The sequence below is a fragment of the Duganella sp. S19_KUP01_CR8 genome, assembly GCF_036688705.1.
Taxonomy (GTDB): Bacteria; Pseudomonadota; Gammaproteobacteria; order Burkholderiales; family Burkholderiaceae_D; genus Rugamonas.
In genome coordinates, this window is record NZ_JAQQPR010000031.1 from 1 (window position 1) to 56,533 (window position 56,533).

Below are 56,533 nucleotides of genomic sequence, written 5' to 3' on the forward strand. Positions count from 1 at the left end.
CCCCCCCCCCCCCCCCCCCCCCCAACTCGGGCGGCGCGTCCTCATGATCGGCCAGCGGCAAGCCATCGCGCGGACTGATGATGTGGATGGACAACGACCAGTCCCGCGTGGGATTGCGGGGGGCGTGGATGCCCGGTTCGTAGATAAACCCCACCTTGCCGGCCGGCGCCGCAAACAGATTCTTGTCGACCAGTGCGCCGCTGCGGTAGGAGGCCGCGCGGTCGTAGGTGCGCACTTCCAGCTCGTTGCGACAGACGCCGGTGATGGTCCACGCGGTGTGCTCGTGCGCGCCCGGCCCGCCGTATGGCGGCCAGAAGCCGAACGCCATGCGGATGCCGCTGCGCGCCAGCGTCAGGAACGGCACCAGGCCGTTGCGCGGCGCGTTCGATGCGATCAGGCGCAGTTCCAGCGCCATGCAGTCGAGCAGGAAGTCGTCGTCGGCCACTGCCCGCTCCATGGCGGAGCGGGCGCTCAATACGGTTTCCCGTGCAGGCAAGTCCGGCTCGTCCTGCCCGGGAAAATCCAGCCTGGCAAAGCTGGCGACGACGTCGTCCAGTCTCATCGCGCGGGCCTAGCGTTCGCGCAGTTGCGGGAAGGCGAAGCCACCCGGCAGCTCGAAACGGCTGCCGCGCGACTGGCAGACCTGGCAGCGCGATTGACACACCTGGCAGCGCGATTGGCAGACGTCCGAGCGCAGGCCGCCGCGCACCAGGATGCGCAGCCGTCCACGGCTTAGCTCCAGCGCCTCCTCGGCCCTGGGCTTGATCGCGCTGGTCTCGACCTTGCTGACGACCACCTGCGCATCTTTTTTCAGCCAGACGATGGTGCCGCCCAGCGGCAGCACCGAATCCGGCGCTTCGGCGAAGTACAGGATATCGCTGCGGGCGATATCGACCGCATCGCTCAGGTCAGCCAGGTCGGCGTACATGCGTACATAACCATCGCGCGTCGATGGCCCCACGTAGCCCTTGACGCTGGCGACGTTGGTGGCGTTGTGCTCTTTCAGATAGCTCAACAAGGGATGTTCAGGAATTTTACCGCCCGCTTCTAACTTGAAATCGGCCATGACCTCTGCTCCTCAAATAGGCATCACTGCAAAATGGATACGGCCTGCCGGCCGGCCCATGCTGTGAACCAATATAGGTCACGCGCGAGGCCACAAATACACCAATTATCACGTCCTCATCATTTCTTTTTGGACATAATGTAGAATGCTGGATTGCCCTCGCGAATTTAAAGTAAGCCTTTAAGCATATGACGATTTCAATTTTACTTTCCGTGTGTGAAGTCCCATGACGCGACTGGATTTCATACCGGGCACGTTGTGCGATGAAAGGATGTGGAGCCGTGTGGAGCCGCTGTTGGGCGCTGGCTTCGCGCTCAACTACGTCCCGCTGCACAAGGCGCGCACGCGCTTGCAGATGCAGGAGCTGATCGCGGCGCATAGCGCACCGTCGGCGCACCTGGTGGCGTTCTCGCTGGGCGCCTACCTCGCCATCGAGTATGCGTTGCTGCATCCGGAACGCGTGCAATCGCTGGTGCTGATCGCGAATTCGGCGCGCGGCCTGAGCGAAACCGAGATACAAACCCGCCGCCGCATCATCCCCATGTTGAAGAACAACGTCTACACCGGCATGACGCGCATGCGCCTGCGCGAGCTGCTGCATGAGGCGCACCTCGGCGACCAGGCCGTCATCGACATCATCCAGCAGATGGCGCTGGACCTGGGCAAGGACGTGCTGCTGGCGCAGTTCACCGCCTCGATGGAGCGCCCGGACCTGATGGAGCGGCTTTCTGAAATCACCTGCCCCGTGCTGATCGTCGGCGCGACCGGCGATCAACTGGTCAATCCGGCGGACCTGCGCGAAATGCAGCGCCACCTGCCCGACTCCCGCCTGAATCTGCACGACGGCACCGGCCACATGATCCCGTTGGAGGTCCCGCAAACGCTGGCCGCCGACATACTGGCGTTCCATCACGCCATATGAAGCGACTTGCCCTCGCCGCCATCGCATTCTATCGACGCCACCTGTCGCGGTTAAAGGGCTTTTCCTGCGCGTTCCGCGTCTACACCGGCCGGGATAGCTGCTCCGCTTACGGCCAGCGCGTTATCGCCAGGCATGGCCTGGTCCTTGGCTTAATGCTGCTGAACCGCCGCATGAACGCGTGCGGCGACGTGCATCGCCAGCACCGGCCGCCAGCGATGCGCGCCATGAGCGCGCGCCACCGCGCACAGGCGGGCTTTTGCGACGCGTCCTGCGACCTGCCAGACCTGTCCTGCGTCGGCGACGCTTGCGATATCGCCTCGTGCGCGGGCGACATCTCCAATTGCCACTCCGGAGGTTGCAAAGACTGGTGGCGCAACCGCAAGAACAAAGACCAGTATGTACGCGTCAATCCCACGTCAGGACTGGAATAACTCAGGCCTTGACGATCAGCGTGCCGGACATCTCCTCGTGGCCGCTGCCGCAGAAGTTATCGCACAAGAAGCCGAACTGCCCGGCCTCCTCCGGCTTGAGCTTCACCCGCACGGGTTTGCCCATCACCAGATCGGCGCGGATCTTGAAGTCCGGCAGGCTGAAGCCGTGCGGGAAATCCAGCGCCGTCAGCTCCAGCACCACCGTCTCTCCCTTCTTCAATTCGATCACGTTCGGCGCGAAGCGGAACTTGCGGGCCTCGATCTTGATGACCCGTTCCTTGGCCTTGGCCTGCACCGCTCCAAGAGCGACCAGCGCCAACGGGGCGCACATCAGTAGTCTACGTTTGGCTAACATCTCGATTTATCCTTTCATCGCTGGGAATTCGGTGATCTGATACGCCACCGGTTTCACTTCCGCCTCCACCTCGCGGAAGCCCAGCCCCCTGCCTGGAGCGGCGGGGTCCCACGGCAGTGGCGTGCGCTTGTCCTGCGAACCCGGCGCCGGCAGCGGGAAGATCAGCGACTTGGCCGCGTGATGCGCAATGTGGCCGCTGACGTGATGGTTCTCCTGGTGGATATGGCCGTAGAACACCGTGACGTTCGAATACGGCATCAGCAGCGCCATCGCCTGCTCGCCGTCGCGCGTGGCCCAGTCCCATTTCGGCGCCAGGTCGAACAGCGGCCGGTGCGTCAGCACGACGATGCGCGCGTCCTGCGCCTGTTTCGCCAGATCGGCCTTCAGCCACGCCAGCTGCGCCTCGCCGATGCGCGCGCCGGGGTCGGAGACGTTGTCGATGGCGATGAAGTGCACGCCCTTGTGATCGAAGCTGTAGTGCGTGGGGCCGAAGAACTCCTGGAACGCCGCGCCGTTGTCGAGTGAAGCGTCGTGCTCGCCCGCCAGGAAGTGCACGCCCTTGACCTTTAGGCCGCCCACGATCTGCTTGAACTCCGCCATGCGCCGGCGGCGCTCGGCCGCGTCGTCGGTGGTGTGGGTCAGGTCGCCGGTGAAGACGATGAAGTCGGGCGGCGTGGCCAGCGCATTGACGCTCTCCACCGCCTGCCTGAGCGTGTTCTGCGCCTCCGGATTGGCCGGGCCCTTGTAGCCCCAGTGCGAGTCGGACAGCTGCACAAAGTAGAAATCCTCGTAGCCGGCGGCGGCCATGGCCTTGCCGTACAAGCCGGACATGAAGACGGCGCCGCCGCCCACTGCGCCCAGCCTTAAAAATCCTCTGCGATCAATCATGATGTACTCCGTGGTGTGGTTGTCAGGACGTCGCCGCGACATGGCATAATCGGCAAGCGACGGTCGTACCGGCTAAAACCCGGATCACGGCCCGGATATTCCCGATTATTTTTTTATTTCTCAGGCGGGAATAAAACCGCACCGGACGGAGTCTTCATCCACTGGACCACTGCAATGGATAAGTTTTTGGGCGACGACGACAAAACCGCACGGTTCGAGGCGATGGCCATGCCGCACCTGGACGCGGCCTACAACCTGGCCCGCTGGCTGACCCGCAACGAGCATGACGCCGACGATCTGGTGCAGAGCGCCTATCTGCGCGCCTTCCGCTTTGCCGACGGCTTTCGCGGTGGCGACGTGCGCGCGTGGCTGCTGACCATCGTGCGCCACACCTACTACAGCGCGCTGCGCGACGGCCAGGCGCAGCGCGGCGATGTCAGCTTCGACGAGGCGCAGCACGGCGACGACGAATCCACCGATCCGGCCGCCATCGCCGCCAGCCGCGACACCGGCCGCACCGTCAACGCCGCGCTGGCCCAGCTGCCGCAGGCGTTTCGCGAGGTGCTGGTGCTGAAGGAGATGGACGATCTGTCGTACAAGCAGATCGCGCAAGTGACCGAGACGCCAATCGGCACGGTGATGTCGCGGCTGGCCCGCGCGCGCAAGCTGCTGCTGGCGTATCTGAAGCACGGAGGGCAGGATGGAATCTAAGCACAGCCACGAAATGCTGTCGGCGTATCTGGACGATGAACTGAGTGTGGCCGACCGGCGGCAGCTGGAGGCCCATTTGTCCGGCTGCGCCGATTGCAGCGCCGCCTTGGAGGAGCTGAAGGCGCTGCGCGGCCGGATAGTCGCGGAGGCCAGCCGCCACGCCGCGCCCGAGTACCTGAAGCATCGTATCCACGCCGCGCTGCGGGCCGAGCCCACGCACCAGCCGCGCCGCCCTGCCCCGCGCACATGGCCGTGGACCTGGATCAACCTTGGCCTGGCGGGCGCGGCGACGGCAGCCTTTGCCGTCACCTTGACGCTGTACCTTGGCCAGCCCAGCGCCAACGAGCGCATCGAGCAGGAACTGGTGGCCAGCCACTTCCGCGCGCTGATGCCCAACCACCTGGCCGACGTGGCCTCGACCGACCAGCATACGGTCAAGCCCTGGTTCGCCGGCAAGCTGGATTTTTCGCCGCCGGTGGTCGACCTGGCGGAGCAAGGCTACGCGCTGGTCGGCGGCCGGCTGGACTATCTTCAGCAGCGGCCGGTGGCGGCGCTGGCCTACCGCCACCGGCAGCACATCCTCAACCTGTACATCTGGCCGGATGCCGGCGCCCGTGCCGGCGCGCCGCAGGCGAGCATGCGGCAGGGCTTCCACCTGCTGCGCTGGTCGCAGGACGGCATGCAGTACTCGGCCGTGTCGGACATGAACCCGCAGGACCTGGCGCAGTTCGCAGCCCAGCTGCGCCAGAAAGTGGCGCAGGCCGACGCGCAGTAAAGGACGCGGCTTTCTAAAACTCTTCCCAGGCCCCTTCGCCGCCGCTGGCCATCGCCGGCTGTCTGGCGACGGCCGGCTTGGCCGATTTGGTCGGCTTTGCCCTCACGCTCGACTGCAACTGGCGCGCCGGCGCGGCCGCGCGGGCATGCGGTTTGAGACGCGTCACCGATGCGGCGGGCGCGGCCCGATGGGCGGCGCTATCGAGCTTGAAGATGCTCACCACCTGCGTCAGCGCGCCGGCCTGGTCTTGCAGCGAGGTGGCCGCGGCGGCCGCCTCCTCCACCAGCGCGACGTTCTGCTGGGTGATGGCGTCCATCTGCCCGATCGCGCCATTGATCTGATCCAGCCCCGAGGTCTGCTCCTGGCTGGCCTGGGTGATCTCGCCCATGATGTCGGCCACGCGCTGGATGCTGGTGACGATTTCCTGCATGGTGGCGCCGGCCTGGTCGACCAGCTTGGCGCCGCTCTCCACCTTGTCGACCGAATCGCCGATCAGTTCCTTGATTTCCTTGGCCGCGCCGGCCGAGCGCTGGGCCAGGTTGCGCACCTCGGAGGCGACCACGGCGAAGCCGCGTCCCTGCTCGCCGGCGCGCGCCGCTTCCACGGCGGCGTTCAATGCCAGGATATTGGTCTGGAAGGCGATGCCGTCGATCACGCCGATGATGTCGACGATTTTCTTGGACGAATCGTTGATCGAGCCCATGGTGTCGACCACCTGGGCCACCACGCTGCCGCCGCGCACCGCCACCGCCGACGCCGATTGCGCCAGCTGGTTGGCCTGGCGGGCGTTGTCGGCGTTCTGCTTGACGGTGCTGGTCAGTTCGTCCATCGAGGTCGCGGTCTGCTCCAGCGATCCCGCCTGGTCGGTGGTGCGCTGGGACAGGTCCATATTGCCGGCCGCGATCTCGCGCGAGGCGCTGGAGATGGTGTCGGTGCTGCCGCGCACTTCATGGACGATGCCGGCCAGATTGTCTTTCATCTTGTCCAGCGCGCTGAGCAGGATGCCGATCTCGTTGGCGCCACGCTCTTCGTTGCGGCCGGTCAGATCCCCCGCCGCCACCCGGGTGGCGATGTCCGTCGCCTGTTCCAGCGGCACGGTAATGGCGCGCAGCAGGCCCATGCCCACCGCGATGCCCAGGCCCAGGCCGACGATCAGGATGGCGAAACCGGTGTAGCTGGAGCTGCTCAGACTGGAATTGACTTCGGCCTCGTTGGCCAGCGCGCGGCTGGTGTCGAACTCGACCAGCGCCTTGAGCGCCACGTCGCCCACGCGGTAACCCGGATTGATCTTCTTGATCAGGATGGTCTCGGCCTCGTCCCACTGGTTGTTGCGGATCGCGGCGCTGGCGGCGCGCACGTTGTCCACGCCCAGGCCGGCGCTGTCGGCATACCATTTTTCGGCCAGCTTTTTCTGCTCGGGCGAGCTGATTTTGGATAGATAGCCTTCCCAGCGCTTGCCGATGCGGGCCGAAATCTGGTCGATCTGGTCGAAGTGCACCGTCAGCGCGTGATCGTGGAACTTGGACCAGGCCAGCTCCGGATTGTGCTGCAAGGCTTGCAGGATCTGGCTGCGCCCCAGTTCCATGTCGAGCCGGATGGCGTTCTGCTCGGCGGTGTTTTTCTGGTCGTTGACCGTGACATTGCGCAGCAACCGGACCGACTGGCCGGCGCTGTAGATGCCCATGAGGCCGTTGGCGAGCATGAGCGCGAGGAGCACGGCTAGCGCGCCGATCACCAGCGTCTTGATTCTTAAATTGGCGAACATAAACCCTCCTGGCGTTGTTAGGTAGAAAGGTAGAACATGGCTGGATTACAATACGTGGAATAGCACCGGACCAATCTATCGAAAACTCACTATGGCGCGCATTCGACGCCCCTTTTTCTTGCCAGAAGTAAAATAACAACGCTTCGTGGCAAGGCTGCCTATCTTTTGTCGCAACCATGCCAGCACTGCAATATCCGCCGAATCGGAATTTGAACGATAATGGCGGCAGCCGCGATTTCGCGTTGCTTCACCTGTTAATTTTCAGTAGCTTGTTTGCCAATTGTTATGAATGAAATCACCATCATTGTCGCCATGGACGCCCAGCGCGGCATCGGCATCAACAACACCCTGCCGTGGAAACTGCCGGAAGACCTGGCGCATTTCAAGCGCCTGACCACCGGCCACCCGATCATCATGGGCCGCAAGACCTTCGATTCGATCGGCCGGCCGCTGCCCAACCGCCGCAACATCGTCGTCACCCGCAATCCCGACTGGCGCCACGACGGCGTGGAGGCGGTCGGCTCGGTCGAGGCGGCCCTGGCGCTGCTGGACGGCGCCACCGGCTTCGTCATCGGCGGCGCCGAGATCTACAAGCAATCGATGCAACTGGCCGACCAGTTGATAATCACCGAGATCGCCCGCACCTACCAGTGCGACGCCTTCTTCCCCGAGCTGGACGCCAGCGTGTGGCAGGAAACCGCCCGCGAGCAGCACGCTTCGGAAACGGCCGATTTGCAGTACGCTTTTGTTACACTGCGCCGCAAGGCCTAAGCCCCAACTTCAACTTCACCCAGGAATCAACAGCATATGTCAGGCGACGGTTTTCACGTACACGGACCGCACGATCACGCGGTCGAACACGCTGCCCACGGCAGCGATGGCTTTTCGAACAATATTGCCGTCATGACGGCCATCCTGGCCACGGTCGGCGCCACCTTCGGCTACCTGGGCGGCGCCACGCAGAATGACGCGGCGCTGTTCAAGAACAACGCGGCCATCGACAAGACCCAGGCCGCCAACAGCTGGAATTACTACCAGGCCAAGTCAAGCAAGCAGAACCTGGCCGAGCTGGCGATGTCGCTGCCGGGCATCGATCCGAAAAAGTACGAGGCCGACATGGCCCGCTACAAGTCGGAGAAGGAAGACATCAAGAAGGACGCCGAAAAGTGGGAGGAATCCTCTAAAGAGTGGAACCACAAGTCGGACGAAGCCATGCACGAGCACCACCAGTGGGCGCTGGCCACCACCGCCGAGCAGATCGCCATCTCGCTGGCCGCCATCACCCTGCTGACCCGCAAGAAATGGATGATGGGCCTGGCCTACGGCGTGGCCGGCGTCGGCATCGCGCTGGGCGCGTTTGCCTGGTTCCACGTCGATCCGGTCGGCCAGATGCTGGCCAAGCTGGGCGGCGGCGCGGTCGGACACTAAGGGCTACGCCCCGGTGTAATACCGCCGTCATAGTATTGCGGCAATCTTGTCAGGATTTTTGCAATATTTTTTTCCCGCAGCGGCCCCATTTCTGCGAGAATCCCGTTCTTATTTTTTTTCTGCGACTGCTCAGTGAGCGGTCGCGCCCTAGTCCGCCCCTCCACACAAGTCAGGGGCGGCTTGCTTTTTTGGAGACATGCATGAAATTTCGTTTCCCCATCGTCATCATCGACGAGGATTTCCGTTCCGAGAACACGTCCGGCCTGGGCATTCGCGCCCTGGCCGATGCAATGGAAAAAGAAGGCATGGAAGTGGTGGGCGTGACCAGCTACGGCGACCTGTCCCAGTTTGCCCAGCAGCAGTCGCGCGCGTCGGCCTTCGTGCTGTCGATCGACGATGAGGAATTCGGCGCCGGCTCGGTCGAGGAAACCGATACCGCGCTGAAGTCGCTGCGCGCCTTCGTCGAGGAAATCCGCTACAAGAACGCCGACATCCCGATCTACCTGTACGGCGAAACCCGCACCTCGCGCCATATCCCCAACGATATCCTGCGCGAACTGCACGGCTTCATCCACATGTTCGAGGACACCCCGGAGTTCGTCGCGCGCCACATCATCCGCGAAGCCAAGTCCTACCTGGACGGCCTGTCGCCGCCGTTCTTCCGCGCGCTGGTGCATTACGCCAACGACGGTTCCTACTCGTGGCACTGCCCGGGCCACTCGGGCGGCGTGGCCTTCCTGAAGTCGCCGATCGGCCAGATGTTCCACCAGTTCTTCGGCGAGAACATGCTGCGCGCCGACGTCTGCAACGCCGTCGAGGAGCTGGGCCAGCTGCTGGACCACACCGGCCCGGTGGCCGCCTCCGAGCGCAACGCCGCCCGCATCTTCAACGCCGACCACTGCTACTTCGTCACCAACGGCACCTCGACCTCGAACAAGATGGTCTGGCACTCGACGGTGGCGCCGGGTGACATCGTCGTGGTCGACCGCAACTGCCACAAGTCCATCCTGCACTCGATCATCATGTGCGGCGCGATTCCGGTGTTCCTGATGCCGACCCGCAACCACCTGGGCATCATCGGTCCGATTCCGCTGGAAGAGTTCACGATGGAGAGCATCCAGCGCAAGATCGACGCCAACCCGTTCGCGCGCGAAGCCGTGAACAAGAAGCCGCGCATCCTGACCATCACCCAGTCGACCTACGACGGCGTGGTCTACAACGTGGAAACCCTGCGCGAAATGCTGGACGGCCAGATCGACACGCTGCACTTCGACGAAGCGTGGCTGCCGCACGCCACCTTCCACGACTTCTACAAGAACATGCACGCGATCGGCAAGGACCGTCCGCGCGCCAAGGAGTCGATGATCTTCTCGACCCAGTCGACCCACAAGCTGCTGGCCGGCCTGTCGCAGGCCTCGCAGGTGCTGGTGCGCGAATCGGAGTCGGTCAAGCTGGACCGCGACGCCTTCAATGAAGCCTACCTGATGCACACCTCGACCTCGCCGCAGTACTCGATCATCGCCTCGTGCGACGTCGCCGCGGCCATGATGGAAGCGCCGGGCGGCACCGCGCTGGTGGAGGAATCGATCCTCGAAGCGCTGGACTTCCGCCGCGCGATGAAGAAGATCGACCAGGAATGGGGCAAGGACTGGTGGTTCCAGGTGTGGGGCCCGCAGGAGTTCGCCGAGGAAGGCATCGGTTCGCAGGAAGACTGGATCATCAAGGCGGAGGACGACTGGCACGGCTTCGGCAAGCTGGCGCCGGGCTTCAACATGCTGGACCCGATCAAGGCCACCATCGTCAACCCTGGCCTGTCGCTGGACGGCAAGTTCGCCGAGACCGGCATCCCGGCGTCCATCGTCACCAAGTACCTGGCCGAGCACGGCGTGATCATCGAGAAGTGCGGCCTGTACTCGTTCTTCATCATGTTCACCATCGGCATCACCAAGGGCCGCTGGAACACGCTGCTGACCGCTCTGCAGCAGTTCAAGGACGATTACGACAAGAACCAGCCGATGTGGCGCATCCTGCCGGAGTTCGCGGCCGCCAACCCGACCTACGAAGGCATGGGCCTGCGCGACCTGTGCCAGCAGATCCACGACTTCTACAAGGCCTACGACGTGGCGCGCCTGACCACCGAGATGTACCTGTCGGACATGATCCCGGCCATGAAGCCGTCGGACGCCTTCGCCAAGATGGCGCACCGCGAAATCGAGCGCGTCGCCATCGACGAGCTGGAAGGCCGCATCACGTCGATCCTGCTGACGCCTTACCCGCCGGGCATCCCGCTGCTGATCCCGGGCGAGCGCTTCAACAAGACCATCGTCGACTACCTGCGCTTCGCGCGCGACTTCAACGAGCGCTTCCCCGGCTTCGAGACCGACGTGCACGGCCTGGTCAAGCGCGAGGTGGACGGCAAGCGCGGCTACTTCGTGGACTGCGTCAAGCAATAAGCAGCAAGCACGGCCTGCAAGCCGCCGGCACCGAACGCGTTCGGGCCGGCGGTTTTTTTGCGCCCGAAAATTCCATACTGTGGAAATTAACCTTTTCATAGAAATATTGCTTTTTACATCACGGCAACTTCTGTTTTCAATTATTGCTGCGCGGAATTGAAATCAGTTTTCTTTTGAAAGTTGAGCTCTTTTACAATCGCCCATTTTGGAATTCCAAAAGGCAAAAGAATGAAGTTCACCTCTCAGAAGTTAGCATCCGGGATGGCATGTATCCTGGCCTTGGCGGCGTGCGGCGGCGGCGGCGCCCCCGGCAACAACAGTGCAGACCGCACTTCCGCCGGCGGTACCGCCAGCACCGGCGTCAGCTCGGGAGGCCGCCCCCACAGCGGGCCGAGCGCACCGCTGACACCCTCCATGCCGGCCAATTCCACGCCGGACGGCTCCGCCACCGTGCCGCTCACCGCGGTGCAGGCCTCGCATTTCCTGGCGCAGGCGACTTTCGGCCCCGACTCGGCCAGCATCACGGAGCTGACGAACAGCACCAGGGAGGACTGGATCACCGGCCAGCTCAAGAAACCGCAAACGCTGCATCGGAGCTACGTGCAAAACATCGCCGCGGTGCTGCCGGCCGGCAGCGGCGTCACGCAATATCAGGTGATTGAATCGTTCTGGAAGCAGGCGGCCACGGGCGACGACCAGTTGCGCCAGCGGGTGGCGTTTGCACTGTCGCAGATTTTTGTGATTTCCATGGTCGATGAGAACCTGCCGACACATCCGGCCGGGGTCGCCAGCTACTACGACATGCTGGGCCTCCACGCCTTCGGCAACTTCCGCGACCTGCTGCAGGGCGTGGCGCTGCATCCGATGATGGGGCTCTACCTGAGCCACATGCACAATCAGAAGGAAAGCGGCACCCGCGTTCCCGATGAAAACTTCGCACGCGAAATCATGCAGTTGATGAGCATCGGCCTGTACCAGCTGAATCCCGACGGCAGCCAGAAATTACAAAACGGCAAACCTATCGAGACCTACACCCACGACGACGTTGCCGGGCTGGCCAAGGTATTCACCGGCTGGAGCTGGGCCGGCCCCGACCAGACCATGAAACGCTTCTTCGGGAATCTGGTCGATCCGGCGCGCGACTGGACGCCGATGCAGAATTATCCCGCCTACCATTCAAGCTCGGCCAAGAGCTTCCTGGGCACACAGCTCAGCGGCGGCAGCGGCGAAGCCGATCTGAAGGCGGCGCTCGACACCCTGTTCCAGCACCCGAACGTCGGGCCATTCATCGGCCGCCAGTTGATCCAGCGCCTGGTCAGCAGCAACCCCAGCCCCGCTTATGTCGGCCGCGTCGCGGCGGCGTTTGCCAACAACGGCAATGGCGTGCGTGGCGACATGAAGGCCGTCATCCGCGCCGTATTGCTCGACCCGGAAGCCGGCGCCACCGCCAGCGCCAAAAAGCTGCGCGAACCGGTGCTGCGCCTGACCCACTGGATGCGGGCCTTCAATGCCCAATCGGCCTCCGGCCGCTTCCTGATGCCCATCACCGACGATCCGCTCAACACGCTGGGGCAGACGCCGCTGCGTTCGCCATCGGTATTCAATTTCTTCCGCCCGTCCTACACACCACCGAACAGCTCGCTGTCGGCGCTGGGGCTGGTGGCGCCGGAAATGCAGATCACCGGCGAGCCGTCCGTCACCGGCTACCTGAACTACATGCAGGGCGTCATTCCCAATGGCGCCGGCGTCGGCCGCGATATCAAGGCCGACTACCGCGCCGAACTGGCGCTGGCCAGCCAGCCGGCATTGCTGCTGGACCGGCTGAATCTGCTCTTGATGAGCGGCGCCATGTCGTCCACCCTGCGCAACCAGATCATCAGCGCGGTCAATGGCGTCAGCCTGCCGGCCGCCAGCGGCACCGCCATCGCCACCGCACAGCTCGACACCGCCCGCAGGAACCGCGTCTACCTGGCGATCTACCTGACCATGGCATCCCCTGAATACCTGGCGCAACGTTAAGGAACCATCATGCATTTCGACTCTCCATCCCGCCGCCGGTTTATCGGCAAGATGCTGGCCCTGGCCGGCGGCAGCAGCGTACCGTTCACCCTGAACCTGGCCGCCATGAGCAACGCGGCGGCGGCCGGCGCGACCGACTACAAGGCCATCGTCTGCCTGTTCCTCAACGGCGGCAACGACCATTTCAACACCGTGCTGGCCACCGACAGCACCTCATGGAACGAATACCGGCGCGTCCGCACCACCGCCGATGCCGGCTCCATCGCCCTGCCCGCGGCCGGCGCGGTGGGCGGTGTGCTGCCAATCGTGCCGAGCGCGCCGCAAGCCGGCCGCAGCTTCGCGCTGCATCCCTCCCTGCGCCCGCTGAAGGACTTGTTCGACGCCGGCCGCGTCGCCGTGCTGGCCAACGTCGGCACCCTGGTCCAGCCCATGACGCTGGCACAATACAAATCCGGCAGCCTGGCCGCGCCGCCGCGCCTGTTTTCACACAACGACCAGCAGGCGATGTGGCAATCGTCCCAGACCGAGCAAGCCGCCAACGCCGGCTGGGGCGGCCGCCTCGGCGACCTGATGGCCAGCGGCAACGGCAGCGCCGCGTTTACCTGCGTCTCCACCGCCGGCAACGCGCTGTTCCTCAGCGGACGCTCGGTGCGCCAATACCAGCTCAGCGGCGCCACGACCGCCCCCATCTACAACCTGGCCGGCGCCCTGTTCGGCGCGCCGGCGTCGGCCAATCCGTTGCGCCAGATCGTCGCCGGCGACTACAGCGATCCGTTCCAGAAGGAACACGCCGCCGTCACCGCGCGCGCCATCAACGCCCAGGCCGCGCTCAGCGGCGCGATGCTGGGCGCCGGCGCGGCGGGAGTCGCCGATCCCCTGCCCTACATCAATCCGAACACCGGCGTGGCGGCCGTCAATCCGCTGGCGCTCCAGCTGCAGACGGTGGCCCGCATCATCGGCGGCCGCAACGCCCTGGGCATCAAGCGCCAGGTGTTCTACGTCAGCCTGGGCGGCTTTGACAGCCACGACTTCCAGCTGCACAACCAGGCCGACCAGCTTGCCAAAGTGGCGCACGCCATGGCCTATTTCGACGGCGTCATGGCCGGGCTGCAAGGCGCCGACATGCGCAAGCAGGTGACGCTGTTCACCGCCTCGGACTTCGGCCGCACCTTCACCAGCAACGGCGACGGCACCGACCACGGCTGGGGCTCGCACCACTTCATCATGGGCGGCGCCGTCAAAGGCAAGAACATCTACGGCAGCATGCCGGTCACCGGCCTGGGCCATGAGCTCGACGTCGGCTCTGGCGCATTGCTGCCGACCACCTCGATCGACCAGTACGGCGCCACGCTGGCCAGCTGGTTCGGCCTGTCGGCCACGCAGATCGCCGATGTGTTCCCGAATATCGGCAACTTCGGCACCCGCAACCTCGGCTTTATGGCGTGACGCCGGATCAGCCCGCCACGCCCACCGTCAGCGTCACCACGTAGCCGTCGGTGACGTTGCCGGTGACGGTGGCCATCTGCAGGGAATAGCCGTCGCTGAAGATGTTGTCGCTGGCGTAGCTGATCTGCGCCAGGTTGCGCACGCTGGTGCTGTAGCCGCTGGTGGCGTAGACCTCGTTGAGCGTCGCCATCGGGAAGGTGAACTGCGAGGTCTTGATGCGGTTGGCAGCGCTGCTGCTCTTGGCCAGCGTCGGATAGACCTCGAAGTGCACATGCGGCATGCGGCCCGAATAGCAGCCCGGGAAGATGGTCTGGAACGTCAGGTTGCCGCTGCTGTCGCTGGCCTGCACCCCGCGCAGGTAATTCTGGTCGGTGACGCCGTTCGAATACAGCGAGTAGTTGCCGTCGCGGTCGCAGTGCCACAGGTACACCGCGTAGCCGGACAGCACCGCGCAACTGCCGCTGGCGTTGACGATCTGCAGCTTGATGGTCAGCGGCACGCCGGCCGCCACGCCGGTCGGGCCGTTGAAGCTGCCGCGGATGTCGCTGCGCACCACGCCCGACTGCGTCAGCACGTTGACCACGCCGCTGTTGTTGCTGTTGGTGCCGTCGCCCGGATATGGACCGCCGGTTTCCTCGGGGATCACCGCGCACGAGCCGGCTGGCGTCGTGGTCGTGGTGGTGGTCGTCGTGGTCGTGGTGGTCGCCGCGCTGGTGGTGTCGCTGGCCGATGAGCCGCCTCCGCCGCAGCCCATGACCGGCAGCGCCGAAGCCCCGGCCAGCAGCCAGCGCAAGGTCTGGCGACGGTCGGTGGCCAGGTTCAGCATGGCGCTCAGGTCGGCCGCCAGGCTATGTTCGTGGGTGTCATCGTGGGTATGCATTTCTACTCCTTGTTTATACGGTGGTGTTGACCAGGTTGCCGCTGGTCCCGCTGTCGCCTACCTTGGTCGACAACGCTTGCAGGAAGGCCGCCAGCTTGGTGTTGGCGTCGGTGCTGGTGGTGCTGTCGGTGCTGGAGCTGGTGCCGCCGCTCAGCTTGTCGAGCAGGTTGGCGAAGCTGCTTTCCAGCTGGCTGACGGCGTCGCTGTCGTCGGTGCTGTCGGTGCTGCTGTCGGTGCTGCCCGAAGTCAGCTTGGAGAGCAGGCTTTGCAGATCCGCTTCCAGCTTGCCCGGGCCGCCAGGACCGCCGGGGCCACCGCCCTGCTGCACGTCGCCGTATGCGGGCGCATCGCTGCTGCTGGCGTTCTGCGCGTGCAGCGCACCCATCAGGCTTTGCAGGAAGCTGCCCAGCGCGTCGGCCACGGTGCCGCTGCTGTCCGTGCTGTCCGTGCTGTCGGCGCTGCTGGTGCTGCTGGTGGAGGTCGAAGTGCCGGTGCTGCTGGCATCGCTGGCGTCGGTGATGCCGATGGCTTTCAAGGCGTCGGCGATGGCCGAGGCGAAGCCGCCGCCTTCGGGCGGACGTGGCGGCGGCGCGCCGCGCGTGGCCTCGGCGCCATTGCTGGCGCTGCTGGCGTTGGCACTGCTCAAACGGCTCAAGAAGCTAAGCTGGCTGGTGTTGCTGGAACTCAGGGCGCTAATCGACATAAGGTTCTCCGTTCAGTGGTTGAGGGTGCATCAAGGACGCGGCATGCGGCGGGTTTGGCTTTCCGCCTGTTGCTTGCGCTGCTCGGCGGTCAGCACGGCCAGCAGCTTCTGTTCGGTACGCACATGCTGCAGCGCGATGTTGGCCATCGCCGTCGCGGCATCCCTGGCCAGCGCGGCGGCCTTGGCGTCGTCATACTGGTCGCCGCGGCCCATGGCGCGCAACGCTTCGTGAGCCTTGGCGGCGGCCTTGTCCTGGTCGCGCAGATACGGTTCCTGCGCATGCAGGATGGCGAACACCTTGTCTTCCTGCGCCTCGCTCAGCTCGATGCCGTGGACGAACGGCGGACGGCCGTGGTGGAAGCCCGGGCCGGGAGCACGGTCGCCGGCGCCATGCTCCGGGCCGTCGTGTTCGGCGCCCTGCTTCATCATCGGTGGGTGGCCGGCATCGTCGGCACGGGCGGCGCCGCCGGCGGCGAACAGCGGCAACCCAACGGCGGCAGCCAGCAAGATATTGTGTAAGCTGTTTTTTGGAGTTTTCATGCAGACAATCCTTGGTTGGTAGGGAGCAGCCATTCTCTGGCCGCCCCGTGTAAAGCGCGGTAAGCCCCGGGTAAATCGATGTAAAGATGGCTGTTTTGACACCCAATTGGCGTCGGGCAACGCGTTGTAAATCGGGGTAAAAGACCGCCGAATCGGCCTGCCGGGCTGTTATGATCGGCGCATCGACATAAAAAGAAACACGCGGCATGAAGAGCAAAGTACTGCTGATAGACGACGACATCGAACTGGTGGGCATGTTCAAGGAATACCTGGAACAGGAAGGTTTCGACGTCAAAATGGTGCACGACGGCGAAGCCGGCACCGCCGAAGCCTTCACCGGCCTGTATTCGATCGCCATCCTGGATGTGATGATGCCGCGCATGAACGGCCTGGAGACGCTGCGCCGCATCCGCACCAACAGCCAGCTGCCGATCCTGATGCTGACCGGGCGCGGCGACGACACCGACCGCATCGTCGGCCTGGAACTGGGCGCGGACGACTACGTGGCCAAGCCTTGCACCCCGCGCGAGCTGACCGCCCGCATCCGCGCCATCCTGCGCCGGGCGCAGAGCGCGCCGCTCGACAACGGTACGCCGGCCGCGCTGACCGTCGGCCAGCTGACCATGTGGCCGGAACAACGGCGCGCGGCCTGGGCCGGCGACAAGCTGGAACTGACCAGCACCGAATTCAACCTGCTCGAAGTGCTGGCCCGCAACGCCGGCCGCCCGGTCAGCAAGAACGCCTTGTCCGAACAGGGGCTGGGCCGGCCGCTGGCGCGCTTCGACCGCAATATCGACGTCCACCTGAGCAGTTTGCGCCACAAGCTCGGCACCATCGCCGACGGCCGCTCCTGCCTGCAAACCGTGTACCGCCTGGGCTATCAGCTGATCAAGGAGTAGCCTGTGGGCCGTCTGTTCTGGAAGTTTTTCGTCTGCATCTTGCTGGCCCAGCTGACCGCCACGGTCGGCATCGGCGGCGCCGTCTGGCTCAAGAACCGCGACCAGCAGGCCAACCTGGCCAACGACCTGGACACCAGCCCGCCGGCCGAGATGGCGATCAGCTCGGCCGCCGCCACGCTGGAATTCGGCGGCGTCAAGGCGCTGCGGCGTTTGTTGGAGGGGATGGAACGGCACAAGGTGTTCGCGGTCGACGAACAGGGCCATGAACTGCTGGGCCGCACCATCAGCGCCTCGATGCTGCGCGAATCGCACAGCTTGCTCAAGCAGGAAGGCAAGCGCCGCGTGGTGCGCCAGGGCGCCGACCTGGACGGGAAACGATATATATTATTTATTCCATCGCGCGGACTGGGTCTTGACCGTCCGCTGATGGCCGGCCTGGGCAGCACCCAGATGGCGCTGCAAGGCGGAGCGGCGCCACGCGGCGGCCAGCCTGACCGCGCCGGTCCAGGTCCCGGCCCGGGCTCAACCCAAGGCCCCGGTCCGGCTCCCGGCTCCGCCCAAGGTCCGGGCCCGGGCCCCGGCTTCGATCCGGGCCGCGCCAGCGCTCCTCCCGACGCGCCGCCGGGCAACGACCGTGGCTACGGCGGTCCGGGCGGCCCCGGCGACATGCGCGGCCCGCGCTTCCAGCCGTTGACCTTGTGGGTGCCGATCGCCGCCGCCACGCTGGCCAGCCTGTTGTTCTCGATGCTGCTGGCCTGGTATTTTTCACGGCCGATCCGCGCGCTGCGGCTGGCCTTCGACGCCGCCGCCGGCGGCGACCTGGCGCCGCGCTTCGGCGCGACCGGCAAAGGCAAACGCAACTCCGAACTCAACGACCTCGGCCGCGACTTCGACCGCATGACGGCGCGCCTGCGCAGCCTGATCGACGGCCAGACCCGCCTGCTGCACGACGTCTCGCACGAACTGCGTTCGCCGCTGGCGCGCTTGCAGGCGGCGATCGGCCTGGCGCACCAGCAGCCGGAAAAACTGGCGGCCTCGCTGGAGCGCATCGAACGCGAGAGCGTGCGCATGGATAAGCTGGTGGGGGAATTACTGACGCTGGCGCGCCTGGAAGCAGGCGCCATCAAGGCCAGCCAGGAAGAAATCAGCATGGCCGAACTGCTGGAGCAAATCGCCGACGACGCCAACTACGAAGCGTCGAGCCAGCAGCGCAGCGTGGTGCAGCAGGGCGAAGCCGATGTGCTGGTCGCCGGCCAGGCCGACCTGCTGGGCCGCGCCATCGAGAACGTGGTGCGCAACGCCATCAAGCACAGCCCCGAGGGCGGCGTGGTGCAGTTGCAAACCCACACCCTGCCCGACGCCCGCAGCCTGAGCATCCGCGTGCTCGACCGCGGACCGGGCGTGGCGCCGGCCGACCTGGACACCATCTTCCAGCCCTTCTTCCGCTCCAGCAGCGCCAGCACCGAAGGCCACGGCCTCGGGCTGGCGATCGCCCAGCACGTGATCGAAGCCTACGGCGGCAGCATCAAGGCCAGCAACCGGCCGGGTGGCGGCCTGTGCGTGGAAATGATACTGCCGGTGAAAAGTTGAACTAGCTCTTAAGCTTTCGGCAGCGTCACGCCGTGCTGGCCCTGATACTTGCCGTTGCGGTCCTTGTACGACACGTCGCACACTTCATCGCTCTCGAAGAACAGCACCTGCGCGCAGCCTTCGTGCGCATAGATCTTGGCCGGCAGCGGCGTGGTGTTGGAAAACTCCAGCGTCACATAACCTTCCCATTCCGGCTCGAACGGCGTCACGTTGACGATGATGCCGCAACGCGCATAGGTCGACTTGCCCAGGCAGACCGTCAGCACGCTGCGTGGAATGCGGAAGTATTCCATGGTGCGCGCCAGCGCGAACGAGTTCGGCGGGATGATGCAGACATCGCTCTTGATATCAACGAAGGAGTTCGAATCGAAGTTCTTCGGATCGACGATGGTGCTGTTGATGTTGGTGAAGACCTTGAATTCATCGGCGCAACGGATGTCGTAGCCGTAGGACGAAGTACCGTAGGAGATGACCTTGCGGCCGTCTTCCTGGCGTACCTGATCCGGGAAGAACGGCTCGATCATCCCATGCTGCTCCGCCATACGGCGTATCCATTTATCGCTTTTAATCGTCATCGCAAGGCATTCCTAAAGTTCAGGGGCGGCGCAACAGCGCCGAATGCCCAAGATTTTACGCGAAAGCCTGCTTTTTAAGAACTTTTTTACCAGATTCGCTCAACAGCGCGGCGATCATCTCGCGGGTCGCCTGCGCCGCCAGCGCCGGCGACTCCATCGGGAACAGGTGGCCGCCCGGCACGATGCGGAAATGCTTGCCCACCAGCGCCTGGGTATGGCCGAGGCCGGACTGGCTGGTTTCCCAGGAATCGGTGCCGCCGATGAAGCCGATCGGCGCCGGGAAGCGGCCCCGCACCAGCTTGGGCAGATGGTGCGGCAGGCTGGCGTAGATCGTGGTTTCCACTTCGCGGGTAAAGCGCAGCTGCACGCCTTCCGGATGCGGCTTCAAGCCGCTTTCCATGTAGTCGGCCAGCACGCCCGGGGCCCAGGCCGCGAACAGGTCCTTGCCGGCGAAGTGCTGGTAGGCTGCCTGCGCGTCCGGCCACACGTTGCGGCGGCGGATGGAGAATTTTGCCGGCGGCACGCGGTTGGCGTTGCCGCTCATTTTGATCAGGCGCCAGAACCAGGCGCGCCATCCGGCCACCACCGGCGCGTCAAGCATGACGACGCAGCGCACCAGGTCCGGGCGGGCATGGGCCACCATCAGGCTGAGCATGCCGCCCAGCGAATGGCCGACCAGGATCACCGGTTCGTCGTAGCGTTTGGTGAGTTCGTTGATGTATTCGTCGACCAGGTCCGGCCAGCCGTCGCTGACCGGGTAGCGCGCGCTGTGGCCGTGCATGTCGAGCGCCTGGATATCGAAATCGTCGGCCAGCAGCTCGAAGTACTGGCGGTACACGCCCGCCGGGTAACTGTTGGCGTGGGCAAAATGCAGCTTGGGCTTGTTCACAAGCGGTCTCCGTATGATTGTTTTCGAGCCATTGTAATGGCACGCACCGGCTCCGGCTTGGGGGAAAGGCTCTAATTTGGGGGGCGATGGCGATGTTCGGAATGGAAATTAAAAATATTCGTGCAGCAATATTCCAAAAGAAACTAAAAAACCCAAGGAAAACAGCATCAAGACTACAAACCGTTGTCTGAAATAGCTTCTTAATTTTGCCAAATCAGCATCACAGACCTGCGATCGTCGCTTAAAAAGGTCGTAGTAGATGGCTACTTCAAACTTGGTCAAACCGCTATCGTCGCTACCGCCGCGACTGTACTCATCCATTCTTCCATCTGCGTCGGCAACCTGCCTGCAGTAGTCTAAAAAATTCGCCTGCAATCTCACCCCGGCTATCAGCAGGTATAGCAAGCAGCACAAACAAAAAATTATCAATAGCAGCATAGGCATCTTGGCAATTGTACGTTGATAAGTAACTTAGCGCTCGTACCAGTAGCGCGCATGCACCTGGCGCCAGGCGCTGATCGCGATGGTATCGCCAAAATCCAGCGTCAGCGCGCCTGACTGGTCGGTGCGCAGGCGTTCGATGTGCAGCTGGCCATAGCGCTCGTAGACTTCCGGCTTGGGATGATGATAGCGGTTGCGATAGCCGACCTGGAACAGCGCGGTCTGCGGGTGCACAGCCTGCAGAAACGCTGGCGTGGACGAGGTGCCGCTGCCGTGATGCGGCGCCAGCAGCACGTCGGCCTGCAAATTGGCGCGGTCGCGTTGCACCAGCGCGGCCTCCTGCGCGGCTTCGATGTCGGCGGCCAACAGCATCGACCGGCCGCCGGCCGTGATCTTCAATGTGCAGCCGCGCGCATTGGGCTTGAGCGTGGCGTCGGCGTAGCTGGCCGACAGCGGATGCAGCAGCTCGAAGCGCACGCCGTCCCATTCCCAGCGCTGGCCCGCCGCGCAGTGCAGGTGCTGGCGCGCGGCCCTGGCGATGGGATGCGGCGCCGGCAACGACGACAGCACCCAATCCACCCGCACTCCTTCCAGTACCGACAAGGCGCCGCCGGAGTGGTCGGCGTCGCTGTGGGTGACGATCATGCCGTCCAACGCGGCGATGCCGCGCGCCTTCAGGTACGGCAGGATCACGCGGTTGCCGGCATTCGAACTGGGCGAGTACGCGGGACCGCTGTCGTACAGCAGGCGATGCCCGCTGGTCTCGATCAACAGCGCCATGCCCTGCCCGACGTCGAATGCGGTGATGGTCATGTGGCCTGGCGATGGATGCGATGGCTCGGCGGCCAGCAACGGTATCCAGCTCGCCAGGCCCAGCCAGCGCACCGGCCAGCCGCGCGGAGCCAGCAGCCAGATGGTGCCGGCCATCGCCCAGCAAAACAACCAGAACGGCGGCGTCGGCGCAGTCCATACGGCGTAGCGCAAACCGCTGAACCATTGCAGACCGGCGGCCAGCCATTCCACCAGCAGATGCGCAAGGCCGAGCACCGGCGCCGCCAGCAGCGCGGGCAGCATGCAGCCGACCAGCGCGAGCGGCGTGACCACAAGGCTGATCAAGGGGATCGCCACCGCGTTCGCCAACGGGCTGACCACCGAGACTTGGGCGAACAACAGCATCGTGAGCGGCACCAGGCCAAACGTGACCGCGTACTGCGTGTGGGCGCCGATGCGCAGCGCCTGCCATAGCTGCTCGCGGCGCGATGGCCGAGGCGCGTCATTGCCGCGCGGCGCAGGACGTGGCGTGGTGCGGCCGCCGGTGGCATACAGGATGATGGCGACCGCGTCGAATGACAGCCAGAAGCCCGGCCACAATACCGCCCAGGGATCAATCAGCACCACCACGCCAAGTGCGCTGCACAGCACATGCGACACGCTGGCGATACGGTTCATCCACAGCGCGGCGGCAACCACCATCAGCATGTACAAGGTGCGCTGCGCCGGCACGCCGAATCCGGCCAGCAGGACATAAAACAGCGCCACCGTCGCGCCGACCAGCGCCGCCACTTTTTGCGCAGGAAGCAGCAAGGGCAACTGCGCGCGCGTGAAGAAGGAGTGGCGCCACAGATTGAAGGCGGCCAGCGCGAACAGCCCCGCCACCATGGTGATGTGCAATCCCGAGATGGAAATGAGGTGGCCGATGCCGGTCCGGTTGAAGACATTCCAGTCCAATTGATCGATGCCGCGCTGGTCGCCCACCACCAGTGCGACGATTACACCGGCATACGGCTTGCCCGGCAGCGCGGCCAGTATGCGCGCGCGCAGCAACGCACGCGCGTGCTCGACCACGTTGCCGACGCTGAAGACAAAGCTGTCCAGCCGTCGGTTGCCCGGCGCCGGCCGTACATAACCCGTCGCGCGCAGGCCTTGTTCCAGCAGCCACGCTTCGTAGTCGAATCCATAAGGGTTGGCATTGCCGTGAGGCCGTTGCAGGCGCACCGTCAGCTGCCAGCGCTCGCCCGGCTGCACGTCGCCGATTTCATTGACCTGGTCGCGAAAGCCGGCATACCAGGCCAGCGAGACATGCGGCGGAACGGCATCCTGCGCGCGACCCAGCACGCGCTCCACCGCGAAATTGAAGCGCACGCCCTGATCGAAGCGGTACGGCAGATTGTCGATGGTGCCGATCAAGGTGAGGTCGCGGCCTTCATCGGCGGCCACAAGCTGCGGCGCCAGAACGCGATGAGCCATCCACGCAGCCCAGAAGAATCCGATCGCGCCGCCGGCCAGCAAAGACGCTGCACAGCGCAATGCAGCGTTTGCACGCGCGCCGAAGCGCGCCATCCGCCGCCGAAGGCAGACCCGCCACGACAGCATCCACACGGCCAGCAGCAAGCCCGCCGCCAAGCCGGCCGACGCGGACGGCAGAGCCGCTTGCGTTTGCAAGCAGGCCGCCCCTGTGGCGAAACCGATCGTCACCGCCCTCATTGCCTTGTCCGGCCCAGCGGCCGCTCCTCAAGTATCGCAACAGTCCGATACTACGCAGAACCGCCGCCAAGGCACGGCTGACCTTATCGTAGATTGATACAGATCATCCTGTGCGATACGCCGACAACTGGTTCTGCATCAGGTGGAAGTACAAACCGCCGCGCTGCTGGATCAACTCCGCGTGCGCGCCCTGCTGCACGATGGCGCCCTGCTCCAGCACCAGCGCGCGGTCGGCCTTGACGATGGTCGAATAGCGGTGGGCGATGACGATGGTGGTGCGCCCTTCCATCAGCTTGTCCAGCGCCTGCTGCACTTGCAGCTCGCTGGCGGAATCGAGCGCGCTGGTGGCTTCGTCGAGGATCAGGATCTTCGGATTGCGCAGCAAGGCGCGGGCGATCGCGATGCGCTGCTTCTGCCCGCCGGACAGCTGCACGCCGCGCTCGCCGACCACGGTGTCGTAACCGTGCGGGAAGCCGTCGATAAAATCATGCGCATTGGCCAGCCGGGCGGCATCGGCCACTTCCGCCCGCGTCACCTCCCGGTCCGGCACCGCGAAGGCGATGTTCTCGAAAATGCTCCCCGAGAACAGCGACGGCTCCTGCTCGACGATGGCGATATGCGCGCGCACACCGGCGACGTCAAGCTGCTCGTACGGCAGCCCGTCGAAGGCGATGGACCCGCTGCGTGGCTGGTAGAAACCCAGCATCAAACTGGCGATGGTGGACTTGCCCGCCCCTGACGCTCCCACCAGCGCGACGTTTTCGCCGGCCGTGATCGTGAAACTGACGCCATCGAGCGCGAGTTTTTCCGGCCGCTCCGGATAGACAAAGCTGACGTCGCGGAACGACAGATCGCCGCGCAGCGCCACAGCGCCGCTGGGTTGGGCGTCGGACGATGCTTCGCTGTCGATAATCTCGAACACCCGCTCCGTGGCGCCGATGGTGCGCATCCAGTCGCTCCAGAAATCGCTGACCGCGCCGGACGAACTGGTGACCATGCCGGCATAGATCACAAAGCTGGTCAGTTCCCCCGCCGACAACCTGCCCTGCCCGATCAGCTTCGCGCCCAGCCACAAGGTCGCCAGCAGCGCCAGGTACATGGCGAACGACGACACGCCGCGAAACGACGCCAGCAAGCGCGTGTTGCCTATCGCCGCCGTCAGCGCATGCGCGGTGGCGTCGGCGTACCTGGCGCCGGCGGCGCGCTGCTGGTTGAACGCATGTACCAGCCGGATGTTGGTGAAGTATTCGTGCGCCACGCTGCCGCAATCGGCCTGGCGTTGCTGAATCTCGCGCGAACGCCGGCGCACGTGCTTGCCCAGCCAGTCCCCCATATACAGCGTCAACGGCACGTAGACCAGCAGGATCAGGCTCAATACCGGAGAGATCGACAACAGCATGACGACGCAGCCGGCCAGCACGCACAACGAGCGCAGCGAAATGGCCAGCCCCATGGTCAGCGTGTCGTGCAGGATTTCGACGTCGGCCGACAAGCGGCTGGTCAACTCGCCGACGTTGTGCTTGTCGTAGAAGCCGACCGGCTGCCGTATCAACGCGCCATACAGCAGGCGGCGGATGCGCGTGACGATCATATGCCCGGTCGATTCGAACAGGTAGTAGCGCATCGTGGTCGCCACCGCTTGCAACGCCAGCACGGCCGTCACCGTCGCGGCGAAGGGGCCGAACCAGCTGCCGTCGTTCTTCAATCCGATATGGTCGATGAAGTACGACAGCGCCCTTGGATAGCTCAATTCCACCAGCACCGTCACGGTCATGAACAGCAGCCCCATGGCCAGGCGCGGCGCAAACACGCGCAGCAGCGCTAGCCGTTGCAGGTGTGGATTGCTCATGCGGCAGCCACTTCGTCCATCTGCGCGTTCAGGCTTAACCAGTCGTCGTCGCCGATCAGGCCTGCCGCCTGCAAAGCGCCGGAGGCATCGATGAACAGGTAGTACGGTGCAAACATCATCGGATTCAGGCGCGCGTAGCGGCGCGCGCTGACCACCACCGTGACGCGGCGCAGCTCGTCGGGCAGGAAGCGTCGCAGCCGCCACGCCGGTTCGGCGCTGACCAGATGGATTTTCAGGCCGGCCGCCGTCGCCGGCGCCAATAGCCGCGCGATCTCCGGCAGCTTGCCGCGGCAGCTCGGGCAACGGCTGGAGAGGAACAACAGCGCCACCGCCTGCTCGACGCCGGGCAGCATCACCGGCGCGCCGTCACTGAGCATCTTGCCCATCACCGCTGCCACTGCCTCGCCTACCGGCAGCGGCTGCGCGGCACGCGCGTTGCGGAAGCGGACGATCACCTCATGCAGCCGGACCAGGCCCGCAGCCAGCAACAGCGCGACGGCGGCCGCCAGCGTCCATTGCACCGGCGTCCAACGCACCGCAGCCGCCGGCCAGTACAGCCAGCCGGCGATGGCGCCGATCAGCAGCGCATTGCGCAGCAAATCGTAGGCCGACAATGGCCGGTCCGCCTCGCCGAAACAGCTGCAACGCACGCTGTCCGCCGTGACGTATTTGTAGCCGACAAAGGCGGTAAAGGCCATCAATAACGCCAGCGCGGCCGGCATGGCGAAGGCCCTCGCCTGCATATCGCCCAGCAGCATGAAGGCCAGCGCCGCTTCGGCCGATATCACGACCGGCGTCAGGACCGCGCCGGCCCCGGCGCTCACTCCCATCGACTCGGTCAGGTTGGCGCGAAAGCGCGCCGCCGAGCGCAGCTTGCCGACCACGGCCAGCAAGAACACCCAGCCGACCAGCAGCCGCACCAGCACCGCCGCGGCGGCCGTCACAGTCATCGCTGTCATCACCGTCACACTACGCCGGACCAGCGTGGCAGCAAGCCGTCCGCTTGCCGGTAGCGTACCATCACGCCGTCGCGCGTGGCCAGCAAGGCCTCCTGCACCGGCGCCTCGACTGAAGTCCGCGCGCCGCCGCCGATATGGGCTTGCAGCAGCAGCGAAATCGCCCAGGCCAGATCCTCGACCTTGGGTTCGCGCCGCACTTGCAGGCCGAGCGACGCCAGTTCCTCGCCGGTGATGGCGTAATGGTGCGAATGGTAAGCGGACATCAGGTGCTCGACGATCTTGCCGCGCGCATCGGCATCGCGCTGCGGCAGCTGATACCGCAGCAGCTCCTCGCCGATCTGGCGCAGCTCCAGCGTGGTGCGGTAGAACGCCGTCAGCGTGGGCGGGAACACGCTGGCGCTCAGCAGCGACAACGCGTCCGCGCGCGCCTGCCCGGCATCCGCGCCGAACCAGGCCGCGCACATGTCGCCGAACTGCCGGATGTCCTGCGACGACACGGCGCTTGATTCGCCGCCCTCGGCGTCGCCCTGCAGATGCGGATCGATGGGCGAGAAAATCGCCAGCTCGCCGGCGATGATCTCGTCGGCGGCCAAGGTCAACAGCGTGGCCGACGACTGGCAGTAATACGGCACGATGAAATTCAGGCGCTGCGTGTACTCGCGCAGCAGCAGCGCGATGCGGCGCGCGGCGTTGACCATGCCGCCGCGGCATTGCAGCACCACGTCCAGCCGTTCGCCACGGCCGATGGCGCGCAGTTGCTGGTATAGCGCGGGCAGCATTTCCATATCCAGCTGCGCGGCCGCCATCACCAGCACCCGGCCGCCGCGCAGCGCTTCGAGCTGTTTGATTTTTTCCGGCAGATGCTCGTTCAGTGCGTGCGGCATGCGGCCTCCTGCAACAGCTGGTCGGCCAGCGTTTCAAGCAGATTGAATTCGGGGATCAGCTGTTCGATGAACAGGAACTGTCCTGCGGGGTTATTTTCAAGGAAGACGTATTCATTGTCCGGCGTGACGATCAGGTCCAGCGCGCTATAGTTCAGGCCATAGCTGGCCACCAGCTCCAGGCAGCGCCGCTCGATCTGCGGCGGCAGCAGCGTCGGCGCGTAGCGGATAGTCGCCGACATGTCGCGGCAATCGACCGCCGTGCGGCTGTCGTCCTGGCTGTCTATCCGGGCGGCGAACACGCGGCGGCCGATCACCGTCACGCGCAGCTCGTACTGCTTGGCGACGTATTGCTGGAACTGGCAAGGCAACTCGGCCACCGCGTCGATGGCCCCCATCATCTCGTCGTCGATCAGTGTGGTGGTCAGGCCTTCGGCCACGCAATCGGCGGCGGCCACTTCTTCCGCCGCCAGCGTCGGCGTCGACATGGCTTTGAAGATCATCTGTCCCGGCAGCTGCGCGCGGAACTGCCGCACCTGCGCGGCCGAATTGGTGAGCAGCGTGGCGGGAATGCGAAAGCCCAGCCGCTGCGCGCGTTGCAGCTGCTCGCCCTTCCACATGGCGCCGCGCATCGCCTGCGGATGGCTGACCCAATAACAGTCCAGGCCATACAACAGGCCAAACAGCGCCTGCTCGCTTTCCATTTTGGCGTAGGCCAGTTCCTGCGGGCCGAGGTCTGCGCTGCGGTAGGCGAAGTCGGCCGACTTGCGGGCCCAGACCGCGCCGACCTCGGCCACGGCAATGCTGGCGCCCGACGGCAGATGGCGGATTTCGCCGTGGCAGCCGTGCGGCTGGAAGGCGTGGATCAATTCGTAATCGCGGGGGAAGGTGTCGAGGTCGATGCGGAACCAGACGCCGCCTTTGGCGGCCAGGATGGGGGTGAGCAAATCTGCGTGGAGGTCGCCGCTGTGGGTGACGATCAGGACTTTTTTGGTCATGGCGTAGGTTGTCAGCGGGACGGATGGCCGACCCGGCGGATGCCGGATGCAGCCATCGCCGCAATCAGATGCTTAGCACCAGATGCCGTTGTCTCGCCCACCGTTTTTCCCGGCACGGGCGTCAGGACCCGAGCAACCGGCCAGCGCCACGCCTTCGCGGGCTTTCCATTGCGGGTCGGCCTTGGCTACGACTTTCTTCTCAGCCAGCTTGAATGCGAACAGCTTAGTCTCATTTTGCTTTTTCATTTTTAAGAACCTTTTTAGATAGTTAAAGTTCAAACGATGACCACGGATAGTGGTGCAAGAACGATATCATTGCTGATAATTCATGTCAATAAAGCTATCATGACAATAGTTTCACATTGCCGGCAGTGTGTTTATTTCACCGAAACGTCGGTGGCTTTGACCGCGACGTGCTCGGTGATGTTCTTGGCGGCGATGGTCTCGGCCAGGAAGGAGGTCGACTTGACCAGCAGGTCGCGCGCCACTTCTTCCAGCGGCGAGCCGCTGATGCTGGCGTGGCTGCCGCCCAGGCCGACACCGCCGCCCCAACCCAGCGCCGATACGCCGAAGCCGTTCTTTTCGTTATTCGCCTGGAAGGTCTTGGAGGCGATGATCTTGGCGCGCTTGACGTCCACCACGCGGATGTCCATATTCATGTGGACCTTGGATTTCTTGAAGTCGACCGAGCCGGCCAGCAGGCCCAGCGGGCCTTTGAGGAAGCCCAGGCCGCCCAGGCCGGTGGAGCTTTGCTCGAAGCCGAGCGAGGTGATCGACCCGGTGATCATGAAGTCGGCCGCTTCGGCTTCGACCTTCTTGCCGATCAGCGCCAGTTCCTTGTTGATCTCGTCCATCTCGGCGCGTTCCTGCACGTCGAAGCAACCGGTCTGGGTCAGCGCGGTGGCCAGCATTTCGGTCATGCCGGTGCCGACGCCGGTGTAGCTGGGCTGCGCGACATCGCCGCGGCGCTCCCACCAGCGGTACTGGCGTGGGTCCTGCTGGCCCGCGCCCGACGAACAATCGGCCGACTTGCACTTGAATTCGGTGAACACGACCTTGGCGGCCGGACGGGCGCACTTCGGTACGTCGATCTCGCGCTCGGACACCTGGCTGGAATCGGCGAAACTGGCAACAGGGACCAACACCAGCGCTGCAAGGCAAGTACTACGGACGATGTTTTTCATTACAAGACTTTCAGATAGATTGTGCAAATATTAAGATTTTAGATTATGCACTATTGACTGAGCGTCAAATCTATCCAAATCTAACCGTGCGCGCCTGACGCTCGGGCTAACCCCAGGCCGGCATGCGCGGCAGCGCGGCGCGCGCATTGGCGCTGGTGGCGTCGGCCACTTCTTGCAGGGGGATGTTGCGCAGCTCGGCCAGCACGGCGCCGATGCGGGGGATTTGGTCGGGACTGTTGCGGCCGGGGTGTATCCAGCTGGGGGAAATGTCGGGCGCATCGGTTTCCAGCACGATGGATGCCAGCGGCAGTTCGGCCGCCATGCGGCGGATTTGCAACGCGCGGGTAAAGGTCATGGCGCCGCCGAAGCCCAGCTTGAAGCCCAGCTCGATATAACCCTGCGCCTGCTGGAAGCTGCCGTTGAACGCATGGGCGATGCCGCCGGCGGGACGGATCTGGCGCGCGTGCTTGAGCACCACGTCCTGCGAGCGGCGCACGTGCATCAGCACCGGCAGCTCGAAATCGCGGGCGATCTTGAGCTGCTCGCGGAAGAAGAAGATCTGCTTCTCGCGCATCGCCGGCTCGGTCAGCATGGGAATGAAAAAATCCAGGCCGATCTCGCCGAGCGCGACGAAGCGCGGGTCGGCCATGGCGGCGGCGACCTGCTCGCGCAGCACGCGCAGGTCGTCCTCGTCGGCGTTTGGAACGTAGATCGGATGGATGCCCAGCGCGTAGCAGGCGTTGTCCACGCTGGCGGCCAGCTGGGCCACCACCGGGAAGTTGGCCGTCTCCACCGCCGGGATAACGATCATCGACACGCCCTGCTCCCGCGCCAGCGCCGCCTGCGCGGCCGACTCGCCGCCGAATTCGTGGGCGTCGAGGTGGCAGTGGGTGTCGATCCACATGGCGTCAGTCCTGGTAAGGGTGCAGGCCTTCGTCGGTCAGGCGCAGCACGCGGTCGCAGCGGCGCGCCAGCTCGATATCGTGGGTGACGATGATGAAGGCCGTGCCCAGGGTGCGCGACAGTTCCAGCATCAAATCGAAGATCTGCTGCGCGGTGGCGTGATCGAGGTTGCCGGTCGGCTCGTCGGCCAGCACGCAGGCCGGCTGCGTGACCAGCGCGCGCGCCAACGCCACGCGCTGACGCTCGCCGCCCGACAACTCGCCCGGCACGTGCGTGACGCGCTTGGCAAGGTTGACGCGGGTGAGGATCTGCTGCGCCACGCTGCTCGCTTCGCTGCGCTTGACGCGGCGTATCATCAGCGGCATCGCCACGTTGTCCAGCGCGCTGAACTCCGGCAGCAGGTGGTGGAACTGGTAGACAAAGCCCAGCGAGCTGTTGCGCAGGTCGCCGCGCGCGGTCTCGCTCAGGCTGGCGAAGTCCTTGCCCAGCAGGGTGACGCTGCCCTTGGTCGGCGTATCGAGGCCGCCCAGCAGGTGCAGCAGGGTCGATTTGCCGGAGCCGGAGGCGCCGACGATGGCCACGCGTTCGCCGCGCCGCACGTCGATGTCGATGCCGTTCAGCACCTGCACCGAGTAGGCGCCTTGCGTGAAGGTTTTGCCCAGGCTGCGGCAGGACAGGACCACAGGTTCCAGCTTACTCATAGCGCAGCGCCTCCGCAGGTTTCACACGGGCGGCCCACCAGCTTGGATACAGCGTCGCCACGAAGGCCAGCACCACGGCCACGCCGCCGATCTTGAACACGTCCGGCCAACGCAGGTCGGACGGCACGCTGCTGATGTAGTAGATATCCTTCGACAAGAACTGCACTCCCAATAGATGTTCGATAAACGGCACGATGACGTCGATGTTGAGCGCCACCAGCACGCCCAGGCCGACGCCGATCGCGGTGCCGAGGATGCCGACCAGAGCGCCCTGGATCATGAAGATCTTCATGATCGAACGCGGCGAGGCGCCCAGCGTGCGCAGGATGGCGATGTCGGCCTGTTTCTCGGTGACGGTCATCACCAGCGTCGACACCAGGTTGAAGGCGGCCACGGCGATGATCAGGGTCAGGATGATGAACATCATGCGCTTCTCGGTCTGTACCGCGGCGAACCAGTTGGCGTTCAGCTTGGACCAGTCGCGCATGATCAGGTCGCCCGACATGCTGGCCTTCAGGTCCTGCGCCACTTGCGGCGCGCGGTGCATGTCCGACAGGCGCAGGCGCAGGCCGGCCGGCGCGTCCATGCGCAGCAGTTTTTCGGCGTCGGTCAGGTGGACGAAGGCCAGCGCCGAGTCGAACTCGTTGTGGCCCGCTTCGAAGATGCCGACCACGGTGAACGAGCGCAGGCGCGGCAGCACGCCGGCCGGTGTCGGCTGGCCCTGGGCCAGCGCCAGCGTGACCTTCTCGCCGAGGTTGACGCGCAGCGCGCGCGCCAGCTCGATGCCCAGCACGATGTTGTAGCTGCCCGGTTGCAGCGCGTTGAAGCTGCCACGTTTGGTCTGTTTGGCGACGTCGGAGACGTTGGGTTCCTGCTCCGGCAGCACGCCGCGGATGATGGCTGGACGCAGCACGTCGTCGCGCACCAGCATGCCCTGCGTTTCGGCGAACGGCGCGGCGCCGATCACTTCCGGGTTCTTGCGCGCTTCGGCGGCGGCGGCGTGCCAGTCCGGCATCGAGCCACGGGCGTCGAAGATTTCGACGTGGGCCAGCACCGACAGCATGCGGTCGGTCACTTCTTTCTGGAAACCGTTCATCACGGACAGCACGACGATCAGCGCCGCCACGCCCAGGCCGATGCCGGCCATGGAGATGAGCGAGATAAAGGAGATAAAACTATTGCGCCCGCTGCGCTTGCCGGCCCGCGTGTAACGCAGGCCGACCAGCCATTCAAAGGGCAGGTTTTGGATAAGACTCATGGGCTCCAAAGGGAATCAACATTGGTGAGCCCGCAGTGTGCCATATAAATAGGATTCCATGGGTGAAACACCGCACCCTGCCCCCCACAAATCAGGCGAAGGTTTCGCTCTTGCCCGATTTACGGCGGCTGACCAGACCCAACAGGCCCAGGCCGACGGCCATCATGGCCCAGCTGTCGGCTTCCGGCACGGCCGAAACACCCAGCAGCGTTTGCGAGCCGGTGGCGGTGTATTCGGTGTAAGCGTAGCTACCGCCATGGCCGGCGTAGCCCAGCGCATCGCTCAGCATGCCGTGCGCAATGCCGGCGACCAGGTCGTTGTTCGCCAGTTCACCGCCGGTGGTCGGCAGGATCAGCGAGCCAGTGCCGAAGTTTTTGTCGTCCAATACTTCCCACAGTGCCAGCTGGAAGGCGGCGGCATTGTTGGCGTTGTAGACGCCGTTGTTCAGCACCTTGTTGTACGAGGTTTCATACAGGCCGATGATGGCGCTGGCCGGCACGATGCCGGCGCCGCCGTAGTTGACGTGGAAATTGGCTGGCGTGGTCGGGTCGATGCAGAATGCCAGGGTGTTGACGTCACCGCTCAGGGTCCAAGGGCTGATGGTGGTGGCCGGGCCGTTGTCGTAGAAGGATGCGTCAAAGTTCAGGAACTCGAGCGCGGATTTTTCCGACACGGTAATGGCGGCATGGCTGACGCTGGAAAATGCCAGGGCGGCGGCAACGGCGGCGGCTTTGACTGCGGTGTTGAATTTGATGGTCATGTTGAATTCTCTTTTTTAAAAGTTGTTTTAAAAGTTGTTTTAAAAATCTTAACCGTGCAATACAGGGCACTGGCCCACCAGCGTTGCCGCCGGCTCGGCGCCGATCAGGTCGGCGATGGTCGGTGCGACCACGCCGGCAGCCGCCGCGTCTTCCCTGGCGACGTCGAAATAAACGTCGGTCATGTCGGCCGTTTTGCCGTCGCTCATGACAACACTGCTGCGCTCCAGGTGCAGGTTGTTGTTGGCGTCGACGAACGGCAGTTCGGTGTAGGCCACCTTCAGGCTGGCCACGCCGGCGTCCTTCAACGACATCAGCTCGCCCGCATCGGTCTTGCCGTCGCTGTTCTTGTCCTGCCAGACCAGCAGGCTGGCGAACTGACCATCCTTGGCATCGACCACGCCGTCGTGGTTGCTGTCATAGGTTGCCAGCTTGGCGAAGCCCGAGCCCTTGCTGGCGCCGCCGAACAGCTCGTTGATGCTGTCGATCTTGCCGTTGCCGTTGCCGTCGATGGCCAGGAAGCCGTCGCTGCCCGACAGCCAGCCGGACTGGATCGCCTTGCCGGTGCCCAGCAGGTCGAAGCTGCCCTGCATCGCGCCGCGGGCGATGGTGTGGATGCCGTCGCCGTTCAGGTCGATCGCGATCGGCGTGATGGTGGCATCCCAGCTCATGTCGTTCTTGCCCGAGGTCAGCGAGATGGTGTCGGTATGGGTGACGTTGGTGTACGCCTTGCCGTCGCCGACCACGTCCGAATCGATGGCGTCGTTGGTGCCGGTGTTCTTCACGCCCCACTTCCAGTTGCTCATGTTGTAGGTGGCGTTGTCCGACGAGAAGTGCACGCTGACGTTGGTCTTGTCGAACACCAGGTAGTAGTTGCCCGGGGTCAGGTCGCTGAACTTGTAGTTGCCGCTCGCGTCGGTCTTGATCGTCGTGCCCAACTGCTTGTTGGTGGCGGCGTCGTACAGCGCCACGCTGATGCCGCCGATGCCTTCCTCGCCGCTGTCCTGGATGCCGTTGTGGTTGGCGTCGCGCCACACCTTGTCGCCGATGCTGGCCTTGCGATAGATGCCGGCATCTTCGGTGGTGATGTTCTGGCCGGCCGCCACCGTGATGGCGCCGGTGCTGCCGGTGTTGCCGTTGACGCTGGTGATGTCGGAATCGTTGACGTCGGTGCCCATGCCGGACTTGGTGAAGTACCAGCCGCTGCTGTTGGTGACTTCGACCTTGTACGAACCGGCGGCGAGGCCGTTGAACAGGTACTGGCCGCCGTCATGGGTGACGGTGGTGCCCTTGAGCACGCCGGCGGTGTCGTACAGCTTGACGGTGACGCCGTCGACGCCCTTCTCGCCGCTGTCCTTGACGCCGTTGTAGTTGACGTCTTCCCAGACGGTGTCGCCGATGCTGGCGGCCTTGACCAGGCCGGCGTCGCGGGTGGTGTCCTTCACGCCGGAAGCCAGCGAGAACTGCGCGGTCAGGCCGCTGCTGTCGGCGTCCGAATCGGCGCCGGTGTTGCTGCCCTGGTTGGCCTTGGTGAAGATATAGCCTTCGGGCGCGCTGAACTTGACCGAGTACTTGCCGGGACCGACGTCGGTGAACGAGTACAGGCCACTGGCGTCCGTGGTGTCGGTGGCGATGGCCACGCCTTTTTCGTTGAGCAGCGTGACCACGACATTCTTGGCGACCGCCTCGCCCGACTGCTGGATGCCGTCGCCGTTGGTGTCGTACCAGACCTTGTCGCCGATCGAGCCCTTCTGATACAGGCCGGCGTCCATATTGGTGGCGTGCTGGCCGGCGGTCACGGTGATCGAACCGAGGTTGCCGCTGGCGTCGGCATCGCTGTCGACGTTGCCGTCGCTGCCCACGTCCTTGGCGGTGATCAGGAAGCCGCTCGGCGCCTTGATGTCGACCGAGTAGGTGCCCGCCGCTACCGAGAACTTGTAGTTGCCGTTGCTGTCGGTGGTGGTGGTCTTGACGATGTTGCCGTCGGCGTCGCGCAGGTTGACGGTCACGCCGGACTTGCCGCTGTCGCTGCCGTCGTCCTGCAGGCCGTTGCCGTTCTTGTCGATCCAGACCTTGTCGCCGATGGTGGCGGCTGCCAGCACGCCGGCGTCCACGCTCTTGTCGACCTGGCCCGAAGTGACGGTGACGGCGTGCGACAGGCCGCTGGCGTCGACGTCGGAATCGACGCCGTCGTTGCTGCCCTGGTTGGCCTTGGTGAAGACCATGCCTTCCGGCAGCGTCGCCTTGTCGAACTGCACGGTGTAGGTGCCCGGCTTGAGGCCGGTGAACATGTAATTGCCGTCGCAATCGGTGGTGACGGCCTTGCCGACCTGGTTGCCGTCGGCGTCGACCAGGATCACCTTGACATCGGACACGCCGCATTCGCCGCTGTCCTGGATGCCGTTCTTGTTGCTGTCCAGCCAAACGCGGTCGCCGATCGAGGCAGCCTTGTACAGGCCGGCATCGATGGTGTTGTTGACTTCGCCGGCGGCCAGTTTGACGACATTGCTGACGCCGTTGCTGGCGAAATCGCTGTCCTTGGCATCGTCGCTGCCCACGTCCTTGCCGGTGAAGCTAAAGCCCGACGGCGCCGTGACCGACACCGTGTAGCTGCCCGGATCGGCGGTGAAGGTGTAGTGGCCGGCGGCGTCGGTGGTGGTGGTGGCCACCAGTTTGCCGGTGGCGTCCTTCAACTGCACGGTGACGCCGCAGATGCCGGCTTCGCCGCTGTCCTGCACGCCGTTGCCGTTCTTGTCTTCCCAGACGGTGTCGCCCAGCTTGGCTGGCGCCGCGACGATGCCGGCGTCCAGGTCGCTGTTGACGGCGCCCGAGGTCAGCACCACTTGCGCGGTCTTGCCGGTCGTGATGTTGGCGTCGGAATCCTTGGCGTCGTTGGCGCCCTGGTCGACCGCGGTGAAGCTGTAGTTGGCCGGCAGCGTACCCTTGTCGAACTGCACGCTGTAAGTGCCCGGCTTCAGGTTGGTGAAGCTGTAGTTGCCGTTGGCGTCGGTGGTCGCGGTGGTGCCGGTCGGATTGCCGGCCTGGTCCAGCAGGATGACCTTGACGCCGGCCACGCCGGTTTCGCCGGTGTCCTGCACGCCGTTCTTGTTGACGTCGTACCAGACGCGGTCGCCCAGGGTCGCGCCCTTGTAGAAGCCGGCGTCGATGTCGTTGTTGGTCTGGCCCGGCGCCACGGTGATCAGGTCGCCCTGGCCGGCGGCGTCGACATCGCTGTCCAGCGCGCCGTTGCCGCCGGCGTGTTCGCCGGTGGCGGTCATGCCGGTCGGTGCGGTGACCGAGATCGCGTACTTGCCGGCATCCACGGTGAAGCTGTACTTGCCGTCTGCGCCGGTGCTGGTGGTTTGGACGATGTTGCCCTGCTCGTCCTTCAGATCGACCTTGACGCCGACGATGCCGGCTTCGCCCGCATCCTGCACGCCGTTGCCGTTCTTGTCTTCCCACACGCGGTCGCCGATGGTGGCCTGCAAGGCCGAGACGCCCGCATCCAGGTCATGGTTGACCGCGCCTGAGGTCAGCGTAACTTGCTGGGTCTGGCCGGTGGCGAGGTCGGCGTCGGAATCGACGGCGCCGTTGCTGCCCGTGTGGGCGCTGCTGAACACATAGCCGGTACCCAGCGTGGTCTTGTCGAACTGCACGCTGTAGGTGCCTGGCTTCAGGCTGTTGAACAGGTAGTGGCCGTCGACGTCGGTGGTGGCGGTGGCCACGGCGGCGCCGGAGGCATCCAGCAGCGTGACCTTGACGCCGGAACGGCCGGTTTCATTGTTGTCCTGCACGCCGTTGCGGTTGGCGTCGTTCCAGACGGTGTCGCCCAGTTCGGCGAGCTTGTACAGGCCTGCATCGACCGTGGTATTGCTCTGGCCGGCCGTCAACGTGACGTTGCCACTCTGGCCGGCGGCGTTGATGTCGCTGTCGGTGGCGCTGTTGCCGCCCAGGCCGCTCGCGCTGCTGACGTAGCCGGCAGGCGCGGTGACGGCGATCGAGTAGGTGCCCGGATCGACGGTGAAGCTGTACTGGCCGCCGTCATGGGTGACGGTGCTGTTGACCACGTTGCCCAGGCTGTCCTTCAGGTCGACCTTGACGCCGTCGATGCCGCTTTCGCCGCTGTCCTGCACGCCGTTGCCGTTGCTGTCTTCCCACACGCGGTCGCCCAGCGTGGCTTGCTGCACGGTCAGGCCGGCGCGCAAGGTCAGGTTGTCGCCCGAGGCCAGCGTGACTTGTGCGGTCTTGCCGGTGCCGGTGTCGGCGTCGGAACCCGCGCCGCCTGGGCCGCCCTGCGCGGCGGAGGTGAAGTTGTAGCCGGCCGGCAGAGTGGTTTTATCGAACTGCACGCTGTAGACGCCAGGCGCCAGGTCGTTGAACTGGTAGTGGCCGTTGGCGTCGGTGACGGCGGAGGCGCCCGCCACCGGGTTGCCGCTGGCGTCCAGCAGGGTGACCTTGACGCCGGCCGCGCCGACTTCGCCGTTGTTCAGGCGGCCGTCGCGGTTGGCGTCGATCCACACGACTTCGCTCAGCGAGGCCGGGCGGTAGATGCCGGCGTCGACGTCCAGATTGACTTCGCCCGCGCCTACCGTGACGCTGGCATTGCCGTCGCTGCCGACATCGCTGTCCAGCGCGCCGTTGCCGCCCTTGCCGGCGGCGGTGAATACGTAGCCCGCAGGCGGCGCCACCGACACGGTGTACGTGCCGGGGTCGACGGTGAAGCTGTACTGGCCGCCGTCATGGGTGGTGACCGAGCTGACCACGTGGCCGCCGGTGTCCTTGAGCGTGACGACCGCGCCGTCCACGCCCTGCTCGCCCGCATCCTGCACGCCGTTGCCGTTGCCGTCTTCCCACACGCGGTCGCCCACGGTGGCTTGCTTGACGACGACGCCTGCGTCGAGGTGCTGGTAGCTGTCGCCGGAAGCCAGCGTCACTTGCGCGGTCTGGCCGGTGCCGACGTCGGCGTCGGAGTCGGTGGTGGCATTGCCGCCCTGGGCCTGGGTGGTGAACTGGTAGCCGGCCGGCAAGGTGGTCTTGTCGAACTGCACGCTGTAGCTGCCAGGTTGCAGGCCGCTGAACTGGTAGTGGCCGCTGGCGTCGGTGGTGACGGTGGCGCCGGTCGGTTGGCCGGCCGCGTCCAGCAGCGTGACCTTGACGCCGGCAACGCCCGCTTCGCCGTTGTTCTGCACGCCGTCGCGGTTGGTGTCGTACCAGACCGTGTCGCCCAGCGAGGCCAGGCGCACCAGGCCGGCATCGGCCTTGTTGTTGGTCTCGCCCGGCGCCAGCGTGATCGCGCCGGTATTGCCGCTGGCGTCGATATCGCTGTCGACGGCGTCGCCGCCCTGGCCCTTGACGGTGGCCGCATAGCCGGCCGGCGCCTGCACCGACACCGAGTAGGTGCCGGGATTGACGTCGAAGTGGTATTTGCCGCTGGCGTCGGTGGTGGTGGTCGAGACCACGTGGCCGTCCGTGTCTTTCAGCTGCACGGTGACGTTGGACAGGCCGGCTTCGCCGCCGTCCTGCACGCCGTTGCCGTTCGTGTCTTCCCAGACGAAGTCGCCCAGGTGCGCCATCGGCACTTTGAAGGTCAGGTAGTTGGGGGTGACGCTGGTGTCGGCGGCGCCGCAGCCGACCATGCCACCGGCGTCGCGCACCTTGAAACCGATGTCGAAGCTGCCGGCGGCCGTCTGGCTGGGCTCGAACGACAGATGGCCGGCGGCGATGTCGGCGGCCGAGATTTCGGTGTTGACGGCCACGGCGACGCCGTTGAGCATCAGCTTGCCGGCGGTCGGCAGCGAGGTGATGATGACGGACTGGAAGGCATCGTGTTCGACCTTGTCGACGAAGCCGAAGTCGGCCTGGGCCAGCGCGACCGGCGCGCCGTTGGTCAGTGCAAATACCTTGTCGGCGCCGGTCGGCGCGTCGTTGACGGGATCAACCACCACTTGCAGGCTCAGCGTAATACGCGGACCGTCGCCGTCCTGGACGATGAATTCGATGGTCGCGAACTGGCCGTTGTAGTCCGGCTTCCAGTCGCCCGGGTGCACATAGACGGTGTCGGCGTCGACGCGTCCGAACAATGGCGTATTGACGCTCGACGTGGTGCCGTCCGGCAGCTTCACCACCATGGTGCTGATGTTCAGGCCGGCGGTCGTGGTGACGCCTGCGGCAGCCAGTACATCGCGCACATCGAAGGTCTTATTGGTGTCCTCGCAGACGTGAACCGTGGTATTGACCGAAATAGTACTCATTTCGACACCTCTACCGTCACACCGCTGTATTTGAACTGAATCATTGTTATAGGCCTTCAAAAAGTCGTTTTGGAGTGGATTACTGACCGGCGCGGCTGCTGACGGGGGTGAGGTCAAAGGCGGCTGGGAAAAGCGGGAAAACTGACATCACCGGGCTGAAGTGATGCTGGTAATACATGTAAGTTGTCGCAATTATAGCAAAACTTTTCCTATGATAATTGTTATTTTTTACTTTTGTGATTCTTTGCGACACATTTAAATTCCATAATGCAATATCCCGCCGTAGCCCGCTATGCCCTACAATCTCGGCATGACTGATATAGCCCTTGCCCTGCCTTACGCCCTGCCCCCACCGGAGATGGCGCCCGACCTGTTGCGCGCCCTGAAAACCCCCGCTTTGGCGACGTTGTTGTCTCGCAACAAACACTTTCAATACAACATCTACGACAACGACAGCCGGGTGCTGCCGCACGAAGCATGGCTGGCCCACGCGCTGGGCCTGGCGTCCGCGCCGGACCGTCCCGACACCGGCGCGCCGGTGGCCACCGCCGTCATGCACGGCTGCGGCTTGCAGGCGGAGGCCATGGCCGTAGCCGAGCAGGGCCACTGGTTCATCGTGCAGCCGGCGCATATCCAGCTGTCGCGCACCCACCTGCTGCTGTCCGATCCGCGCGCGCTGCATTTGACCGAGGCGGAATCGCGCGCGCTCTACGAACTGGCCCGTCCCTGCTTCGAGGAGCAAGGCAAGACGCTGCTGCACGCCGCGCCCGGCCTGTGGTGCGCCCGGGCCGACGAGTGGTCCGGCCTGGCCACCGCCTCGCCCGACGCCGCGACCACGCAAAACCTGAGCGACTGGATGCCCGAGGGCGAGCACGCGCGCGCCTACCGCAAGCTGCAAAACGAGATCCAGATGCAGTGGCACGAACACCCGGTCAACGAGGCGCGCCAGACGCGCGGCCTGCAAGCGGTGAACTCGTTCTGGCTGTGGGGCGGCGCCGGTCCGTTGAAAGCCGCGCCGCAGCCGCTGGCGATCGCCGGCGGCCCGGAGTGGATGCAGGCGCTGGCCGCGCCCGCGCTGCGCCAGCCTACCGTCGCGCAGTTGATCGCCCAGCCGGGCGCCGTGATGCTGGCCGAGTTGATACCGTCGGCGCAGACCGGCGACTGGTCCGACTGGATCGCGCGCATGCAGCGCATCGAGCAGGAATGGCTGGCGCCGTTACTGGCGGCCCTGCAGGACGGCCGCATCGGCGGCCTGACGCTGCTGCTCAGCCACCGCAACGGCTGGAGCACCGTCGGCGCCAGCAAACTGGCGCTGCGTAAATTCTGGCGCAAGCCGAACCTGAACCTCTTACTGAAGCAAGCCTGACATGACCCGTATCGCCACCCGTCCCTGCCCGTTCCGTGAATCCGAAATGCTGCGCCAGGGCGGCATCCATCCAGTGCTGGCGCGGCTGTACGCCTCGCGCGGCCTGACCGACGTCAAGGAGCTGTCGAGCGAACTGGCGGCCATGATTCCGCCTTCGGGCCTGCTGCACATCGGCGCCGCCGCCGTGTTCCTGGCCGACTCCATCGCCGCCGGCAAGCGCATGGTGATCGTGGCCGACTACGACTGCGACGGCGCCACCGCCTGCGCGGTCGCGCTGCGCGGCATGCGCGCGATGGGCGCCAACATCGATTTCATCGTGCCTAACCGCTTCGAGTACGGCTACGGCCTGACACCGGAGATCGTCGAGCTGACGGCGCGCGAGAAGCAGCCGGACATCATCATCACCGTCGACAACGGCATCGCCAGCATCGACGGCGTGGCCGAGGCCAACCGGCGCGGCATCGAAGTCGTCGTCACCGACCACCACCTGCCGGCCGACACGCTGCCGGCCGCGCGCGTGATCGTCAACCCCAACCAGCCGGAGTGCGGCTTCCCGAGCAAGCATATCGCCGGCGTCGGCGTGGTGTTCTACGTGCTGCTGGCCTTGCGCGCGGAACTGCGCAAGCGCGGCGTGTTCGACGCCCAGACCCAGCCCAAGCTGGACAACCTGCTCGACCTGGTCGCGCTGGGCACCGTGGCCGACGTGGTGCGGCTCGATCCGAACAACCGCATCCTGGTGGCGCAAGGCCTGAAGCGCATGCGCGCCGGCCGCATGCACGCCGGCGTGGCCGCGCTGTTCCGCGTGGCCGGGCGCGAGCCGCGCACCGCCAATCCCTTCGACCTCGGTTTCGCGCTGGGCCCGCGCCTGAACGCGGCCGGACGGCTGGAGGACATGTCGCTGGGGATCGAATGCCTGATCACCGACGACGAGGGCCGCGCATGGCAACTGGCGCAGCAGCTCAACGACATCAACCTGAAACGCCGCGAGATCGAAGCCGAGATGCAGGATGCGGCCTTGCTGCACCTGGACGCGTTCGAGCCGGCCAACAGCAGCACCATCTGCGTGTTCGACGAATCGTGGCACCAGGGCGTGATCGGCATCGTCGCCTCGCGCCTGAAGGAAAAATTCTTCCGTCCGACCATCACCTTCGCACCCGGCGCCGACGGCTGGATCAAGGGCTCCGGCCGATCCATCCCCGGCTTCCATCTGCGCGATGCGCTGGACCTGGTGTACAAGAAGGCGCCTACGCTGATCGACAAGTTCGGCGGCCACGCGATGGCGGCCGGCCTGACGCTGCGCGCCGACGCCTTCGACGCCTTCGCCGCCGCCTTCGAGGAAGTGGGCCGCGCATGGCTGAGCAAGCAGCAGCTGGAACGCGTGATCGAAACCGACGGCCCGCTGGAAGACGCCTACTACACCACCGCTTTCATTGAGCTGATGGATGGCCAGGTATGGGGCCAGGGCTTCGCGCCACCGGTGTTCTGCGACGAGTTCCGCGTGGTGAGCCAGCGCATCTTGAAGGAACGCCATCTCAAGCTGCTGCTGGAGAAGAACGGCGCGCGTTATGACGCCATCTGGTTCGGCCACGTCGACTCGCTGGGCGAGCGCGCCAAGGTCGCCTTCCGGCTCGACGCCAACGAATACAACGGCGTCACCAAGGTGCAGCTGATGGTGGAACACGCCGAGCCGGCATAAACCAATCATCGCACTTTGCATATTGACAATATGATATTCTAAGCATCCCCGCCTATCTGTCAGGATGGTTAGATGCAATTATCCAATTACCTCTTCTTTACAACGACTTGCGAGCAAGCACTGGAGTTTTATACCCGGTGCGGGCTGGGTCGGATCACCGACGTGCTGCGATTTGGCGTAGATGGCATGCCGGTCCGCAATGAAGCCATGCGCGGCAAAATCATGCATGCAAAGTTTGAGGGGCCGGGCGTCTTGTTCTTCGCCTCGGACAATGACGATGCGGAGCCGATGCGAGGGTCCGCACATATTTTGCAAATGACCGACCGGCAGCTGACAAAACAGCTGTTCGACAAACTGGCGGAAAAGGGTCGGGTCACCACGCCTTTAGACACGCAGGTTTGGGGCGACTATTACGGCAAATTGACCGACCAGTTTGGCGTGCAGTGGATGCTGAACTGTTCGGCTTAAATTACAAGGGGAAACGATGACAGTAGTTTTTTCTGCCACCGCACTTGCTTGCAGTCTTCTCCTATCCGCACATCAGCCAGCTTATGCAGAGAACACCGCCACAAGCGAGCGGCAGCTTACTAAACTGATTGAAAAGTTTCAGGAAGCCATACACAAAAAGGACACCGCTGGTTTTATGGAACTATTCGTGCGTGAGGACGTTACATGGACCGTGGCCTATACCGACGCCAGTGTTGATCGGTACAACGCCAGTCGAAAAGACCCAAAAGAGCCGCTAGCTACCAGGGTACAGACAGGAGGGAGTCCCCGGAAATTCATCGAGGGTATCGCCAAGGCGAAAATGCCGCAGTCTGAACGCTTCTCCAATGTCCACATCGACACGGACGGTCACGTTGCCCATGTTTGGTTTGATTACACATTCATGGTTGGCGATTACAAGAGCGCCTGGGGCAAGGAAAGCTGGCAAGTCGTCCGGACCGAGGCTGGATGGAAGATTGCCGCTGTAACGTGGTCAGCTGAAGAAAACCCAGTCCCGCCCGAAGTCTAACACGATCGGGGATCAGTTCCCGATCGGGGGGGCAGTTCCGACAACCCGCCAAATGGCACGTTGCCGGAACTGCCCCCGACGTTACGACGTTACCAACTAGTCACTTTTAAACCCAATATTACGTCCATGAAAAAATCCTTTCACTTGTCGACTAAAATTAAAAAATCATTTGTAGCAACAATAGCTTTAGCAATTCAATGCAACTACTCATTTTCACAAAATTCTATAGATGCGGTGAAGCAGTCAATGGTTCGTCCTGAACTTAGCGCAAAGTGTAACAAACCGGAATGGCCTACTTTCTCGCTTAGAAATGAAGATGAAGGTGCATTGCAACTCGCCGTGAAAGTCGGCGCAGATGGCAAAGCAACGGAAATTGCTATGCAGTTTTCATCCGGATTCCCGGATTTGGACGAGGCCGCCAAGAACTCCCTTAAGAAGTGCCGTTTTGCTCCAGGAACCGTTAACGGAAAGCCTGTTCCCATGTTGCAGTCAGTTACTTATTTTTGGATCGAAACTGGTTCTCAAACGTATGGACCACACTGGCAGAAAATTATTGAACTTGCGAAAACCGGAAATTTGACTGCCATATATACAATCGCGCAGTTGCAGATGAGCAAACCTGAGACCACGCCCAGCGGAATAGAATTACTGAAGGTAGCAGCCGACAAAGGCTCTTCCTTAGCGCAATATGACCTAGCTTTACGCTATGAGACCGGCAATGGCGTGAACAAGGCCTTGGATTTGGCGGAGATTTGGTATTCAAAGGCGGTGGAGTCGGGAGATATTCTTGCAATTGAACGCAAGCAACTAATTCAAACATTAACAAGCGACGTACAATAAATTCTCACAACCAACTCTTCATTTGGCACCGCAAACCTCGATACCACCGTCGAACACGATGCGCCAGGTGTTCGGCGCCTCCAGCCGCCAGACCGAGCTGAATCGCGCGATCAGCTTGCCATCCGGTCCATGCACCGGGCCGGATGTCTTGGCCAGCGTGCCAGAAGCCAGCACCTCGACCTCATCCGGCTCCCAGGAAAACGGCGCACCCGGCTTGGCGAAGAACTTCTTCCACTCATCGGCCACCGCCTGCTTCCCGTGCAAGGACTGCGTGCCACCGCTGAACACCGCCTCATCGGAAAGAAAAGCCACGAAAGCAGCATGATCGCGCGCCTTCATGGTCGCCGCAAAAGCCCGCTCAACGTTGGCCACCTGCTCCTGCACGCCCGTGAAAGCCGGCGCCGCCCCCGCTGCGGTCGCAGCCAACGCCATTACACCCGCCACCGTCACATTCAACCATTTCATGGCCATCCCTCCCCGTTTTGTAGACAAGGTGATATTAATCCAGTTGGTCCTCGATTGCCATTCATCCTAAAAAGGAGTATAACTAGTCCATCAACGGAGGATTTATGAATCTTACCTACGCTTACCCCCGCAGCCGCTTCGAGCCAACCATCTTGGTCGACCTGAACGCCAAGTCCGAGCGCGAACGGTTGTCCAAGGCCGCCCTCAAGGGCTTTTTCAAGCTGGCCGCCGCCTGGAAGCTGCGCGACGACGACGCCCGCGAACTGCTGGGAGGCATCTCCAGCAGCGCCTACTACGAGTGGAAAAAGAACCCGGAACGCACGCTGGAGGTGGACTGCATCACGCGCATCTCCTACCTGCTGGGCATCTACAAAGGACTGCACATCCTCTACGGCGACAAACTGGCCGACGAATGGATGGGCCTTGCCAACACCAACCTGATCTTCGGCGGCCGCACACCGCTGACCTATATCGCGGCCGGCGGCCTGCCCGCCATGCAGATCGTGCGCCAGTTGCTGGACGCGCGCCGCGGAGGACTGTAAGTGCCGGTCAGCCTGATTCCGCCCCTCACCACGCTGCGCCAGTTCGACACCTGCCGTTTGCTGCCCTCGCGCTTCGCCGACCTCGAAGACTCGGTGCTGTCGCCACTGGCCGACAACGAGCAGGACTTGCACGACCTGTTCGAACTGGATAACGCCACCAACGCCCGCCTGCAAGCGCAGAACGGCGGCGCCGCCGGCATCACGATGGATGAACTGGTGTTCGGCGTGCCGAACTTCCGCATCGTGAACGCCGCCTTTACCTACGCCCGCCCTGAGGGCAGCCGCTTCAACGGCGGCGAACGCGGCGCATGGTACTGCGCCTTCGACGTCGAAACCGCGCTGGCCGAAGTCAGCTTCCACAAGGCCGTCGAATACGCCGAGATCAACCGCTTCGACGACAGCGTCCAATACCAGACCATGCTGGCCGATTTCACCGCGCCCTTCCACGACCTGCGCGGCCAGGCGCGCTACCTGGGCTGCCTGGCGCCGGACAGCTACATCGAATCGCAGATCCTGGCCGAGCGCCTGCTGGATGGCGGCTCGCTGGGCATCATCTACCCGAGCGTGCGGCTCGACGGCGGCACCAACCTGGCCTGCTTCCGCCCTGCGCTGGTGGGCAATGTTCGCAAAGGTGCGGTGTATCGGTTAACATGGCGGGGTAGCCCCGTACCGATCATCGAAATTATCTGAATCATGCAAACCAAACCTGAAAACGACACCGACCTGCGCCTCAAAGTGAACCGCGAGACCGCGCGCCTGCCATGGACCGAACTGCTCAAGCATTTCGCCGCCGGCAATGTGGTGTGGATCGCCAATTCGCTAGACCTGGTCGATGTGGCCGTGCGCATCTCCCACGACGACAAGGCCCACATCGGCCAGTGGATGAACGCCGGCCTGCTCGCCAAAGTCAGCGACGAGCAGGCTGCGAACTGGCTGGAGACCAACGCCCAACTGTGGGCGGTGGTCGTCAGCCCCTTCATCCTCGTCCAGCAGGAAAAGGCTGTCCCAGCCAGCGTGCATTAAAACTTGAAGCTGCCCGCGTCGAGCGTGATCGATCCGCCGCAAGCCGGCGTGGTCGCTTCGCGATTGCCGCTGGCGGTGGACTGGTTACTCTCCCACACGGTGCTCACGCCGTACTTCATGAACTTGTACTGGATCGCCGTCGACGGCGGCAGCTGGAAGGTGCGCGACCACGGCACGTTGGCGCCGCTGCCTTCGATGTTCAGCTGATTGCTGGCGCCCTGCACCCAGTTGCCCAGTTCCGCGCGATTACCCACCACGTACACGTTCTGCCCCACCACCGTATTGGCGTTCGCCACGCGGAAGGTCACCGGCACCGTGGTGCACGTGCCGCCGCCACCGCCGCCGATCTTCTGGTTGATATGCAGCGCCACCGCAGGCACCGTCGCGCCCCCGTTGGCCGGAATGCTCACGCTGATCACGCCGTTGCTGCCGACGGTGACGCTGTCGCTGGTGCAGGCCGTGCCGGCGGCATTCAACTGGCCGTGCACCACGTTGCAGTACGTCCCGGCGGGCAGCAGCGTTTGCAGCGAGGCGTTCCAGGCCGCGTACTCATTGTTGATCGCCACGAAGCCCTTGGCGCCGCGTCCGAAAGCAATCTGGTTGGCGGTGCCGTTGGTGAAGTAGTCCACGCCCTGCCCCGACGTCGCCGCGCGGAAGGCGACCATGTTGGAGATATCGCCCCAGCGGTGGATAAAGTCCCACTGCTGGTTGATCAGCGGGTTGCCGCTGGCATCGAACGGGCTGGCGCTCGGCGGGGCCTGGTCGAAATTGGTAAAGCGGAAGCCCGAGTGCAGCTGCGCCGAACCATACGGCCAGGCCAGCATGAAGATGTTCGCAAGGTCGTAGCGCTTGGTGCCCTGCGTGTCGTTGGTGGCGCCGGAGACGTAGTTACTCGCCACCAGCGAGCTGCCGTTGCGCTCCGTATCCCAGTTGTTGACGAAGACGGTCGCCTTGTCGCTTGGCACAAAGCCCCAGGTGCCGCCCCAGTTGCCCGGCGTGCCCATGATGGCGCGCACCTGCGACAGGCTGGCGCCGTTCTCGTTGCGGAACATGGCCTTGATGGCGAAGGTGTACTGGAATTCGTTCAGCGTGCCAACGCTGTAGTAGTCGGAGCGCGCCACGTTACTATCCGGGATCACCTCCTGCGTGATCCACAGCGCCTCGCCGGCCGTGGTGGTGTGCGTGACGCCGCCCATGATCGCCTGAAGATCGGCGGGCTGCATATGCTTGGCGGCGTCGAAGCGCACGCCGTCCACGCCCATGTTGATCAACTTGGTCAGGTAGGTCTTGACCTGGCCCTGCACGTAAGCGCCGTCGGTCTTCAGGTCCGGCAGGCCGCTCAGTCGGCAGAACATCACGTTGTAGCGGTTGCCCGGCGAGCCGTAGTCGCCGCCGGCGATGTCGCAGGCGGGATGGAAATCGCTGGCGCTGAAGAAGGGATAGGCCAGCGTCGTCGAATTCCACGTCGAGCCGTCGGTGGCGGTGCCGGAACCGGCCGCCAGGTGGTTGACCACCACGTCCGCATACACGCGCACCTTGGCGGTGTGGCAGGTGTTGATCATGGTCTGGAACTCGGCCTCGGTGCCCATATTGCTCTTCAGCGAGGCGAAGTTCACCGGCTGATACACATCCCACCACGCGCCCAGACTGGCCGAGGCCTGCGGCGGCGATACCTGCACCGCGCCAAAGCCCTGCGGGCCGAGCCAGTTGGTGCACTCCTTGGCGATGTCGTTCCACTTCCAGCGGAACATCTGCACCGACGTGTCGGCGGGGTTGAAGGCGGCGTGCGCAGGCGCGAGGGCGCAACCGCCCAGCAGGCCGGCGGCCAGTAAGGTTTTCATCATTTTTATCTCCGTGTCGTTATATTTTGTATTTTGGGAAATGCTGCAGCCCAGATAAAATGTAGCAGAACTACAGTAAACAACAAGCGGAATTCACTAAAGTTTTTACATTCACCCACGGGAATCGCTTCCACATAATTTCCGTGCGACACATATGTAATAGGATTACGCAGTGAATACTGCCACATAGTCAATCCCCGACAGCCCATGTATGATGGGGCGAAAAAACGACACTACGAGATCCATAGCCACCTCATGTCCACCACACTCCCCGCCGACAGCGCCAACGATATCGCCAACAACCTCGCCGAAGCCATCGCGGCGCGCAAGCTGCCGCCCGGGACCAAGCTGCGGGAAGAAGCGTTGTGCCGTTTGTACTCGGTCAGCCGCACCAAGATCCGCGCGGCGCTGCTGATACTGTCGAAGGACAAGCTGATTAACATGGTCCCCGACAAGGGCGCCGTGGTCAGCCAGCCCAGCGAACGGGAGTCGCGCGAGATCTTCGCGGCGCGCCGCATCATCGAAGCGGCGCTGGCGCGCGAGTTCACCGCCAAGGCCAAGGCGGCCGATTACAAAATGCTGGAGAAGCATTTGAAGGAAGAGCGCAACGCGCTGTCGCAGGTACCGTCGAAGATGCGGCAGCAGCTGCTAGGCGACTTCCACGTGCTGCTGGCGGACGTGGTGGGCAACGAGGTGCTGAAGGAAATCGTGCGCGAGCTGGTGGGCCGCAGTTCGCTGATCACCATGCTGTACCAATCCGAGCGCGACGCCGCCTGCTCGTCCGACGAACACAGCGCCTTCCTGGCCGCGGCCCGCTCGGGCGATGCGGACAAGGCGGCGGAGCTGATGCTGCATCATCTGAGCCACGTGGAAGCAGCGCTCAATTTCGACGTCAACGCCAGCCCGGCCAAGAAGGATCTGATCTCCGCGCTGCTGATGTAGCGATACGAATCACGGTATCGCTACGCCACAAAAATTCATTAGACGCGCCCTCGCAGCTGCCGCAGCATGAATTCCTGCATTCGGCAGACACAAAACCTATAAAGCGAGACGACAAATGAATCAACAGCTACTCAAGCGATGGGCGGCGGCGACAGCTATCGCCTTCTGCGCAGCAGGCGCACATGCCGCCACCTGGACGCTCACCGGCTCCCTCATCACGCACGACCCCAGCGCCTACAAGGAAAACAGCACCTGGTGGATCACCGAAACCAGCGATACCGGCATCGGCGTGAAGTACTCGCCGGACGGCCACGCCTGGACCCAAGGGGTGAGCATCTTCGGCGGCGGCCTGTCGTGGTGGAACCAATACAACAACAACTCCAAGACCGTCTGGGCGCCGGACATCCACGTCTGGAACGGCAAGGCGATCCTGTACTACGCGGTGTCCACGTTCGGCTCGCAGAAATCGGCCATCGGCCTGGCCACCGCGACCAGTATCGCAACAGGCAACTGGACCGACAAAGGCGCGGTGCTGACGTCCGCGCCGGGCAACAACTACAACGCCATCGATCCCAACTTCTTCGTCGATAAGGCGGGCCAGCCTTGGCTGTCGTTCGGCTCCTTCTGGACCGGCATCTATACCACGCGGGTCGATGTGAACACCCTCAAGCCGACCGGCAGCTGGTACCACCTGGCCGCCGACAGCACCGGCATCGAGAACTCGTTCATCATGTCGAACGGCTCGTATTACTACCTGTTCGTCTCCAAGGGCAAGTGCTGCGCCGGCGCCAACAGCACCTACCACATCTCGTATGGCCGCTCGACCAGCGTGACCGGGCCGTATCTGGACAAGAACGGCGTCGACATGCTCAACGGTGGCGGCACCACGCTCGATGCCGGCGGCGGACGCTTCATCGCGCCAGGCGGCGAATCGGTGACCAACGGGGTGATGGTGCGGCATGAACTGGATAGCCAGAACAACTACAACGGCGTCCTGTTCATCAACGACCTGACCTTCAGCGGCGGCTGGCCGACGTATTGATGAAGGTGGCGGCGGTATTCACGGCGCTGGCTGCGGCCGCACTGCTCACGATGTGGGCATGGCAGGCCACGTCCGCGTCCGCGCCCGTGCCCGCGCCCGACCGAAGGCCGGTCGAAGGCGATGCCGCAGCCAAGGCCGTGGCCCGCGCGGTTCCGGCCTTCCCGCCCCGCGCGGCGAACCTTCCGCTGGCCGCACCGGGCCGCAACGCCATCGACTCCACGACAGAACTATCGCTCACCGACAAACAGGAACTCATCCCCGACTTCGCGCTGCATCAGTTGATGGATGGTTTTCTGCTCAACCGCAGTGTAGCCGGCAGGCTGCAAGCGCTTGAGGCCCACCTGCGCCGCACACTGCCCACCAACGCGGCCGGCGAAGCAATCCAGATCGCCGTCCGCTATCAAAACTACCTGACCGCGCATGACGAACTGCTGGCAGCCCAGCGCTTCACATCAAACGACGCGGCGTCGCAAGACCTGAACCGCATCAGCAGCTGGCAGCAGCAACGCCAGCAACTGCGCATCCGCACGCTCGGCGAGCGCATCACGCTGGAATGGTTCGGCAACGAAGACGCCTATCTGGAGCAAGCGCTAGACGAATGGCGCCAGCGCAGCGAAGGACAGGTGCCCACCACCGCCGGCGTTGCGCCGGAAGACCAGGCAGCCCACGACCTGCATATGCAGCAGGCCCTGGACCAGGCCATCACCGGTTATCAGCGAGCGGCCAAGGCCAATTGATGCGCCAGCGCGTTGTGGCGCTCGATCACCACCGGCAAATCGATCGTGCACAGCACACCCTCGCGCACCACTACCTTGCCGTTGATGATGCTGTACGAGACATTCGGCGGCGTGCAGAACACCAGCGCAGCGACTGGATCGTGCAGCGCGCCGGCGAAGCCTATCGTATCGAGCTTGAACATCACGATGTCCGCCGCCATGCCCGGCTTGAGCGCGCCGATGTCATCGCGGTTCAGCACCTTGGCGCCGCCCAGCGTGGCAACTTCCAGCGCCTGCCGCGCCGTCATCGCATCCGGGCCGAAGCCCACGCGCTGCAGCAGCATCGCCTGCCGCACTTCGCCCATCATGTGGCCGGAATCGTTGGAGGCGCAACCGTCGACACCCAGGCCCACCGAAACGCCGCTGTCGAGCATCTTGCGTATCGGCGCAATGCCCGACGCCAGCCGCATATTCGAACAAGGACAGTGCGCGATGCCGGTGCCGGTACGACCGAACATGTAGATGCCGTCATCGTCCAGCTGCACGCAGTGCGCGTGCCAGACGTCGTGGCCCACCCAGCCGCAATCCTCGGCGTATTCGGCGGGCGTCATATTGAATTTTTCGCGGCTGTAGGCGATGTCGTTCGCGTTTTCAGCCAGGTGCGTGTGCAGCGATACGCCGAAACTGCGCGCCATCGCCGCGGACTCTTTCATCAGATCGCACGAGACCGAGAACGGCGAGCATGGCGCAACCACGATGCGCTGCATCGCGTAGCGGCCGGCATCGTGATAGGTTTCGATCAGGCGTTGCGTATCCTTGAGGATCGCGCCCTCCTCCTCCACCACGCGGTCCGGCGGCAGGCCGCCCTTGGACTGGCCCACGCTCATCGAGCCGCGCGCGGCGTGGAAGCGCATGCCGATCTTGCCGGCCGCCTCGATGCTGTCATCGAGCTTGCAACCGTTGGGATAGATGTACAGGTGGTCGCTGCTGGTGGTGCAGCCGGACATAATCAGTTCCGACATCGCCGCCAGCGTCGATACGTTGACCATCTCCGGCGTCAGGTTGGCCCAGATCGGATAGAGGTTGGTCAACCAGTTAAACAGTTCACCGTTCTGCGCGGCGGGAATCACGCGCGTCAGGCTTTGGTACATATGGTGGTGGGTGTTGACCAGGCCGGGCATCACCACGTGGTTGGCCGCGTCGATGATCTCGTCGGCCTGTTGCGGCAGGTCGGCGCTGCGGCCGACTTGTTCGATCACGTTGTCCCGGATGTAGACGGCGCCGTCGACAATTTCACGGCGCTCGTCGTCCATCGTTACCAGCACGCGCGCATTTTTGATCAGTAGGGTTTTAGTCATAATTTCTATGATGGTTAAACACTGCGGAAACAATGCGCGGGCACTGCGGAAACAGTTAGGTTGATATCGAGCGTATTTTAAGCTGCTTCACGCTCGGAGGTTAAAAAAGCCTGCGGTACGTCCTCTTCTTCATCGTCGTCCGTCAATTCTACCGGACGTTCAGGCAGCACCAGGTTCAGGACCACCGCGACCAGCGCGCCAACCGTGATGCCCGAGCCGAAGACTTCCTTGACGAAGGCCGGCAGCTTGGACAGCAGTTCCGGCCGCACCGTCACCGCCAGGCCACAGCCGATGGCCACCGCCATGATCACGCCGTTACGCTTGGTGTGCTCCACATGGCTCAACAGCTGCACGCCGGCGGAGATGATCATCGCGAACATCATCAGTCCAGCACCGCCCAGCACCGGTTGCGGAATCGTCACCACCACCGCGCCCAGTACCGGGAACAGGCCGGCCAACAACAGCATCACGCCGGTCAGCGCCACCACGTGGCGGCTGGCCACACCCGTCAACGACACCACGCCGACGTTCTGCGCAAAGGTCGATACCGGAGGGCTGGACATCAGCGCGGCGAAAGCCGAACCGACACCATCGCACAGGATGCCACGCGCCAGCGTCTTGCCGCGCATCTTGGTGTTGGTGGCCGCGCCCAGCGCCATGAAGGTGCCGGTGGTTTCCACCATCGTCACCAGGTAGGCGATCGCCATGGCGACGATGCCGGCCACCGGGAAGGTCATGCCGTAATGGAGCGGCTGCGGCAGCGCAAAGATCGGCGCATTCTGAACCTGCGTAAAGTCGATCATGCCCAGCGAAACGCACAGCAGGTAGCCGATGAACATGCCGATCACCACGGCAGCGGCGGATACAATCCCCTTGCCGAATTGGACCAGCATGATGACCGTGACCAGCACGAATGCCGCGATGCCCAGATTGAGCGGCGCGCCATAAACCGCACCCGGCGCAAAGCCGCCCGCCGCCCAGTCCACCGCCACCGGCACCAGCGACAGGCCGATCATCGTCACCACCACGCCGGTAACGGCGTGCGGGAACAGCTTGCGGATCTTGGGCATGAAGCAGCTGCCCACTATCATCACCACCGAAGCGGCCAGGGACGAGCCCAGTATCGCCGGAACGCCGTGTTCGAGACCGATGCTGATGGCCGCGCCGACGAAGGCGAAGCTGGTGCCCATCACGCAAGGAAGCCTGATGCCGACTGGGCCTACGCCCTTGCATTGAATAATCGTGACGATGCCGGAACCGAGCAAGGCGGCGTTGATCAGGGTGATGATCTGGTCCGCCGGTAGTTTGAGCGCGGCACCCACCACCAGCGGCACGGCGATGATGCCGCCCAATGCGGCAAGCATGTGCTGGGCCGCCAGCAGTATGGTCGTGAGCAGGGGTGGTCGATCCTCGACCTGAAATAACAAGTGATTCATAAACGCGTCTCCGTCTGTCTTTTTTATTGGGCGTTACTTTGCAACTACTACCCACACGGGCTGCCCTTAACCGTGCGTAGAAATGATGCCTAGCAACGCAACAGCTCGTGACCGACGCGTTTAATTGATAACGATATTGCGCCTCGTCGGATACATTGTCAACGAATTTTGTATACAATTTTTCTATCGAAGCGCGCCGTCCCCACGCAGCGTGGCAATCGCCAGATCGAGGAAGGCGCGCAGCTTGCGGGACGAATGCCGGCCCTCATGGTGCACCACGCTGACCGGCACCGCCGCCGCTTCATAGGGGGACAGGATCGCGCTCAAACGGCCGTCGGCCAGGTAAGGCGCGGCCATATAGGACAGCACGCGGGTGATGCCGAAGCCGTCCAGCGTCGCGCGCAAGGCGGCGTCGTTGCTGGTGCTGCTCAGGCGCGGATGCACCTTCACCGATTGCGGCTTGCCGTCGTACTCAAAGCGCCAGTCGTTGGTCGCCGTGACGGCGGTGGCGGCGATCAGGTCATGCCCGGCCAGCTCCTGCGGCGTAGCGGGAACGCCACGCGCGGCCAGGTAGGCCGGCGCCGCGCACACCACCTGCCTTACCTGCCCCACGCGCACCGCCTGGTAGCTGGAATCGGGCAAGGCGCCGATGCGGATCGCGGCGTCCACGCCCTCGTCCATCATGTTGACCACGCGGTCGAGGAAGCGGCATTCGACATCGGTTTCCGGGTAGCGCCGCAGGTACTCGGTGACGATGGGTGTGACATACATCGCACCGAACATCACCGACGCCGTGATCACCAGCCGCCCGCGCGGCGCACCGTGCGCGCCGGCGGCCGAGGTTTCGGTTTCAGCCACGTCGGCCAGGATGCGGCGGCAATCGGCGGCGTAGCGCGCGCCGGTTTCGGTCAGCCGCACCACGCGCGTGGTGCGCAGCAGCAGGCGCACGCCCATGCCCTCCTCCAGCTCCGTGACGGCGCGCGTGACCACCGGCGGCGAGATCTTCAGCTTGCGGGCGGCGGCGGCAAAGCCGCCTTCATCGACGACTGCCACAAAGATCGTCATGGCGGAAAGCTTGTCCATATTATTCCTGAATTAGAAATAGTTTATTGCGAATTTAACGGATTCTCATTATCCCGCACATCGATGAAACTACAAGTGTTCGCTGAACAAACAACCCAACCTTAAGGAATTGACCATGAACCGCATTGCCACCATCGAAACCGCCACCGCCAACGCCGAACAAAAAGCCCTGCTGGACGCCATCCAGGGCCAGCTCGGCATGGTGCCCAACTTCCTGAAAGTGTTCGCCAACTCGCCGGTAGCGCTGCGCGCCTTCCTCGGCCTGCACGGCGTGGCCAACGGCGGCACGCTCGACGCGTTGACCCGCGAACGCATCGCGCTGGCGCTGGCGCAGCAGAACAGCTGCGAATACTGCGTCTCCGCCCACACCGCGATCGGCCGCAAGACCGGTTTGAGTGGCGAAGAAATGACGGCCGCCCGCAGCGGCACCAGCGCGGACGCGCAAGCCGCCGTCGCCGTGCAGTTCGCGCAAAGCCTGATGGAGAACAAGGGTGCAGTGAGCGCCATCGAGCTGGCGGCCATACGCAGCGCGGGCTACAGCGAGTCGGACATCGTCGAGATCATCACCCACGTGGGCATGAACTTCCTGACCAACATCCTGGGCAAAGCCAGCCGCGTGGAGATCGACTTCCCTAAAGTCGACCTGAAAATCGCAGCCTGATTTCACACTGATCGAGGAGCACATCATGGGGCGCGCCTATTCCGATATCACCTTCACGCCGGCGGTGCGTGAGGTTCAAAGCAGCATGGGGAGCCGCGCCCGCTATGCGTTTCTCGATCAGGCGGAAGACCGGCAGGACAGCCTGGGAGTAAGGGAGGCCGCCTTCATCGAGGAGATGGATCACTTTTACCAGGCCACCGTCAGCGAAACCGGCTGGCCTTATGTGCAGCATCGCGGCGGACCGAAAGGCTTCCTGCGCGTGCTCGACGCGAAGACCCTGGCCTTCGCGGATTTTCGTGGCAATCTGCAGTACCTCAGCGTCGGCAACCTGAAGGTGGATGACCGCATCTCGATGATACTGGTCGACTATGCGAGACAGGTGCGGATGAAAATCGTCGGCCGCACGCGCACCGTGGAAGCGGCGGACGACCCGGAGTTGATGGAACTGTTGCGTATGCCGGGCTACAAGGCCCGCATCGAGCGCGCCTTCATCATCACCGTGGAAGGCTACGACTGGAACTGCCCGCAGCACATCACACCGCGCTACACGGAGCAGGAAATCACCGGCATGACAGCGCCCCTGCTCGCCCAGATCAAGCAGCTGAAGGAGCAGGTGGCAAAGCTCACGGGGCCAAACGGCGGCGCTTGACGCGCAAGCCGTTACGGCGCGGCGAACAGATAGGCGCAGCCCTTGTCGGCGGGATCGTGCTGCATGATGCGGTCATACAGGCCGGTGTTGCCGGACAGCGTGCGGTCCATATCCTCGGGCAGCAGCAGGCCTGCGGCGATCTGGCGCTCCGCGGCGGCGCGCACGGTGGCGATAAAATCGTCGCGAGTTGGATAGCGCGCCTCCAGGCTCGGACGCGGATCGCCGCTGGCGGCCCGTTCGGCCTCGGTGCGGGCGAACGGAACAAAGCTGCCGTCGAAGCGCGACGTGGCCCAGGCAAACCCGGTCTCCGGCGCGCGCAGGTTCCAGCCGGTGTGCGTGCCGAGCGGCGCCTGCACCTCGACCAGCCGCACGCCTCCCTTGTCGTTGCCGTCCGCGTCCGGCACGGGCACACGGGTTTCATACTCGTCGCCGAGTTTGGGCGGGACCTTGTCCGCTATGCCCTGCTTGCCGAACTTTTTGCCGAAGTCCAGGCGCGGCTCGCGCAGATTCTGCTCCGGCGGCGTCAGGCCCAGTCCTTTCGGGAAAGTGGCGCGGTAATCGGCCACCGTGGTCAGCGTGCGGTCCGCCAGTTGCGGATAGGCGCTGGCCGGAGGTTGCTTGCCTTTGCTGGTCCAGTCGTCCAGCGCCAGGACCAGGGCGCGCATCGGCAGGTAATGGTCGCTAGTTGACACGCATGCGGTGAACGGCGCCCGCGTGCGCGAGCGGCCCACGTAATGCTGCGCGCCCATGAAGCCGTAGATGCGCACGTTGTCCGCCGGGGCCACGTCCTGCATGCCGTCCGGCGTGGTGGCGATCAGCGAGGCGCCGCGATTCCAGAACTCCGTCGAAGTATTGG

General features: G+C 64.0%; 53 protein-coding genes (1 of these 53 cut by a window edge). 24 read left to right on the forward strand and 29 right to left on the reverse strand.

Annotated elements, in window-relative coordinates; genetic code table 11:
- Positions 1-562: hypothetical protein (locus tag V6M89_RS25155; protein WP_332855770.1), on the reverse strand; the 562-nt coding region annotated here is incomplete at its 3' end.
- 9 nt (positions 563-571) lie between these two features.
- Positions 572-1,066, reverse strand: coding sequence for a hypothetical protein (locus V6M89_RS25160; protein WP_332855771.1), 495 nt, complete (start codon positions 1,064-1,066; stop codon positions 572-574).
- Positions 1,067-1,292: 226 nt separating this feature from the next.
- Here V6M89_RS25160 and V6M89_RS25165 point away from each other — a divergent pair, with 226 nt between their 5' ends.
- Together V6M89_RS25165 and yidD are read left to right on the forward strand one after the other, a co-directional pair.
- Positions 1,293-1,988 (forward strand): alpha/beta fold hydrolase, encoded by a 696-nt coding sequence (locus V6M89_RS25165; protein ID WP_332855772.1) that lies wholly within the window; start codon positions 1,293-1,295, stop codon positions 1,986-1,988.
- Positions 1,985-2,419 (forward strand): membrane protein insertion efficiency factor YidD, encoded by a 435-nt coding sequence (gene yidD, locus V6M89_RS25170; protein WP_332855773.1) that lies wholly within the window; start codon positions 1,985-1,987, stop codon positions 2,417-2,419. The genes V6M89_RS25165 and yidD overlap by 4 nt, the downstream gene beginning before the upstream one ends.
- Position 2,420: 1 nt before the next feature.
- On the opposite strand, the gene V6M89_RS25175 is transcribed toward yidD, so the two are convergent.
- Positions 2,421-2,774 (reverse strand): cupredoxin domain-containing protein, encoded by a 354-nt coding sequence (locus tag V6M89_RS25175; RefSeq protein ID WP_332855774.1) that lies wholly within the window; start codon positions 2,772-2,774, stop codon positions 2,421-2,423.
- 6 nt (positions 2,775-2,780) lie between these two features.
- The gene (locus V6M89_RS25180; RefSeq protein WP_332855775.1) at positions 2,781-3,662 is read right to left on the reverse strand and encodes a metallophosphoesterase family protein; all 882 of its coding nucleotides are present in this window, start codon (positions 3,660-3,662) and stop codon (positions 2,781-2,783) included.
- Between the two features lie 174 nt (positions 3,663-3,836).
- Here V6M89_RS25180 and V6M89_RS25185 point away from each other — a divergent pair, with 174 nt between their 5' ends.
- Both V6M89_RS25185 and V6M89_RS25190 read left to right on the forward strand, forming a co-directional pair.
- On the forward strand, positions 3,837-4,373 hold the full coding sequence (locus V6M89_RS25185; protein WP_332855776.1) for a sigma-70 family RNA polymerase sigma factor: 537 nt from the start codon (positions 3,837-3,839) through the stop codon (positions 4,371-4,373).
- Positions 4,363-5,148: an anti-sigma factor family protein gene (locus V6M89_RS25190; RefSeq protein WP_332855777.1), complete on the forward strand. Its 786-nt coding sequence runs from the start codon at positions 4,363-4,365 to the stop codon at positions 5,146-5,148. The genes V6M89_RS25185 and V6M89_RS25190 overlap by 11 nt, the downstream gene beginning before the upstream one ends.
- Before the next feature lie 13 nt (positions 5,149-5,161).
- Here the strand turns inward: V6M89_RS25190 and V6M89_RS25195 are convergent, their stop codons facing one another.
- Positions 5,162-6,913 carry a methyl-accepting chemotaxis protein gene (locus tag V6M89_RS25195; protein WP_332855778.1) on the reverse strand — a complete coding sequence of 584 codons (1,752 nt, stop codon included), beginning with the start codon at positions 6,911-6,913 and terminating at the stop codon, positions 5,162-5,164.
- 285 nt (positions 6,914-7,198) lie between these two features.
- Between V6M89_RS25195 and V6M89_RS25200 the strand changes: the two genes are divergently transcribed.
- The 5 genes from V6M89_RS25200 (at position 7,199) to V6M89_RS25220 (ending at position 14,259) form a co-directional block, all read left to right on the forward strand.
- A complete protein-coding gene (locus V6M89_RS25200) occupies positions 7,199-7,684 on the forward strand; it encodes a dihydrofolate reductase (protein WP_332855779.1) in 486 nt (161 codons plus the stop codon).
- A gap of 36 nt (positions 7,685-7,720) precedes the next feature.
- Complete coding sequence (locus tag V6M89_RS25205) at positions 7,721-8,341, forward strand: DUF4337 domain-containing protein (RefSeq protein ID WP_332855780.1); 621 nt, start codon at positions 7,721-7,723, stop codon at positions 8,339-8,341.
- A gap of 200 nt (positions 8,342-8,541) precedes the next feature.
- The gene (locus V6M89_RS25210; protein ID WP_332855781.1) at positions 8,542-10,794 is read left to right on the forward strand and encodes an arginine/lysine/ornithine decarboxylase; all 2,253 of its coding nucleotides are present in this window, start codon (positions 8,542-8,544) and stop codon (positions 10,792-10,794) included.
- Between the two features lie 261 nt (positions 10,795-11,055).
- Positions 11,056-12,813 (forward strand): DUF1800 domain-containing protein, encoded by a 1,758-nt coding sequence (locus V6M89_RS25215; RefSeq protein WP_332855782.1) that lies wholly within the window; start codon positions 11,056-11,058, stop codon positions 12,811-12,813.
- Positions 12,814-12,822: 9 nt separating this feature from the next.
- The gene (locus V6M89_RS25220) at positions 12,823-14,259 is read left to right on the forward strand and encodes a DUF1501 domain-containing protein (protein ID WP_332855783.1); all 1,437 of its coding nucleotides are present in this window, start codon (positions 12,823-12,825) and stop codon (positions 14,257-14,259) included.
- 7 nt (positions 14,260-14,266) lie between these two features.
- Here the strand turns inward: V6M89_RS25220 and V6M89_RS25225 are convergent, their stop codons facing one another.
- From V6M89_RS25225 to V6M89_RS25235, 3 genes are read right to left on the reverse strand one after another with little or no spacing between them, the layout of a single operon-like run.
- The gene (locus V6M89_RS25225; RefSeq protein WP_332855784.1) at positions 14,267-15,139 is read right to left on the reverse strand and encodes a dioxygenase family protein; all 873 of its coding nucleotides are present in this window, start codon (positions 15,137-15,139) and stop codon (positions 14,267-14,269) included.
- A gap of 13 nt (positions 15,140-15,152) precedes the next feature.
- Entirely contained in the window at positions 15,153-15,842 is a 690-nt protein-coding gene (locus V6M89_RS25230) for a hypothetical protein (protein WP_332855785.1), read from the reverse strand.
- Between the two features lie 30 nt (positions 15,843-15,872).
- Complete coding sequence (locus V6M89_RS25235) at positions 15,873-16,382, reverse strand: Spy/CpxP family protein refolding chaperone (protein ID WP_332855786.1); 510 nt, start codon at positions 16,380-16,382, stop codon at positions 15,873-15,875.
- Positions 16,383-16,588: 206 nt separating this feature from the next.
- Here V6M89_RS25235 and V6M89_RS25240 point away from each other — a divergent pair, with 206 nt between their 5' ends.
- Positions 16,589-17,281 carry a response regulator transcription factor gene (locus V6M89_RS25240; protein WP_116990876.1) on the forward strand — a complete coding sequence of 231 codons (693 nt, stop codon included), beginning with the start codon at positions 16,589-16,591 and terminating at the stop codon, positions 17,279-17,281.
- A 3-nt stretch (positions 17,282-17,284) separates the two neighbouring features.
- The gene (locus V6M89_RS25245; RefSeq protein ID WP_332855787.1) at positions 17,285-18,871 is read left to right on the forward strand and encodes a HAMP domain-containing sensor histidine kinase; all 1,587 of its coding nucleotides are present in this window, start codon (positions 17,285-17,287) and stop codon (positions 18,869-18,871) included.
- 8 nt (positions 18,872-18,879) lie between these two features.
- Here the strand turns inward: V6M89_RS25245 and dcd are convergent, their stop codons facing one another.
- The 15 genes from dcd to V6M89_RS25320 form a co-directional block, all read right to left on the reverse strand.
- Positions 18,880-19,446 carry a dCTP deaminase gene (gene dcd / locus V6M89_RS25250; protein ID WP_026334698.1) on the reverse strand — a complete coding sequence of 189 codons (567 nt, stop codon included), beginning with the start codon at positions 19,444-19,446 and terminating at the stop codon, positions 18,880-18,882.
- A 55-nt stretch (positions 19,447-19,501) separates the two neighbouring features.
- Positions 19,502-20,335, reverse strand: coding sequence for an alpha/beta hydrolase (locus V6M89_RS25255; protein WP_332855788.1), 834 nt, complete (start codon positions 20,333-20,335; stop codon positions 19,502-19,504).
- A 108-nt stretch (positions 20,336-20,443) separates the two neighbouring features.
- Positions 20,444-20,773, reverse strand: coding sequence for a hypothetical protein (locus V6M89_RS25260; RefSeq protein WP_332855789.1), 330 nt, complete (start codon positions 20,771-20,773; stop codon positions 20,444-20,446).
- 33 nt (positions 20,774-20,806) lie between these two features.
- Positions 20,807-23,260 (reverse strand): DNA internalization-related competence protein ComEC/Rec2, encoded by a 2,454-nt coding sequence (locus tag V6M89_RS25265; RefSeq protein WP_332855790.1) that lies wholly within the window; start codon positions 23,258-23,260, stop codon positions 20,807-20,809.
- A 103-nt stretch (positions 23,261-23,363) separates the two neighbouring features.
- Positions 23,364-25,109: an ABC transporter ATP-binding protein gene (locus V6M89_RS25270; protein WP_332855791.1), complete on the reverse strand. Its 1,746-nt coding sequence runs from the start codon at positions 25,107-25,109 to the stop codon at positions 23,364-23,366.
- The gene (locus tag V6M89_RS25275; protein ID WP_332855792.1) at positions 25,106-26,068 is read right to left on the reverse strand and encodes a MauE/DoxX family redox-associated membrane protein; all 963 of its coding nucleotides are present in this window, start codon (positions 26,066-26,068) and stop codon (positions 25,106-25,108) included. The genes V6M89_RS25270 and V6M89_RS25275 overlap by 4 nt, the downstream gene beginning before the upstream one ends.
- Positions 26,069-26,073: 5 nt before the next feature.
- Positions 26,074-26,952, reverse strand: coding sequence for an SDH family Clp fold serine proteinase (locus V6M89_RS25280; RefSeq protein ID WP_332855793.1), 879 nt, complete (start codon positions 26,950-26,952; stop codon positions 26,074-26,076).
- Positions 26,937-27,947 (reverse strand): ATP-grasp domain-containing protein, encoded by a 1,011-nt coding sequence (locus tag V6M89_RS25285; protein ID WP_332855794.1) that lies wholly within the window; start codon positions 27,945-27,947, stop codon positions 26,937-26,939. The genes V6M89_RS25280 and V6M89_RS25285 overlap by 16 nt, the downstream gene beginning before the upstream one ends.
- Positions 27,948-28,019: 72 nt before the next feature.
- Positions 28,020-28,193 carry a hypothetical protein gene (locus V6M89_RS25290; protein WP_332855795.1) on the reverse strand — a complete coding sequence of 58 codons (174 nt, stop codon included), beginning with the start codon at positions 28,191-28,193 and terminating at the stop codon, positions 28,020-28,022.
- Positions 28,194-28,324: 131 nt separating this feature from the next.
- The gene (locus V6M89_RS25295; protein ID WP_332855796.1) at positions 28,325-29,131 is read right to left on the reverse strand and encodes a CsgG/HfaB family protein; all 807 of its coding nucleotides are present in this window, start codon (positions 29,129-29,131) and stop codon (positions 28,325-28,327) included.
- Between the two features lie 106 nt (positions 29,132-29,237).
- Complete coding sequence (locus tag V6M89_RS25300; RefSeq protein ID WP_332855797.1) at positions 29,238-30,035, reverse strand: TatD family hydrolase; 798 nt, start codon at positions 30,033-30,035, stop codon at positions 29,238-29,240.
- Positions 30,036-30,039: 4 nt separating this feature from the next.
- A complete protein-coding gene (gene lolD / locus V6M89_RS25305) occupies positions 30,040-30,735 on the reverse strand; it encodes a lipoprotein-releasing ABC transporter ATP-binding protein LolD (RefSeq protein WP_332855798.1) in 696 nt (231 codons plus the stop codon).
- Complete coding sequence (locus V6M89_RS25310) at positions 30,728-31,993, reverse strand: lipoprotein-releasing ABC transporter permease subunit (protein ID WP_332855799.1); 1,266 nt, start codon at positions 31,991-31,993, stop codon at positions 30,728-30,730. The genes lolD and V6M89_RS25310 overlap by 8 nt, the downstream gene beginning before the upstream one ends.
- A gap of 91 nt (positions 31,994-32,084) precedes the next feature.
- Positions 32,085-32,753, reverse strand: a complete 669-nt coding sequence (locus tag V6M89_RS25315) for a PEP-CTERM sorting domain-containing protein (RefSeq protein ID WP_332855800.1) — start codon at positions 32,751-32,753, stop codon at positions 32,085-32,087.
- 48 nt (positions 32,754-32,801) lie between these two features.
- The gene (locus tag V6M89_RS25320; protein WP_332855801.1) at positions 32,802-39,002 is read right to left on the reverse strand and encodes an SdrD B-like domain-containing protein; all 6,201 of its coding nucleotides are present in this window, start codon (positions 39,000-39,002) and stop codon (positions 32,802-32,804) included.
- Positions 39,003-39,312: 310 nt separating this feature from the next.
- Here V6M89_RS25320 and V6M89_RS25325 point away from each other — a divergent pair, with 310 nt between their 5' ends.
- The 5 genes from V6M89_RS25325 to V6M89_RS25345 all read left to right on the forward strand — a co-directional run bounded on the left by V6M89_RS25325 (position 39,313) and on the right by V6M89_RS25345 (position 43,919).
- The gene (locus V6M89_RS25325; protein WP_332855802.1) at positions 39,313-40,368 is read left to right on the forward strand and encodes a hypothetical protein; all 1,056 of its coding nucleotides are present in this window, start codon (positions 39,313-39,315) and stop codon (positions 40,366-40,368) included.
- A 1-nt stretch (position 40,369) separates the two neighbouring features.
- The gene (recJ, locus tag V6M89_RS25330; protein WP_332855803.1) at positions 40,370-42,064 is read left to right on the forward strand and encodes a single-stranded-DNA-specific exonuclease RecJ; all 1,695 of its coding nucleotides are present in this window, start codon (positions 40,370-40,372) and stop codon (positions 42,062-42,064) included.
- A gap of 72 nt (positions 42,065-42,136) precedes the next feature.
- Positions 42,137-42,532 carry a VOC family protein gene (locus tag V6M89_RS25335; RefSeq protein ID WP_332855804.1) on the forward strand — a complete coding sequence of 132 codons (396 nt, stop codon included), beginning with the start codon at positions 42,137-42,139 and terminating at the stop codon, positions 42,530-42,532.
- 16 nt (positions 42,533-42,548) lie between these two features.
- Positions 42,549-43,079 carry a nuclear transport factor 2 family protein gene (locus V6M89_RS25340; protein ID WP_332855805.1) on the forward strand — a complete coding sequence of 177 codons (531 nt, stop codon included), beginning with the start codon at positions 42,549-42,551 and terminating at the stop codon, positions 43,077-43,079.
- A 126-nt stretch (positions 43,080-43,205) separates the two neighbouring features.
- Positions 43,206-43,919, forward strand: coding sequence for a TonB family protein (locus V6M89_RS25345; protein WP_332855806.1), 714 nt, complete (start codon positions 43,206-43,208; stop codon positions 43,917-43,919).
- Between the two features lie 18 nt (positions 43,920-43,937).
- On the opposite strand, the gene V6M89_RS25350 is transcribed toward V6M89_RS25345, so the two are convergent.
- Positions 43,938-44,384 carry a YybH family protein gene (locus V6M89_RS25350; protein ID WP_332855807.1) on the reverse strand — a complete coding sequence of 149 codons (447 nt, stop codon included), beginning with the start codon at positions 44,382-44,384 and terminating at the stop codon, positions 43,938-43,940.
- Between the two features lie 104 nt (positions 44,385-44,488).
- Between V6M89_RS25350 and V6M89_RS25355 the strand changes: the two genes are divergently transcribed.
- The 3 genes from V6M89_RS25355 to V6M89_RS25365 are packed head-to-tail and all read left to right on the forward strand — an operon-like array spanning position 44,489 to position 45,949.
- A complete protein-coding gene (locus V6M89_RS25355) occupies positions 44,489-44,926 on the forward strand; it encodes an antitoxin Xre/MbcA/ParS toxin-binding domain-containing protein (RefSeq protein ID WP_332855808.1) in 438 nt (145 codons plus the stop codon).
- Complete coding sequence (locus tag V6M89_RS25360; RefSeq protein WP_332855809.1) at positions 44,927-45,616, forward strand: RES family NAD+ phosphorylase; 690 nt, start codon at positions 44,927-44,929, stop codon at positions 45,614-45,616.
- A 3-nt stretch (positions 45,617-45,619) separates the two neighbouring features.
- A complete protein-coding gene (locus V6M89_RS25365; RefSeq protein WP_332855810.1) occupies positions 45,620-45,949 on the forward strand; it encodes a DUF2288 domain-containing protein in 330 nt (109 codons plus the stop codon).
- Here the strand turns inward: V6M89_RS25365 and V6M89_RS25370 are convergent.
- Positions 45,946-47,793 (reverse strand): carbohydrate-binding module family 20 domain-containing protein, encoded by a 1,848-nt coding sequence (locus V6M89_RS25370; protein ID WP_332855811.1) that lies wholly within the window; start codon positions 47,791-47,793, stop codon positions 45,946-45,948. The genes V6M89_RS25365 and V6M89_RS25370 overlap by 4 nt on opposite strands.
- A gap of 252 nt (positions 47,794-48,045) precedes the next feature.
- On the opposite strand from V6M89_RS25370, the gene V6M89_RS25375 reads away from it, so the two are divergent.
- From V6M89_RS25375 to V6M89_RS25385, 3 genes are all read left to right on the forward strand, one after another.
- Entirely contained in the window at positions 48,046-48,732 is a 687-nt protein-coding gene (locus V6M89_RS25375; RefSeq protein WP_332855812.1) for a GntR family transcriptional regulator, read from the forward strand.
- Positions 48,733-48,847: 115 nt separating this feature from the next.
- Positions 48,848-49,774 (forward strand): family 43 glycosylhydrolase, encoded by a 927-nt coding sequence (locus tag V6M89_RS25380; protein WP_332855813.1) that lies wholly within the window; start codon positions 48,848-48,850, stop codon positions 49,772-49,774.
- The gene (locus V6M89_RS25385; protein ID WP_332855814.1) at positions 49,774-50,511 is read left to right on the forward strand and encodes a hypothetical protein; all 738 of its coding nucleotides are present in this window, start codon (positions 49,774-49,776) and stop codon (positions 50,509-50,511) included. The genes V6M89_RS25380 and V6M89_RS25385 overlap by 1 nt, the downstream gene beginning before the upstream one ends.
- Here V6M89_RS25385 and V6M89_RS25390 read toward each other — a convergent pair.
- The 3 genes from V6M89_RS25390 to V6M89_RS25400 all read right to left on the reverse strand — a co-directional run bounded on the left by V6M89_RS25390 (position 50,487) and on the right by V6M89_RS25400 (position 54,367).
- The gene (locus tag V6M89_RS25390; RefSeq protein ID WP_332855815.1) at positions 50,487-51,848 is read right to left on the reverse strand and encodes an 8-oxoguanine deaminase; all 1,362 of its coding nucleotides are present in this window, start codon (positions 51,846-51,848) and stop codon (positions 50,487-50,489) included. The genes V6M89_RS25385 and V6M89_RS25390 overlap by 25 nt on opposite strands.
- 77 nt (positions 51,849-51,925) lie before the next feature.
- Positions 51,926-53,284: a nucleobase:cation symporter-2 family protein gene (locus tag V6M89_RS25395; protein ID WP_332855816.1), complete on the reverse strand. Its 1,359-nt coding sequence runs from the start codon at positions 53,282-53,284 to the stop codon at positions 51,926-51,928.
- A gap of 183 nt (positions 53,285-53,467) precedes the next feature.
- On the reverse strand, positions 53,468-54,367 hold the full coding sequence (locus V6M89_RS25400) for a LysR family transcriptional regulator (protein ID WP_332855817.1): 900 nt from the start codon (positions 54,365-54,367) through the stop codon (positions 53,468-53,470).
- Positions 54,368-54,482: 115 nt separating this feature from the next.
- On the opposite strand from V6M89_RS25400, the gene V6M89_RS25405 reads away from it, so the two are divergent.
- Together V6M89_RS25405 and V6M89_RS25410 are read left to right on the forward strand one after the other, a co-directional pair.
- Entirely contained in the window at positions 54,483-55,028 is a 546-nt protein-coding gene (locus tag V6M89_RS25405; RefSeq protein WP_332855818.1) for a carboxymuconolactone decarboxylase family protein, read from the forward strand.
- Positions 55,029-55,053: 25 nt separating this feature from the next.
- Positions 55,054-55,677 (forward strand): pyridoxamine 5'-phosphate oxidase family protein, encoded by a 624-nt coding sequence (locus V6M89_RS25410; RefSeq protein ID WP_332855819.1) that lies wholly within the window; start codon positions 55,054-55,056, stop codon positions 55,675-55,677.
- Positions 55,678-55,688: 11 nt separating this feature from the next.
- Here V6M89_RS25410 and V6M89_RS25415 read toward each other — a convergent pair whose 3' ends face one another.
- Positions 55,689-56,533, reverse strand: partial view of an alpha/beta hydrolase domain-containing protein gene (locus tag V6M89_RS25415; RefSeq protein WP_442881999.1) — the final stretch only. The gene runs 1,201 nt beyond the window's last position; the window shows 845 of its 2,046 coding nt (coding positions 1,202-2,046); its start codon lies off the right edge, out of view — the gene reads right to left on this strand; its stop codon occupies positions 55,689-55,691.

Bases quoted from the DNA above. Each gene is read 5' to 3' on its own strand.
- V6M89_RS25320 (WP_332855801.1), bottom strand. From the start codon at position 39,002: ATGAGTACTATTTCGGTCAATACCACGGTTCACGTCTGCGAGGACACC.
- V6M89_RS25190 (WP_332855777.1), top strand. From the start codon at position 4,363: ATGGAATCTAAGCACAGCCACGAAATGCTGTCGGCGTATCTGGACGAT.
- V6M89_RS25350 (WP_332855807.1), bottom strand. From the start codon at position 44,384: ATGAAATGGTTGAATGTGACGGTGGCGGGTGTAATGGCGTTGGCTGCG.
- V6M89_RS25385 (WP_332855814.1), top strand. From the start codon at position 49,774: ATGAAGGTGGCGGCGGTATTCACGGCGCTGGCTGCGGCCGCACTGCTC.
- V6M89_RS25365 (WP_332855810.1), top strand. From the start codon at position 45,620: ATGCAAACCAAACCTGAAAACGACACCGACCTGCGCCTCAAAGTGAAC.
- V6M89_RS25410 (WP_332855819.1), top strand. From the start codon at position 55,054: ATGGGGCGCGCCTATTCCGATATCACCTTCACGCCGGCGGTGCGTGAG.
- V6M89_RS25200 (WP_332855779.1), top strand. From the start codon at position 7,199: ATGAATGAAATCACCATCATTGTCGCCATGGACGCCCAGCGCGGCATC.
- V6M89_RS25325 (WP_332855802.1), top strand. From the start codon at position 39,313: ATGACTGATATAGCCCTTGCCCTGCCTTACGCCCTGCCCCCACCGGAG.
- V6M89_RS25355 (WP_332855808.1), top strand. From the start codon at position 44,489: ATGAATCTTACCTACGCTTACCCCCGCAGCCGCTTCGAGCCAACCATC.
- V6M89_RS25260 (WP_332855789.1), bottom strand. From the start codon at position 20,773: ATGCTGCTATTGATAATTTTTTGTTTGTGCTGCTTGCTATACCTGCTG.
- V6M89_RS25375 (WP_332855812.1), top strand. From the start codon at position 48,046: ATGTCCACCACACTCCCCGCCGACAGCGCCAACGATATCGCCAACAAC.
- recJ (WP_332855803.1), top strand. From the start codon at position 40,370: ATGACCCGTATCGCCACCCGTCCCTGCCCGTTCCGTGAATCCGAAATG.
- V6M89_RS25215 (WP_332855782.1), top strand. From the start codon at position 11,056: ATGGCATGTATCCTGGCCTTGGCGGCGTGCGGCGGCGGCGGCGCCCCC.
- V6M89_RS25295 (WP_332855796.1), bottom strand. From the start codon at position 29,131: ATGAAAAACATCGTCCGTAGTACTTGCCTTGCAGCGCTGGTGTTGGTC.
- V6M89_RS25240 (WP_116990876.1), top strand. From the start codon at position 16,589: ATGAAGAGCAAAGTACTGCTGATAGACGACGACATCGAACTGGTGGGC.
- V6M89_RS25265 (WP_332855790.1), bottom strand. From the start codon at position 23,260: ATGAGGGCGGTGACGATCGGTTTCGCCACAGGGGCGGCCTGCTTGCAA.
- V6M89_RS25235 (WP_332855786.1), bottom strand. From the start codon at position 16,382: ATGAAAACTCCAAAAAACAGCTTACACAATATCTTGCTGGCTGCCGCC.
- V6M89_RS25335 (WP_332855804.1), top strand. From the start codon at position 42,137: ATGCAATTATCCAATTACCTCTTCTTTACAACGACTTGCGAGCAAGCA.
- V6M89_RS25390 (WP_332855815.1), bottom strand. From the start codon at position 51,848: ATGACTAAAACCCTACTGATCAAAAATGCGCGCGTGCTGGTAACGATG.
- V6M89_RS25310 (WP_332855799.1), bottom strand. From the start codon at position 31,993: ATGAGTCTTATCCAAAACCTGCCCTTTGAATGGCTGGTCGGCCTGCGT.
- V6M89_RS25290 (WP_332855795.1), bottom strand. From the start codon at position 28,193: ATGAAAAAGCAAAATGAGACTAAGCTGTTCGCATTCAAGCTGGCTGAG.
- V6M89_RS25175 (WP_332855774.1), bottom strand. From the start codon at position 2,774: ATGTTAGCCAAACGTAGACTACTGATGTGCGCCCCGTTGGCGCTGGTC.
- V6M89_RS25205 (WP_332855780.1), top strand. From the start codon at position 7,721: ATGTCAGGCGACGGTTTTCACGTACACGGACCGCACGATCACGCGGTC.
- V6M89_RS25380 (WP_332855813.1), top strand. From the start codon at position 48,848: ATGAATCAACAGCTACTCAAGCGATGGGCGGCGGCGACAGCTATCGCC.
- V6M89_RS25315 (WP_332855800.1), bottom strand. From the start codon at position 32,753: ATGACCATCAAATTCAACACCGCAGTCAAAGCCGCCGCCGTTGCCGCC.
- V6M89_RS25270 (WP_332855791.1), bottom strand. From the start codon at position 25,109: ATGAGCAATCCACACCTGCAACGGCTAGCGCTGCTGCGCGTGTTTGCG.
- V6M89_RS25300 (WP_332855797.1), bottom strand. From the start codon at position 30,035: ATGTGGATCGACACCCACTGCCACCTCGACGCCCACGAATTCGGCGGC.
- V6M89_RS25395 (WP_332855816.1), bottom strand. From the start codon at position 53,284: ATGAATCACTTGTTATTTCAGGTCGAGGATCGACCACCCCTGCTCACG.
- V6M89_RS25400 (WP_332855817.1), bottom strand. From the start codon at position 54,367: ATGGACAAGCTTTCCGCCATGACGATCTTTGTGGCAGTCGTCGATGAA.
- V6M89_RS25285 (WP_332855794.1), bottom strand. From the start codon at position 27,947: ATGACCAAAAAAGTCCTGATCGTCACCCACAGCGGCGACCTCCACGCA.
- V6M89_RS25340 (WP_332855805.1), top strand. From the start codon at position 42,549: ATGACAGTAGTTTTTTCTGCCACCGCACTTGCTTGCAGTCTTCTCCTA.
- lolD (WP_332855798.1), bottom strand. From the start codon at position 30,735: ATGAGTAAGCTGGAACCTGTGGTCCTGTCCTGCCGCAGCCTGGGCAAA.
- V6M89_RS25405 (WP_332855818.1), top strand. From the start codon at position 54,483: ATGAACCGCATTGCCACCATCGAAACCGCCACCGCCAACGCCGAACAA.
- V6M89_RS25220 (WP_332855783.1), top strand. From the start codon at position 12,823: ATGCATTTCGACTCTCCATCCCGCCGCCGGTTTATCGGCAAGATGCTG.
- V6M89_RS25165 (WP_332855772.1), top strand. From the start codon at position 1,293: ATGACGCGACTGGATTTCATACCGGGCACGTTGTGCGATGAAAGGATG.
- V6M89_RS25230 (WP_332855785.1), bottom strand. From the start codon at position 15,842: ATGTCGATTAGCGCCCTGAGTTCCAGCAACACCAGCCAGCTTAGCTTC.
- V6M89_RS25345 (WP_332855806.1), top strand. From the start codon at position 43,206: ATGAAAAAATCCTTTCACTTGTCGACTAAAATTAAAAAATCATTTGTA.
- V6M89_RS25225 (WP_332855784.1), bottom strand. From the start codon at position 15,139: ATGCATACCCACGATGACACCCACGAACATAGCCTGGCGGCCGACCTG.
- V6M89_RS25160 (WP_332855771.1), bottom strand. From the start codon at position 1,066: ATGGCCGATTTCAAGTTAGAAGCGGGCGGTAAAATTCCTGAACATCCC.
- dcd (WP_026334698.1), bottom strand. From the start codon at position 19,446: ATGACGATTAAAAGCGATAAATGGATACGCCGTATGGCGGAGCAGCAT.
- V6M89_RS25280 (WP_332855793.1), bottom strand. From the start codon at position 26,952: ATGCCGCACGCACTGAACGAGCATCTGCCGGAAAAAATCAAACAGCTC.
- V6M89_RS25180 (WP_332855775.1), bottom strand. From the start codon at position 3,662: ATGATTGATCGCAGAGGATTTTTAAGGCTGGGCGCAGTGGGCGGCGGC.
- V6M89_RS25185 (WP_332855776.1), top strand. From the start codon at position 3,837: ATGGATAAGTTTTTGGGCGACGACGACAAAACCGCACGGTTCGAGGCG.
- V6M89_RS25370 (WP_332855811.1), bottom strand. From the start codon at position 47,793: ATGATGAAAACCTTACTGGCCGCCGGCCTGCTGGGCGGTTGCGCCCTC.
- V6M89_RS25275 (WP_332855792.1), bottom strand. From the start codon at position 26,068: ATGACAGCGATGACTGTGACGGCCGCCGCGGCGGTGCTGGTGCGGCTG.
- V6M89_RS25210 (WP_332855781.1), top strand. From the start codon at position 8,542: ATGAAATTTCGTTTCCCCATCGTCATCATCGACGAGGATTTCCGTTCC.
- V6M89_RS25195 (WP_332855778.1), bottom strand. From the start codon at position 6,913: ATGTTCGCCAATTTAAGAATCAAGACGCTGGTGATCGGCGCGCTAGCC.
- yidD (WP_332855773.1), top strand. From the start codon at position 1,985: ATGAAGCGACTTGCCCTCGCCGCCATCGCATTCTATCGACGCCACCTG.